This window comes from Salinisphaera sp. LB1 (assembly GCF_003177035.1).
Classification (GTDB): domain Bacteria; phylum Pseudomonadota; class Gammaproteobacteria; order Nevskiales; family Salinisphaeraceae; genus Salinisphaera.
This window is the reverse complement of sequence record NZ_CP029488.1, coordinates 2,293,668-2,351,338: the sequence shown is the minus strand read 5'-3', so window position 1 is coordinate 2,351,338 and position 57,671 is coordinate 2,293,668. Positions and strand designations below refer to the sequence as shown.

Genomic DNA, 57,671 nt, shown 5'->3' with positions numbered 1-57,671 from the left:
AATATGGTGAATTGCCAGCCGACGCGCCATAGCGCAAGGAAAGCGAGCACCGCGAAAACAACCGGCGCCGGCAGATAATTCAAGAAAGCAGTTAAATTATCTGCAACAAAGCTTATGACCGCTGAAACGACGGAAAAGAACAGATCGAAGTGGGTCTGCATGAAGGTGACGACCGCCGTGAACCAGTCGCCGATCGGAAGATTGATGACTAAATCATTCATCAGGCAGCGTCCTGTTCAGTCCGGTTGAGCGTATGCAGCAGCATGGCGCGTGAGATAGTACCGATGTAGCGGCCGTTCTCATCGACCACGGGTACCGGATGCGGACTTTCGGCCACCGGCTCAAGCAGCTCGGTCAAAGGCGTGGTCGACTCGACCACCGGCACGCCCTCGACGAAGGCGCGCTCAATGTTGCCCTCCTCTCCTCGCGAAAGACTCTCGATGCACAGTTCGAGCGAATCCACGCTCACCGTGCCGAGATACCGGCGGTTGCGATCGTGCACCACAGCCGCGGGCCGGTCGTGCTTGTTGAGCCGCGACAGCGCCGCGCGCACGCTCGATCCGGCGCGCTCGATCACGGTCACCTGATCGCGACGCGCGATATCGGCTGCGGTAAAGACGTGCCCCACATTGACGTCGCGGAAAAACGACCGTACGTAGTCGTTAGCGGGCTTGCGTACAATCTCTTCCGGTGTGCCCACCTGCACGACCACCCCGCCCTGCAAAATAGCGATCCGATCGCCCACACGCATGGCTTCGTCGAGATCGTGGGTGATGAACACCACGGTGCGCGCCTGTTCCGACTGCAGCCGGAGCAGTTCGTCCTGCATTTCCGTACGAATCAATGGATCGAGCGCAGAGAACGCCTCGTCCATCAGCAGGATTCCGGGGTTGACCGCGAGCGCTCGGGCCAGACCGACACGCTGCTTCATGCCACCGGACAGCTCGTCCGGGTAGCTGTCGGCATTCGCCTTGAGGCCGACAGCGTCGAGGGCTTCGAGCGCGCGTTTTTCGCGCTCCTGCTTGTCGATGCCGGCGGTCACAAGTCCGAAGCAGGTGTTCTCCAGCACCGTCTGATGCGGCATCAGCGCGAACGACTGGAAAACCATGCTGATCTCGTGCCGACGCAGCTCGATCAACTCCTTGCGGCTCATCTTCGTGATGTCGCGGCCATTGATCTTGATCGCACCCGCGCTCGGGTCGATCAGGCGATTGAGCATGCGCACCAACGTGGATTTGCCCGAACCGGACAAGCCCATGACCACGAAGATCTCGCCCTCGTTGACTTCAAAACTCGCATCCGAGACACCCACCGTCATACCGGTCTCGGCAAAGATCTGATCCTTGCCCTGTCCCTTATTGACGCGCTCCAGTGCGCGCTTCGGATACGCCCCAAATATCTTGTAGACGTGCTCTACAGACAGCTTGGTATTCAAATTCTCATTCCCCCTCGCACCGAGTAAGTTTGACTACTCATCATAACGCAACTTCCACACCAAACTGCAGCGATCACCCGAGACAGCCACCGTTCTCGCAACGCTTTGAGCCGACACGAATTTGCGCAAAGCCTGATAACACCTGGCCTGGCGCATTAGCTGCGCAATACATTATTTTTTAAAAAAATCAATTGCCTTGACGTAAATATCACAAGTTCATAATGCGCTTTGTGCGCCCGTCCGCCGATGGCGCGCATCCGGGATCGAGCAATCCCGCCACGCCTACAGCTAGAAGCCGGACCTGTTATTCAGCACCTTATCGAAACGGCGGTGCACGCGAAAGAAAATCTTCAGGAATTCGGCTGGTACCGCTCACTTACGGGGAAACGCCGCCGCACCGACCGTCCAACGCCCGCTGCCGGTATCAAACGCCCTCGCGGACCGGCGGCCGGCGCGGTAATCCCCTGAAACCACGGTCTATTAACGAATTTACGGAAATCGCCCGGCGTGGTCGCGACACGTGCTCGCTGGCACAGGGCAGGCGTTTACGACAAGATCCGATAAGCGGACGCTTTTTGATTCGGCTGCCGGGCATTCCGCAAAACGGCGGGCATGCGGTCACCCGCAAGCATTCGAATCAGAGGGGGGGAATGGTGGCCGGAGACAGAATCGAACTGCCGACACTGCGATTTTCAGTCGCATGCTCTACCAACTGAGCTATCCGGCCACGCCCTCGCCGTTGCGGCGAGACGCGTATTAAACCGATACGCGCGGCGCGGGTCAACCGCTGTGATCAGGATTTCGGCGGCACGTAGTGTGTCTCGGCGATATCGCCGTCGCCGAAGAAGTATTTTTCGGTCTGCTCGGCCAGGAATTCGCGCGCCTTGGGATCGGCCAGATGCAGACCGTATTCGTTGATCAGGCGGGTCTGCTCCTGCATCCACTGCTGCCAGGCCATCATCGAGACATTTTCGTAGATGCGCTTGCCGAGTTCTCCCGGCAGCGGGGGGCGGGGCAGTCCTTCGGCTTCGTAACCGAGTTTGACGCAATGCACGGTACGGCTCATAAGCCCAACTTGAGTTGCGGTGAATCGACCAGACGCGCGATCGGCGCGGGCAGCCCGGGCCGGTCTTCGCGTCCATACCAAGCGAAATCACCCTCCATGATACGGACTGTCGCGCGATACTGCACTCGCCGCGCGTGCAGTGTCAGCAGGAAATGCGTGAAGCCATGCTCGATCGGGGCGAGTGCTGCGCCGGGCGTGACATCGATGCCGAAACGATCGCGACACAGTGCCGCGATGTCGGCCTCGGCGTCGATCTCGGGCAGGCTCCACAGACCGCCCCAGATACCGGACGGTGGACGCTTTTCCAGCAGGAGGCGACCGGCATCGTCTTCGATGACCAACACCGTGGTCTGGCGTTGCGGACGGGCGCGTTTGCGGCGTGGTGCCGGGATGTCGGTCTGCACGCCATCCGCGTTGGCCACACAACCGGCGGCCAGCGGACATGCGGCACAATGCGGGGCGCGACGCGTACACAGGGTCGCGCCGAGATCCATGACGGCCTGGGTGTAGTCGGTCACGCGCTCGCGCGGCGTGTAACGCTCAGCAAGCCGCCAGAGCGGTTTCTCGTAAGCAGCGGTGCCCGGCACGGCCGTGATTCCAGCCAGGCGTGCGATGACCCGCTTGGCGTTGCCATCGAGGATCGGCGCCCAGACACCGAACGCCTGCGCCACCACCGCGCCGGCCGTCGAACGGCCAATGCCGGGCAGCGTCATCAGCGTCTCCACGTCGCGCGGAAACCGGCCGCCGTGCTCATCGACCACCTGTTTCGCCGCAGCGTGCAGATTGCGCGCCCGGGCGTAGTAGCCCAGCCCGGCCCAGTGCGCCATGACATCGTCGGCGTTCGCCGCCGCGAGCGACTCGACGTCCGGAAAGCGCGCCATGAACGCCTGAAAATAATCGATGACGGTCGCAACCTGCGTCTGCTGCAGCATGATCTCGGCGACCCAGACGCGATACGGCGTACGCGGGTGCTGCCAGGGCAGATCGTGGCGACCATCGCGATCGAACCAGGCCAGCAGATCGGCGGCGATGCGCGGCGGGGCGCGTTCGGGGAAATCGTGTTTCATGACGATGACTTGTCGGTCAGACCGGCCCGCCGTCGGGCCAGGCGTTCGATGGCCGCGGCGGTTGCGGCGACCTGCTGACGCAGCGCCCGCGCGACCGCCCAGGGCCCGATCAGGGGCGGCACCCAGAAACCAGGCACGATACGGGCACGAAAACGCAGGTTCGTGGCGTGATCTTTCGCCGCGGCGAAACGCCAGTGCGCCTGCCCGGCCGACAGGTCGCCCCGGCCCGGCACCACGGTCATGTCGATGCGCCGGCGCGGTGTCAGCCGGTAGCGCATGACCTGGCGTACGGTCTTGCAGTACCAGAGCACGCAAAGACGCATGCGCGAAGACAGTTCGTTGTTGCCGATCATCCGCGTCGACTCGATCATCGAGGTGTAATCGGGCAGGCGCTCGAAATCCGTGGCCGCAGCATAGACCGGTCCGATCGGCGCATCGACCCGCAGGCGGGCAGCCACGACGTACGCCTTGTGATCGCGGCTCACCGTCAAATGCTCGACGGTGGCCGCTTGCGCCACCGCGCCATGCAACAAGCCGAAGACGACGACCGGCGCCATACATTGCCCGACGTGAATCCGCCAGCACGTCATGTCATCGCGCGCTCTGATCGGTCGTGCCGGCCGCACGCGCCGCCTGTGGCATATCGAGAGTGTAGGCGGGCGCGAGCAACGCGCCCTTCAGATGCATGGGGACGCTCAGCCCGGCCAGCGGGGCCAGACGGTTGTGCGCGGAATCGGCGATCGCCAGCGTCAGCGTATAATCGAGCTGGTTGTGCGGCAGGCTGTAGCGCCCCTGCCCATGGCCGGTGAGCGCGCCGGCCTGGAGGGAAAACGCATCGCTGGTGGCGATGCCGTGATCGACGGTGAAACGCCCGCCGAGATGCGCGAACGCCGTCGTGCCCTGATCCCCCACCCCGCCTTGGCCGGCGCCGGTGGCGCGCCGATGCGCGGCACGCAGCATGCCCACCAGATCGAAACCGTTGATCTGGCCGTTGTTCAGATCGAACTGTGCCGTACCCGAGAGGCTGCGTTTCAATTGCGCCACTTGGCGGCCGGTGGCGTGCAGATCGATGGCGACGTCGGCGTTGGCCTCGAGTCGGTGACTGCCGGCAGCGTCCGCGAGCAGCGGCTCCATGGCGACGTGTCGCAAGCGCCCGGAAAGTGTATATCCCGGACGTGCCCCGCTGGCATCCACCGCCCCGGTCAGGCGCAGGGCGCCGCCATAGAGATCGGCGGTCAACGGCGCCACGTGCAGCACGCTGTCGGCGGCCGACACATGCGCCACCGCATCATGAATATTCAGATTGGCCATGGTCAGCGACCCGATCCGCAGCCGACCGCGCATGCGCAGATGATGCAACGGCGCCAGGTCGAACTCGGCAGCCCTCTGGGCCGCACCGCCACCGGTCTGCGCCGGCTGGCTGGTCTGGGCCTGTGCCGCACTGCCGGGCGGCAGATAATCATCGATATCCAGCGTGTCGAGATTCAGATCGAAACGGTAGTGCGGGTGGGCCAAGTCGCGCACATCGACCGTCCCGCTCAAGGTGCTCTTGTCGAGCTTGGCCGCGATCTGCTTGAAGTGGATCACATGCGCACCGCCTTCGAACTGGGCATCGAAACTGGCCGAGGTCAGCGCAGAAGCGGCCTGGGTCTTGGGCGAATGCAGTTCGAGCTGCTGCAGCACCGAGCGCGGGCTGAACGCCGCCACGGTGATGCGTCCGTTGTAGGCCAGCCGATCGTGCAGTCCGGTGCCGTCGATGTTGCCGGTGACGGTCAGGCCCGCGCTCTGCAGGCTGACATCGTCGAGGCCGAAACGGCCGGCCTCGAGATCCAGATCGCCAGAGGCGCCGAGATTGGCTTCCTGCTCACCGCCGGGCACGGCCGGGCCGCGCGCCAGCACATTCACGCTGAGCCCGGAAAAGCGATAGAAACGATCCGCCACATTCGGCTCGATACGCGAAACCACATGGATCGCAGCGGTCAGGCCCGACCCGGGCCAGCTCAGATCGCCGCCGGCTTCGAGCCGAAACGGCTGGCCATTGCTGATGCGGCCGGTGTCCAGCCCAGCCTTGTCGAACCGATAGTGGCGATCGCTTGCCTCGTCGTCGTAGCTTACCTCGGCCCCGGAGATCGCGACCGCCCCGATCTCGAGGGAAGACAATGGCAGGTTGCGACCACGCGCGGCCTGGCCGGGCCGCGGGTACGGCGCGCGTTCGGACGCCGCCGACAGCCGGCGCACGATCCCCTGCCAGTTGGTCCGGCCGTTGGCGTGGCGGACCAGCTTCAGGTTGAGCCCGTGGATATCGAGCGTCCCCAATCGCAGGTGACCGGTAAACAATGGCAACAGACGCAGCGTGATGTGCCCGGAGCGGATGCGCGCCAGCGGCTGGGCACCGAAGCCATCCGCATTGGCCACGGTCACCGCGCCGAAACGTACCGACGGCCAGGGCAGCAACGACAATCGCACCGGCCCCGAGATATCGATATCGCGCCCGATCGCATCGCTGACGGCGGCCTCGATCCGCGAGCGATAGGCGTCGGGATCGACAGTACAGCGCAGCGTAACCAGCATCCCCGCGATCAACACCACGACGGAAATCGCGGCGCCGATGGCGATCTTGACCCAGGTTTTCATTCGATTCGTTCGCTCCGGGTGGTCGTTCGATTCGCCATAAACATCGGCGCAGCGGCACACACGCCTGTGCAGGCCGTGGGCAATGCGCGTTATTCTAACGCCCTGTCTTGCGGCACCGTCCGTGTTCCAACCAATCGACAATCCTCATGCAGATCGAAGTCAACGGCCAATCCCGGGAATGCGCCGAGCGTGCGACGCTGTCGCGACTGCTTGACGACATGGGTTACGGCGATCAACGCATTGCGGTCGAGCACAATGGCGAAATCGTACCCCGCGATCGACATGCCGAGACCACAATCAGCCCCGGCGACCGTATCGAGATCGTGCACGCCATCGGCGGCGGCCAGGCCACTTCAGAGGCCGATGCCTTCACCGTGGCCGGGCGCAGCTTTGCTTCCCGGCTACTGGTCGGCACCGGCAAATATGCCGATCTCGACGAAACCGACGCCGCCATCACGGCCTCGGGCGCGGAGATCGTGACCCTGGCGATCCGCCGCACCCCAGCCCTGATCGATCCCAGGGCCCGCGAGTCGCGCAATTTGCTCGACGTCATCCCGCCGGAAAAATACACCCTGCTGCCCAACACCGCCGGTTGCTACAGCGCCGCGGACGCCGTGCGCACCTGCCGCATGGCGCGTGAGCTGCTCGACGGGCACAACCTGGTCAAGCTCGAGGTCATCGGCGACGAAAAGACACTTTACCCGGACGTTTCCGAGACCCTGGTCGCAGCCAGGGAACTGATTGCCGACGGTTTCGACGTGATGGTCTATACCAGCGACGACCCCATCGTGGCCCGCCGGCTCGAAGACATCGGCTGCTGCGCGATCATGCCGCTGGCCGGCCCAATCGGCTCCGGGCTCGGTATCCAGAATCGCTACAACGTGATCGAAATCGTGGAGAACGCCAGCGTTCCGGTCCTGGTGGATGCCGGCGTGGGCACCGCATCCGACGCCGCGATCGCCATGGAGCTGGGCTGCGACGGCGTGCTGCTCAACAGCGCGATCGCCAATGCCGACAGACCGGTGCTCATGGCCCAGGCCATGCGCCACGCGGTAATCGCCGGCCGCCTGGCTTATCTGGCCGGGCGCATGCCGCGCCGGCGCTATGCCTCGGCATCCTCGCCGACGACGAACCTGCCGTTCTGATATCGCGCCGGCGCTGCTCTATCCGTCGGCGCGCCACCTGCCAGGAGCCCGGGTCGTGGACCAGCCTGATCATCGTCGTATCCGCAGCTTCGTCAAGCGCGAAGGCCGACTCACGCCGGGCCAGGAAAGAAATCTGGCCGAACTCTGGCCGCGTTACGGGCTGGAACGGCCGGCATCGCCCATCGACTGGGCGGCGGAATTCGGCCGCGATGCATATCGCACGCTGGAGATCGGCTTCGGCGCCGGCGAGGTCCTGGCCGATCTGGCGATCAGCAACCCGCAAGCTGATTACATCGGCATCGAGGTCTATCGCACCGGTGTAGGCCGCCTGCTGGGCGCGCTTGACGCGGCCGGCGCCACCAATGCCCGGGTGTTTCGCGACGATGCGGTCGAAGTCCTGGCCGCCGGCTTTGCCGAGGACGCGCTCGACGAAGTGCTGCTGTATTTCCCCGACCCCTGGCCGAAGAAACGTCACCACAAACGCCGGATCGTGCAGCCGGCATTCGCCGATGAAATCGCGCGCATATTGAAGCCCGGCGGTATCTGGCGACTGGCCACCGACTGGGTGAACTACGCCGAGCACATGCGCGAAGTACTCGATGCGCATGCGGGCTTCGACAACATCGGCGATCACGACGGTTTCGTAAGCACGCCACCCCGCCGCGATACCCGCTTCGAGAACCGCGGACGCAAAAAAGGGCATGTCGTCCACGACATGGCCTACCGGCGCCGCTGAAGACAAATCGATCCACAGATTACGCAGATTGCACAGATTTGAAGAAAAGCTCCGATCAGCGGCTGGGAGCCCGTCTGTCTTTGCACTCCGTCACTTTTAAGTCAGCCTTACGATCTGAATGCATCCGCGTCGATCTGCGGAAAAATCATGGCCCGGCAGTGGCCCGGAACCCACGGTTATAGCCACTGATGCACGCACACGCAGCGCAAGATGAAGCCTGATAACGGATTTCCCTCGTGCGTCATCCCCAGCCACGTAGCCAGCAACAGACGCCCCGGGTAGTCGCCTCAAAATCTGCGTAATCTGTGCAATCTGCGGATAAACAGGCCAGCTTCTGGGCGTCTTCTGAAGACAAATCGATCCACAGATTACGCAGACTGCACAGATTCTAAGAAGTGCTCCGGTCGGTGGCCGGTGCCGGTTTGGCTTTGCACTCTATCGCTTGCACATCCGCCTTATGATTTGCGTGCATCTGAGTCGATCTGCGGACAACGGTCCTGACGCTGCGGTATTCGCCTTTAAAAATCTGCGTCATCTGTGAAATCTGTGGATAAACAGCCCGATATCGGGCATCGCGACGGTCCAGTGCCAAAGCGGCCCTGGACCTACCCCGATGCGGTCTCGGGCTCCTCCTTCAACACCATGCGCAGGAAGCGGCGGGTCCGCTCTTCGCGCGGCTCGGAGAAGATTTTCGACGGCGGCCCCTGCTCCAGGATCTGGCCGTCGCAGAAGAAGCACACCCGATCGGCCACATCGCGGGCAAAGCCCATTTCGTGGGTGACGATCAGCATAGTCAGGTCGTGCTCCGCTGCCAGATCCTTGATCACCTCCAGCACGTCGCCGACCATTTCCGGATCCAGCGCCGAGGTCGGCTCGTCGAACAACAGCAGCTTGGGCCGCATGGCCATGGCACGGGCGATCGCCACGCGCTGTTTCTGGCCACCGGACAACGCGTTCGGGTAGGCATCGCGCTTATCGGTCATGCCAACTCGTTCGAGCAGTTCGTCGGCCCGCTCCTCGGCGTCCTGGCGCGACAGGCCAAGCACGTGCATGGGTGCTTCGATGATGTTGCGCAGCACGGACATGTTCGGAAACAGGTTGAAGTGCTGGAACACCATGCCCACTTCACGGCGCATCTCGCGCAGATGCTTTTCGCGCGCGGGCACCAGTTTCCCGTTGCGCTGTTCGTGCCAGAGCGGCCGGTCCTCGATATAGACCACGCCTTCCTGGATATCCTCGAGCGTCATGAGGATGCGCAGTACGGTCGACTTGCCGGATCCGGACGGCCCCATGAGCACGACGCGCTCGCCGGGCTGGATCTCGAAGTCGAAGTCGTCCAGCACGATGGCGTCTTCACCGAAGCGCTTGGTGACTTTTTCGAAAGTGACGATGGGCTTCATTTGAGTGCTATCCCCGCGCGTGGCAGACGGCTTTCGATGAACTGGACTACCGCGGCCGCAATAACCGTCAGGATCAGAAACAGGATGCCGACCAGAGTCAGCGGAATCATGTAGCGGAAGGTGCGGTCGCCGATGATCTTGCTCACACCGAGCATTTCCAGAACGGTGATGGCCGACAGAATCGGCGTGTCCTTGATGATCGAGACCAGGTAGTTGGCCAGCGCCGGCACGATGCGCGGGATGGCCTGGGGAATGATCACGTCGCGAAAGGTCCGCATCGGGCTGAGATTGAGCGCCCGGGCGGCCTGGCGCTGGCCCTGGGGCACGGCTTCGATACCGGCCCGGTAGACCTCGGAGGTATAGGCGCTGTATTGCAGGCCGAGTGCAAAGATGCCGGTCTCCAGCGCCGGTAGCGTGACCCCGACGTCGGGCAGGACGTAGTACAGGAAATACAGCTGGATAAGCAGCGGTGTATCGCGCACGAACTCCACGATCAGTCGCGTCGGCCAGGAGATCACGCGCAACGGCGCGGAGCGCAGCAACGCGAAGATCAGACCCAGTATCAACGCCATGACGAAGCCGAAGATCGTGGCCAGGACAGTGATCTTCATCCCGATCAGCAGGATCGGCAGAATGGATAGGGCGAATGCCTCGGGGGACGACAGGTCCCAGTGATATCCGAACAGCATCAGCGGGCCACCTCGCGTCCAGACAGTCGCACGGTATAACGCTCGAGGGCGCGCATCGACACCATCAGCACCAGCGACATGAAGAAATAAAGGAAAAGGGTCAAGGTCAGAATCGGCACGGTCTCAAGCGTCTGGTTACGCAGGTTGTCGGCCTGAAAGGCAAGGTCGCTGAGGCTGATCAGCGAGACGAGCGCCGAGTCCTTGAGGTTCTGGATCACCAAATTGCCGAACGGCGGCATCATTTCGACCAGTGCCTGCGGCAACACGATGCGCCAGAGGGTCTGCACGTGGGTGAAGTTGAGCGCGGTCGCCGCTTCGAGTTGTTCGGACTCCACGGACGCAATCGAGCCGCGCACGACCTCGGCCCCGTAGGCGCCGATGTTGAGCGACAGCCCGAGCACACCGGCTACGGTGGGCGAAAGCGAGATGCCGATGATCGGCAGGGCGAAGTACAGCCAGAACAACTGCACCAGCAGCGAGGTACCACGAAAGATCTGAACGTAGGCCCGCGCCAGCCAACGCCAGCCGGCAAACCGTGCCCCCGAGCCGATACCGGCCGCAAACGACAGGATGGCACCGCCCACAGTCGAGGCGATGGTGATCCACGCGGTGACTTCGGCGCCCTTGAGCAGGGGCGGCAGGAGTTGGATCCATTGCATGCGTTATCCCCTTGTCGAAGCCGGCCGCGATGGGCGATCGCAGCCGGCTCTGTTGGTCTTGTTCGACACGGGACGGCGTTATGCGCGCCGCCCCGCCTTGGGAGGCGCCGCTTCAGGAACTCTTACTGCTGCACAGCTCCTTGGTGGTCTTTTTGTGCACTTCGTTGATGGAGTGCTGGTCGAGACCGAAGTGCTTGAGGGTCTTGCTCCAGAACGGGGTTTTCTGCACCGCCGCCAGGTTCTTGTCGAAGGCCTTACGCAGGTCCTGGTCATTCTTGTTGAAGGTGTAGCCGCCCCAGCTGCGTTGCGGCGAGCCGTTGATGACCGGATCGTGGAAGGGTTCGGCCGGCTGCACCCGATCGGATTTGGAGGCCAGGCGTGCCACGGTCAGCTGGGTGCCAGCATAGGCATCGATGCGCCCGCTCGCCACGGCCGACGCGGCGTCGGTGTTCGCCCGCAGCGTCACGATCTGCGAGTCCTTGATGCCGACGTCGTGCGCGAATTCCAGCTGATCGGCGCCGGAAACAATGCCCATCTTCAGGTTGGGGTTTTTGACGAAATCGCCGTAGCCGTGGATGTTTTTGGGATTGCCCTTCTTGACCATCAGGCCTTCGCCATAGGTGGTGTTGGGAATCGAATAGGCCACCTGGCTGCAGCGCTGGGGCAGGATCGCCTGCGAGGCGGCGACCATGTCGACCCGATCGGCCTTGAGCGCGGGGATCAGCGAGCCGAACGGCATGACGGTCCACTGGATGTCGGTAATGCCCATCTTCTTGAGCACACGCTTGGCCACAGTCGGGCCAAAGCCTTCAGCCGTGCCTTTACTGTTCATGAAGCCGTAGGGAATTTCATTGGCCACGGCGATCCGGATGTAGCCCCGGTTCTTGATCTGGCTCAGCGTGGCCGCACTCGCGGTGGTCACCGCACCCAGTGCAAGCCCGAACATGAGTGCCATGCCGACAAGCGCCGTAGTCAATCCGGCTTTTGCGCGGAATAGTTTCATGGTTTCTCCTTTGTGTAGATATTAGCGCCCGGCCACTTAGCTGTGATCGGACCGGCGGTGCCCTCATCTCGGTTCGGGCGCCCCCCTTGGAATTACCATGCAACATCCGCACCGGCCCCGCAAACCAGACTTTGGCAGGGGCTGCACGCGCTGCCGCGCTCTGGCGCCGGGCCCAGCCGACACCTCCCGGCTCCAGTAAACGCGGCATCAACGGGTGGCACGCACACCGATCCACGATGGTGCATCGGCTTTCTATCAGAGCCTGTTACCGTTTCCTGCGAGGCCCGCGTTGCTGCCCAAAATCCGAACCGGCACGGCGGCGGCAACGCCACGCTGGCCTGTTGGCGTTTCGTGCGAGCACCGCGCGGGAGACCACAATCCATACTGCGGGCTCGTGTAGGCTCACGACGCCACACCGCGCGCAGCCCCCGACTTGCAGCCCAGTGGGCGCCGCGCGCGGCTTGGCATGAAACGGCAACAGACCCTATCAAGGAAACACGCATGGAATATCGACAACTCGGCCGGAGCGAGGTCCAGGTCAGCAAGATCTGCCTGGGCACCATGACCTTCGGGGAACAGAACAGCGAGGCCGAGGCCCACGAACAGATCGACTACGCCCTCGATCGTGGCGTGAACTTCATCGATGCGGCCGAGATGTACCCGGTTCCGCCGCGCGCGGAGACCCAGGGCCGCACCGAGGCCTACATCGGCAGCTGGCTGGCCCGGACGGGGCGGCGCGACGAGATCGTGCTGGCCACCAAGGTGACCGGTCATGCCCGCAGTCCGATGCAATATCTGCGCAACGGTGAGACGCCGCGGTTGACCCCGACGCATATCCGGTACGCAGTCGACGCCAGCCTCGCGCGCCTGCAAACCGATCATATCGACCTCTACCAACTGCACTGGCCGGACCGGGCGACCAACACCTTCGGCAAGCGTGGTTACGTGCACGACCCCGACGATGATCCGGTGCCGATCGCAGAGACCCTCGGCGCACTGGCGCGCCTGGTCGACGCGGGCAAGATCCGCCATGTCGGGCTGTCGAACGAAACCCCCTGGGGCGTCATGCGCTTTCTGCGCGCCGCGGAGCGCGAATCACTGCCCTGCGCGGTATCGATCCAGAACCCCTATTCGCTGCTCAATCGCACCTTCGAGATCGGCCTGGCCGAATGCGCGATGCATGAACAGATCGGCCTGCTGGCCTACTCACCGCTGGCCTTCGGCATGCTTTCCGGCAAGTATCTGGACGGCGCCCGGCCCGAAGGCGCGCGCCTGACGCGCTGGGAACGCTTTGCCCGCTACAACGGCCGGCGGGCCGAACAGGCGACGGCCGATTACGTGGCCCTGGCACGCAAACACGGGCTGGACCCGGCCCAGATGGCGCTGGCCTATGTCACCAGTCGACCGTTCGTGACCTCGAACATCATTGGTGCCACCACCATGGAACAGCTGGCGGCGAATATCGACAGCGCCGAACTGGTGCTATCCGACGAGGTGATCGCCGGCATCGAGGCCATCCACGCCGACAACCCGGACCCGTGCCCCTGACGGCATCGCAACGCGTGCGCACGGACCGTGCCCCGATAAAAAAAGCCGGTGCCTGGGCGGGCACCGGCTTTTTCACATCGACGGGGCGTGACTGTCAGCCAACCGCTTTCTTCGCAGCGGCGCCGGCCTGTTGGGCCGCCGGCACGTAGCGGTAGTACTCGATCCCCAGATCGTGGAAATCCGGGCGATCGGTTTCGCCGATGCGATCGACCACGAACTCGTCGCTGGCCGGCGCCGGCTTGACGTCGGCCGGGTGGCCATCGTGGAGCGCGGCGTACTGGTCGGCATCGAGCTCCACCGGTGTGCCCAGCGCCTCGGTAAAGTTGATGCGCGCCGCGGCGTCCTCCCAGCCTTCGGCCACACGCATCGGCAATGCTTCGGCGGCGTCGCCGCTGCCGTAGCCCAGCGCCAGCCAGTGCTGCCCGCCAAGATTGAGCGTGTCGCGGTGGGCCTGGGTGAACCCGGCGGCCAGCCAGGCGGGCAGCGCAGCGGTATAGAGATTGCCCAGGTCGCGCATCATCTCACTGCCGAGGGAGAGCTTGCCGGAAACCAGGTTCTGCCACAGCTCGGTCTTGCGCAGATACCGCATCAGGTTGCCGGCCAACGGGAACGCATCCTCGCCCGACTCGCCGGCGGCGACGCGGGCCCGCATGTCGGGCGTCACACCGGAGATCTCGGCCAGCAGCGCCTCGGCGTCGATACCGGCGCCCCTGGCATATTCGGTCAGCTCGGCACGATTGGCGTCGTCACCGTCGGCCAGGGCGAACAGATAGGCCATGGCCCAGCCCGCCGAGGGCATGCGGTGATATGGTCGATGCATGAACACGGCATCCACCGAATGAAAGAAATCGGCCCGCCGGCCGCCACCACGGCGCGCGAGCATGGCGTTGATCGCGGCCCGGGTGGCATCGACGTAGCAACTGGTCGAATAACGGCCGTTGAACACCGGCAGATCCTGCATCTGGCCATCGGCACGCTGTGGCTGCCCGCGGAAGCGGGCAAACGGCTTGCGGAAATCGACCATGCGGTAATCGGAGGCGCTGCCCGAGCCGGCCAGATCGACGTGCAGCAGCTTCGGCTCGGCTTCGAGCAGCATGGCCACCGCACCGGCGCCCTGGGTCGGCTCACCGGATGAGCCGCGCTCGTATTCGGCGATATCGGAACAGACCACGATCGCCTTGCGTGCTGCGCCGTCGGTGGCCAGATAGCGCAAGGCATTCTTCATCGCATAGACACCGCCGAGACAGGCATGCTTGAATTCCGGCACTTCGCATTCGCGTGACATGGCGGGCAACGCGTGCGTAGCCAGCGCGTCGTCGAGCATCCCCTTGACGATCACCGCGCCAGCCGAGTTATCGCTGGAGGACTCGGTGCCGAGCGCGAGATACCCGATCTCGCGCGGATCGATGTCGTAGGCTTCGATCAGGCGCCAGGCGGCATTCGCGGCAAGCGTGTACACGCTCTGCTCCGGCCCCCGCATGCGAAAGCTGCGGCCCACGACCTTGCGCACTTTGTCCCAGGGCTGGTCGTTCCAGGCGCACCAGTCCTCAAGGTTGACACGATAAGGCGGCAGATAAAGCGCCAGTCCACTGATTCCCGGCATGGTTTTTCTCGTCGTCCGGCGGCCCGCTATGCGTGCCACGTGAATTTTTCGTCAGGGATATGCTAGCAAATGGTGCACTGTGCAAGCGCATCACACTCGGCAGACCGATGACGATGGCGTATCCTTGCGCGCGAATTGTTCCTGTAAAAGCCGATGGCAGAATCGATCATGAGCCAAGCCACTGCGCGCGCCCACAGCAATATCGCGCTGATCAAGTACTGGGGCAAGCGCGCAGGGCCGCGCAATTTGCCGGCGGTTGGATCCATATCGGTCACGCTCGACGGCCTGTACACCGATACCACCGTCGTGTTCGATGAGGCGCTGGCGGCCGACACCGCCGAGCTCGATAAAAAACCCGTCGACACCGCGCGCCTGACGCCGTTTCTCGATCTGGTGCGCGCGCGCGCCGGAATCGACACGCGCGCGGCGATCGTCTCGGCCAACAATTTCCCCACCGGGGCCGGTCTCGCCTCGTCCGCCTCGGGGTTCGCAGCGCTGTCGCTGGCTGCGACCCGGGCCGCGGGGCTTGCGCTGTCCCCGCGCGAACTATCGATCCTGGCGCGCCAGGGCTCGGGCTCGGCGGCGCGCTCGGTCTTCGGCGGTTTTGCCGAAATGCACCGCGGCGAACTCGACGACGGCAGCGATGCTTTCGCCGAGTCCATGCTCGATCCCGGCGAGTGGCCGCTGGAGATCGTCGTCGCGATCACCGATCGGGCCACGAAGTCGGTCAACTCCTCGATCGGCATGAGCCACCTCGACCAACGTTCCGATTACTATTCGGCCTGGGTGGCGCATTCGGAAACCGACCTGAGCGCCATGCGCGACGCCATCGCCGCGCGCGACTTCGAGACCGTCGGCGCACTTACGGAAATGAGCTGTCTCAAGCTGCACGGATTGATGATGTCGACCCGGCCGGGACTGATCTACTGGAACCCCGCCACCGTGGCGGCCATGCAGGCCGTGCGGGCCCTGCGCGAGGCCGGCACCCCGGTCTACTTCACGATCGACGCCGGGCCGCAGGTCAAGGCCCTGTGCGCACCCGGCCATGGCGAGGCGGTGGCGCGGGCGCTGGCGCGTGTACCCGGTGTGCTGGAAACCCGTCGAACAGCCCTGGGCCCGGCAGCGAGCGTGCTCGCATGACCGCAACGGCCCCGGTTATCGCGAGTGCGCCGGGCAAGCTGTTCCTGATCGGCGAATATGCCGTGCTCGAAGGCGCACCGGCGATCCTGACCGCAGTCGATCGCCGGGCCCGCGTCACGCTCTCCGATTCGAGCGACGGCCACTGGCATCTGACCGCGCCCAATCTGGACATCCACCGGCTGGCGCTCGGCGCCGATGGACACGGCGCGCCGGGCGCCGATGACGGGCTGCGCGACCGGCTGCGGGTCTATCGGGCCGTGCTGGCCCATGTCGCGGCCTATCTCGATTCGCCATTGCCGCCGCTCGAAGTACACATCGACACCACCGATTTCGCGCGCGACGGGCACAAGCTCGGTCTCGGCTCGAGCGCGGCGGTGGCCGCCGCCCTCACCTGCGCACTCCTGGCCCGCGTCGGCGTCGAGCTGGCGCCTGCCCGGCTGGCCGAACTGGCCATCGCCGCCCATCGCGATGCCCAGGGCGGCACTGGCAGCGGCGGCGATGTCGCAACCGCGGTTTATGGCGGCATCATCAGCTACACCCGCGATCAACCGCCGGCGCCGCTGGTCTGGCCCACGGGGCTGGCCGGTGTCGCCGTGGTGACCGGCACCGGGGCAAGCACCACCGACCTGGTCGGGCGTGTCTACACCTACGGCCAACGCGATCCGAGCGGCTTTGCGTCCGATCTCGGCCGTCTGGCCGCGCTGGCGGAGAATGCGGCGGCGGACCTCGGCCAGGCCTTGCGCTTCGTGCGGCTGGCGCGCGAGTACTTCGAGGCGCTGATCGCACTGGACCAGCATGCCGAGGCCGGTATCGTCAGCGCCCGCCACCACCAACTGCACGCCGCGGCGGCCGATCATGGCGCGGTGTTCAAGAGTTCCGGCGCTGGCGGCGGCGACGTGGGGCTATTGTTCACCACGCCCAACGTCGATGAAACCGCGCTTCGCGGCGACTTCCAGGCGGTCGGCGCCGAAATCATCGAACTCGGTTTCGCGGCCCCCGGGGTGGCGCTGGAAACCACGCCGGACCGGCCAACCGGGGCACGGCCTGCGACAGACGGACGCAGGCTGCGCTAAACTACTGTATTAGACAACGATATCGATGTGCTGTCGGTGTCTTGGATCATCCCGCGCGAGGGTTCGTTTCGCATGAGTCATTCCCGTATTCCCCAGTTCTACAAGTTCTCGGTCGCCGATCGTCTGCGCGCCCTGCTCGAGCGCGAGGTCATCAGCGAGACCGAATACGACATGCTGGTGGACGGCACGCATCTACTCGATGCCGACAAGGCCGACCGGCTGATCGAGAACGTCATCGGGGCCTTCGGGCTGCCGATGGGACTGGGCCTGAATTTCCAGATCAATGATCGCGACTACCTGATCCCGATGGTGGTCGAGGAGCCCTCGATCATCGCCGCCGTGTCTTCGGCGGCCAAGCTGGTGCGCCGGGCCGGCGGCTTCAGCTCGACCGCCCAGCGGCCGATGCTGATCGGCCAGATCCAGGTCGTGAACGTACCGCATGCCGCGCACGCCAAGCAGGCTATCCTGCAGGCCAAGGAAGAGATCCTGAATCTCGCCAACAGCCTGCACCCGAACATGGTCGCGCGTGGCGGCGGCGCGCGGGACGTGGAAGTGCTCACCCACGGCACCACCGCCGACCACGGCGAGATGCTGGTGGTGCATCTGATCGTGGATACCCGGGATGCGATGGGCGCCAACTTGGTCAATACGATGTGCGAGGGCGCGGCCCCGCTGATCGAGAAGATCAGCGGCGGCGAGGTGTTTCTGCGCATTCTGTCGAACCTGACCGACCGCGCGCTGGTGCGCGCGAAGGCCGTGATCCCGCCGAGCCTGCTCGAGGCCGGCGATTATTCCGGCGCCGAGGTCCGCGACGGCATCATCCTGGCCAACGAATTCGCCGAGATGGACCCGTACCGCGCGACCACACACAACAAGGGCATCATGAACGGCATCGATGCCGTGGCCATCGCCACCGGCAACGACTGGCGCGCGATCGAGGCGGCCGCGCATGCCTATGCCGCGCGCACCGGCCGTTATCGCTCGCTCACACGCTGGACCGCGGACAACGACGGCAATCTGGTCGGCGAACTCGAACTGCCGCTCAAGGTCGGCACCGTCGGCGGCCAGGTCGAGTCCAACCAGGCGGTCAAGATCGCGCATCGCGTGCTCGGCATCGAATCCGCGGCCGAACTGGCCGAGATCATGTGCGCGGTCGGGCTGGCGCAGAATTTCGCCGCGATCAAGGCCTTGTCGACGCACGGTATCCAGCGCGGCCACATGACGCTGCATGCCCGCAGTGTGGCCATGGCCGCCGGCGCAAGCGACGCCCAGTTCGATGAAGTCGTGGACCGGCTGATCGCGCATGGCGACATCAAGGTCTGGCGGGCACGCGAGATTCTGACGGAACTGGACGAGCGTCGCGCCACCGAGAAACACCACGGCAGTGGGGCCGCACGTACGCCGGAACCCGAGGTGGTCGGCTACGGCGAGGCGACCGGCGACATGGGCTACGGCAAGATCATCGTGCTCGGCGAGCATTCGGTGGTTTACGGCCGGCATGCCATTGCGGCCCCGATTCCCCTCAACGTCCGCGCCGAAGTCAGGCCCCAGCCCGAGCAAATCGATCTGCTGATCCCGCGCTGGGGCGTGGAAATGCGTTTTTCCGAGCCCGAAGGCAAGATCAGTTCGTTGCACGAGTCGATCTCGTTGATCGCCGAACGTCTTGGCGTGGCCGATCGCGGCATGCGCATCGATGTGTCGCCGCGGGTACCGCGCGCCAATGGCCTCGGTGCCTCAGCCGCCCTGGCGGTGGCCGTGATCCGGGCCATGGCCCGGTGCTTCGACATCAAGCTGTCCGAACGCGAGATCTCGAACCTAGCCTTCGACGTGGAGAAAATCGCCCACGGCACGCCGAGCGGTATCGACAACACGCTGGCGACCTTCGGCCGGCCGATCCTGTTCCGCAAGGACAACCCCGCCGCCCGCCCGGAGATCCGGGATCTGGCCACCGCGCGACCAATTCCGGTCGTCATCGGCCTATCGGGTGTGGCCACGCTCACCGCCCAGACAGTCGGCAACGTGCGCGCCGCCTGGCAGAAGAGCCCGGCCCGCTACGAAGCCATATTCGACCAGATCGACGCACTCGCCCTGGCCGGGGTCGACGCCCTGGCCCGCGGCGATATCGCCGAGCTGGGCGATCTGATGAACATCGATCACGGGCTGCTCAATGCCCTGCAGGTCTCGTCATGGGAGATCGAGGAACTGGTCGAGATCGCCCGCAGCCACGGCGCCCTGGGCGCCAAGCTCACGGGCGGCGGCGGTGGCGGCGCCATGATAGCGGTGGCCGAACACGATAAAATCCAGGATGTGGCCTCGGCGATGCGGGCTGCGGGCTACAACTCGTTCATCACGGAAATACGCTCATGAGCACGAACATCGATGCCGGCGACGCCGACGTTGTTTCCTTCGACGACGAACCCCTGATCCTGGTCGACTCCGACGACAACGTGCTCGGCCACATGCCCAAGGCCGAGGCGCATCTTGGCGACGGTGTGCTGCATCGCGCGTTCTCGATCTTTCTGTTCAACAGCGCAGGCCACGTGCTGATGCAGCAGCGGGCCGACGCCAAGCAGCTCTGGGGCGGTTTCTGGTCGAACAGCGTGTGCAGCCATCCGCGTCGCGGCGAAACCGTCGCCGAGGCCGCCAAGCGGCGGTTGCGCGAAGAGATCGGCATCGACGCGGATGTCACCTATCTCTACAAGTTCGAGTACCACGCACAGTTCGGCGACATCGGGGCCGAACACGAGATGTGCTCAGTCTTCGCCGCCCGTTCGGATGCGCCGGTCACCGGCAACCCGAACGAAATCGCGGATTTCTCGTTCGTCGCGCCCGAGGCACTCGATGCGGATCTGGCCGCACACCCCAAGCGTTACACACCGTGGATCAAGATGGAATGGCCCCGCATTCGCGAGGCGCACTGGGCCACGGTGGCTCGACTGCTCGCAGGCGACAGTCAGTCCGGCTAACGTGATCCGCCCCGGTCGACGACTGACCTAAGCACCGGCCGCCCCCGCGGCATCGGGGCCAGCCGGCGGCCTACATACCGGGTTGGCAGGCGCCTGTCATGTGCTGGAATTCGCCGGCACGCTGGGGATGCTCGGGTATTTCTTGAGTTGCGCCTTGAATTGCTTGATGAAGCCGTCAGCGCCCTTGCCCTGAATGGAACTGGTGTACTGGCCGCGCTTGAGCGCCAAATCGCTGACCCCCTTGGCCACGACGTTGACGATCTTCCAGTCGCCGCCCTCGTTGTCCAGAACATAATTGATTGGTATCCGGTCACCGCCGGACACAATCACCGTATTCACCTGACGGCGACCGCCCGGGGCGTTCTTGACGTCCTTGATCTTGAAGGTCTGGCCACTGTAGCTGTCGAAACGCGACGCATAGGTCGCGAGCGTGTCCTCGCGGAACATGTGCTGATACTGCTTCTGCTGCTCCGGGCTGAGCTTGGACCATTTGTTGCCGAGCGCGAGCTTGGCGATGCGGTCCAGATCAAACGACTGATCGATCACTGGCGCCAGCTTCTTGTAGCGCCCCGCAAAACCGAGCTGCTTGCCCTGTTTCATGGTCGCGAGTAACTGGCTGTCTAGATTCTCGACCACGCTGCGCGCCGGCTCGGCGGCCGCCGCCGTCCAGACACTGACACAGGCAAAGATCACGCCCGTGGCCACCAGACCTCGCAATAAACGCGTCGCTGCTTTCATTCTCGGCTTCCTTGACTCAATCCCAGGCTGCACCGTGTCGTGCCGCACGTCCCTCGATATGGGGCCGACATGCGACCCATCAAGCAAATTAAACCGCAGCCCGGTTTTATGTATCCTGAATATACCGAAAACGACCCTGAGCGCCGGCACGCGCTGCAGTCGCTGGCCGCGCCGCCGATCATCACGAGCGATGATAGGCACGACCGCGCCAGGCGGTGCGCACGCCTTGCCAGTAGCGCAGCGCCGATGACCAGGTCATCGCCAGATAAATGGTGCCGATCAACGGCATGGCGAATGCCCAAAGCCAAGACAAGCGGTAATAGATCAGCGTCGGGAGATAGCTCACTGCCATCGCGAACCAGGCCGCGATCGCCAGCCCGCGTGCGCTCGCATCACCGAAAACGAGCGCAACGGGCGGGGCCCAGAACATCAACGCCATGGCCAGCGTGCAGCCGGCCAGAAGCCAAGGCGAATAGCGCAATTGGCTATAGGCCGAACGCGCCACCATCGCATGAATGCCCGCGAAGTCGTCGTAGCCGCGCAGACTCGTGGCGGCATGGGTGACCCCGACCCATGTGCGTCCACCGGCGCGACGCACACAACGGGCCAGCGTACAGTCGTCGATCACGGCATCGGCCAGCGCACCGAAGCCACCGATGCGCTCCAGTACCGCGGCGTCGATCAATACGCAGCCACCGGCGGCTGCCGCCACATGACGCGAGCCGCGATTGGAAAGCGCGAACGGATACAATAGCTTGAAGAAGTAAATGAACGCCGGGATCAGCAACCGCTCGACGATGCGGGTCATGCGCAGATGCGCCATCAACGACACCATCTGGCGATCCTCGGCGATCGCCTTCGCCTTGAGCCCGGCGATCGTGCCCGGCGCAATCCAGATATCAGCATCCAGTAATACGACACGCGGCGTGCTCACCTGCTGGCGCGCCTGCTCCAGCGCCCAGAGTTTGCCGGTCCAGCCATCGGGCAACGCTCGCCCCTGGATGACGGTCAGCCGCTCAATCGCCGCGGCCCGTGCGATCTCGGCCGTGCCGTCGCTGGAATTGTCATCGACCACGATCACCGAAAGTCCGGCGCCCTGACGGGCGAGCGCCGCCAACGTTCGTTCCAGCGATTCGGCTTCGTCGCGCGCCGGGATCAGCACCGTCACGTCCGACAGATCGGCCGTATCGGCGTCGCTTGCCCGCGCCGCGAAGCGCTCGCGCAGCAACCAGGGCAGCCAGGGCTGGGCCAGCAGGCCGAGCCAGACGATCAGGGAAATCAGGGCAAGAAGGGTCAGCAGCATAACGTCGGATACAAAAAAAGGCCGTCGGCGCAACCGACGACCTTGCAAAGGCGAAGGCGGGCCCGGCGCTAGCCGAGTTCCTTTTCCTTCGGCGTCGACTCGCGGCGGCCGATCTGCGAGATCGGGATCTTGGTCGCCGTGGCCTGCGCGCGGTCGCCATACAGAATCGGTAGCTCCTCGGCGAAGTCGCCCGACAGGCGCGGACCGCGGGCCATGCTCTTGAACGCCTTCAGCGGATGCGCGAACGTGTCCTCGACCGCCGTGCCTTCATAGCCGCAGTGCGCCATGCAGTTGTCGCACTTGGGATTGCGGCCGACCCCGTAATTCTCCCATTCGGTGTTTTCCATCAGGTCCTTGAAGGTCTTCTCGTAACCTTCGTCGACCAGCAGGTAACAGGGTTTCTGCCAACCGAAGATGTTGTAGGTTACGTTCGACCAGGGCGTGCACTGATAGGTCTCGTTGCCGGCCAGGAAGTCCAGGTACAACGACGAATGGTTGAGTTTCCAGTCGGCGCCGCGTTCACGGCCGTGGCGGAAGATCTCGCGGAACAGGTTCTTGGCCTTGGAGCGGCCGAGGAACACGTCCTGACGCGGCGCGTGCTCGTAGGAATAGCCCGGCGAGACGGTAATGCCTTCCACGCCGAGATCGGTGACATAGTCGAAGAAGTCGGCGACCTCTTCCGGCACTTCACCGTCGAACAGCGTGCAGTTGATCGTGACGCGGAAACCGCGATCCCGCGCCATTTCGATGGCCTCCACGGCCTTTTCGAACACGCCTTCCTGGCACACGGACTCGTCGTGGCGCGCCTTGAGACCATCCAGATGCACCGACCAGGTGAAGTAGGGCGACGGATCGTAGTCGTCCATCTTCTTCTTCATCAGGAGCGCGTTGGTGCACAGATAGACGAATTTCTTGCGCGCCACGATGCCCTTGATGATCTCGGGCATATCCTTGTGGATCAACGGCTCACCGCCCGGGATCGAAACCATGGGCGCGCCGCATTCGTCGACCGCGTTCAAGGCATCCTCGACGCTCATGCGCTGCTTGAGGATATCCTTCGGGTGGTCGATCTTGCCGCAGCCGGCGCAAGCGAGGTTGCACTGGAACAGGGGCTCCAGCATCAGCACCAGCGGGTAGCGTTCACGTCGGGCGATCTTCTGCCCCATGATGTAGCGCGCGACCTTGTACTGTTGAATCAACGGTACTGCCATTTCGACCTCTTCTTTTGGGCTCGGCGTTCGGCTTGCGAGCCGCTCCGAGCGCAGCAGATGTAATGCGGCGATGCCGCAGGCACCACTGCATTGTACATATGTATGTTTCGTTAAGAACTATTGTGGCATATCAGCATGCGGTGATCCCGGCAATTCTCGCAATCAGGTCATCCAGATCGCGACTATCGAGATTCCCCAGGGTGGAAATACGGAAGTCTCGCCGGTCAGGCCACCACGCCCGTGTTGCTCACAAACCCTGCATTTTTGAAGTAACCATGCCGCACATCATAGGGCAAACCGTCCGGTAACCGATACGAAAGTAGAACGCTCCGGCATCCGGCTCCGCCTGAACGAGCCCCGCGGGCGGCGCCCCCGCGGGGCTGGATCCGCTTGTTCAGTCTGCGCGGCAGCCCGGACATCAGACGCAGGACTGGCCGGCATGAACGGCGTACCGCGCCCCTGTTCGGCCGCGCCGGCGGCCGAACAGCGTCTCTTGCGGTCACGGCATACTGCTTACGAGCCGACGCCGATATGCGCCATCAGCCGCGCCTTGACCTCCATCGGCGCGGCCGAGGGCCGCGGCAAGCCGGCCTTGTCGATGCCCGGCGCGATGTGCAGATGCGAAAACGCCGGGCCCTGCGAGCTGCCGGCCAGCATCTGATCGATCACGGTTCGCTCGTGGCCCTCGTAAGTCGTGCGGTAGCCGGCTGCGGCGGCGATAGCCGCGAACGACAGCCCGGACGACACCGTCGCCTGGCCGCCGGTGGACTCGTGCATGCCATTATCGAGCAGCAGATGATGCAGGTTGGTAGGCCCGTAGGCCGCCAGGGTCGCCATGGCGCCCAGACGCATCAACGCCGAACCATCGCCGTCGACCACGATCACGTCGAGATCGGGCCGTGCCATGGCAAGCCCTAGCCCGAGCAGCGGCGCACAGCCCATGGAACCGACCATGTAAAAATGATTGGGGCGATCGGCGATCGCATACAGTTCGCGGCCGGTAAAGCCGGTGGCGGCAATGATCACGCTGCGCGCCGGATCCGTCCGATCGACCAGATGGGCCAGTGCATCGCGCCGGGAGACGCTCGGCGTCTTCGGCGGCGCGGGCCGGAAGGTGATCGCGCCGCGACTCTGCGTCGGCGAATCCTGGCTGGCCAGTTCGGCCGGGGCGACCTTGTCCTCGTTCATGACCAGTACGTACGGCCGACCGGTCTCGTTCATGTGCGCCTCGGCGCGCGCCAGCGTTTCGGGCACGGCGCCGGCATCGTCCGGGAACAACGCCCAGGGCAGCTCCATGCTATCGAGCAGGTCGGTCGTGATCCGCCCCATCAGCTCGTGCTGCGGCGCATCGGCCACTCCGGGCGCGCCGCGCCAGGTCACGATCAGCAGAATCGGCAGGCGGAACACCCAGGTCAGCGAGGTGAGCGGCGAGACCGCGTTGCCGAGCCCCGAGTTCTGCATCATGGCCACGGCGCGCTTGCCGGCCAGCGCCCGGCCGGCCGCCAGGGCCACGGCATCGCCCTCGTTGGCCGCCGACACATAGGTCAGCCGGTCGTTGTCGATCACCGTATTGATGAGCGGCGTAAGAAACGAACACGGTACGCCGGCATAGAAGTCGTAGCCGTATTCGGCAGCGCGGTCGATGAAGTCATTGGCCTGGAGCGTCATGTCGAGGTTCCTTCAGCAAATTCGGATGCGGCACGCAACGCGCCGGGATCGTCGACCGCGCACCAATGACCGGCGCGTGCATCACACCCATGCGGCGGCCGTTCGGCGTGCCCGCCGGCCCATTGTCGCCGCCGGCACGGGGCGACGTCACGGCCGGCCCGCACAGCCGCGGCCGGCGGGCGCGCGGCATCCGGCCGGATCATGCGGGATATCGGGGATTTGTCGCCTGCACTCGCGGCGAGGCCGCCGACCCCGGGGGCGGGTGAAATCACGCCCGGCGCGGTGGAGGGCGCCTCAATCCGCGGCGACGCGGGGATCGGGCACGCGGGTCCAGGTGGTGGTCCGACCCAGGGCCGGGATTCCGACGTAGCCGTGCAGCTTCAGATGGCGGTGGTCGGCGAGCCAGAGATAGCAGTCGAACCACTTGCCCCGACCGGGATCGTAGACCTGTCCGTTCTCCCAGCGCGCTCGATCGTTATCCCGCACCCGATAATCCAGGCCCTTGATCAGGCGCAGCCCGATCAGCGGCCGATCGCGTTTCGACGCATCCGGATTGTGGCGGTCCAGAAGAGGTTGTCCAGCCATACCCCGGGGGGCGTCGGCAGGATAGCGATCACTTTCAAGCCAGACGAGGCGCGCCACGAAACTGCCATGTTCCTCGACGAGATGGATCACCGCCCCGCCCTTCGCGGTACGCCAGAACCCCACAATAGCCGCCGGCGGCGGCGCGTCGGCCAGCGCCGTCATCGACGCCACCACCAGCGCCGTAGCCAGCGCGAACCGACGAATCACGGCCGTTTCCCGAGCGGCAGGTAGCGATGCGCGTAATACCAGGCCACGGCATCGGCCAACGCGTCGCGCGCCGGCCGTGCACGATAGCCGAGTTCCGCAGTGGCGCGCGCATGGGAAAAGAACATGCGCTTCTTGGCCAGCTTGACACCGTCAACCGTCACCTTCGGCGGCCGGCCGGTGATGCGGGCGAGTGCTTCGGCGACGTGGGCCACGGGCAACAGCAGATTGTGTGGCAGCTTCACGCGCGGCGGCGGGCGATCCACGATCTCGGCCACCAACGCCAGAATCGCCGCCAGCGTCATGTCGGTACCCCCCAGCACATAGCGCCGGCCGGTCCGGCCATGGGCATGCGCCAGTAAATGTCCGCGCGCCACGTCATCGACGTGGGCTACGTTCAGGCCGGTGTCCACGAACGCCGGCATACGGCCGGCCGCGGCCTCAAGCACCATCTGCCCGGTCGGCGTGGGTTTGTGATCGCGCGGGCCGATCGGTGCCGACGGATTCACGATCACGATATCCAGCCCATCGGCGGCGTATTCACGGGCGACTTCCTCGGCCAGGTACTTGGACCGCTTGTAGTGCCCGATCATGTCCTGCAAGCCCACCGGCGTGTCTTCATCGCCCGGCGTGCCGTCGCCGGGGATGCCGAGTGTCGCCACGCTCGAGGTATAAACCACGCGCGCCACGCCGGCCATACGCACCGCCTCGCAGATCCGGCGGGTCCCCTCGACATTGTTTTCGTAGAGCTCGTCCGGATTGGCGGCCCACAGGCGATAGTCCGCGGCGACGTGAAACACCGCGTCGCAGTCGCGCATGGCCTCGGCCAGGGCCGCCGTATCCGACAGATCGACCTCGGCATATTCCAGGTCGAGCCCTTCCAGCGCGCTCAGATCGCTGGTCGCACGGCGCGTGGCGCGCACGGTCCAACCCTCGCGCAGCGCAGCGCGTGCGACCGCACTGCCGACGAATCCCGTAGCTCCGGTTACCAGGGCGCGCATGGCCTAACCCTCCTTCGGCCGCGCGCTCGGCACGCGGAAATACCAACCCGGCCGGATCGCGCCCCCGGGCAACAACAAATAGAGCACGACCTTTATATCTAACAAAAGCGCCGAGTGAACCGCGTCACAGGCCGGTTCGGCGCCGGCATGCTCGACGATACCCGATCGCGCAAGCGCGCCAACATCCGCCCACACCATGCGCGCGGGCGCCCCAGGCCAGGCCCGGCGCGCATTCAGCGCATGCGACCGCACGCCCTGATTCTCGCTTGCCGAATCGTTCGGTTCCGACATGCTGGTGGATTCCCTCCTCGGCCCCCGGCCCTAGGCCCTAGGCCCTAAGCCTTAATCCCGCAGGATACGAAAAAGCGCTGGCGCGACAATAAGGGTTGTCACCAGAACCGCCAGCATACCGATCGTGAGCAACTGTCCCATACTCGCAGTACCCGCATGATGCGAGAACGCCAGACTGCCGAAGCCGGCCATGGTGGTCAGGGATGACAGTATGACGGCGCGCGCGGTCGAGGTGCCCAGAAACGGCCGATGGTGCTCGCGCTGGCGCAGCCGATGGACCACGTGAATGCCGCTGTCCACCCCCACACCGAGCAACAGCGGCAACGCGATCACGTTGGCGAAATTGAACGGGATATCGAACACCACCGTCGCCGCGGCCAGGATCAGCCCCGACAGGGCCAGTGGCGCCAGCACACGCAGCGTGTCGCGCACACTGCGCAACAGTACGAGCAGGAACAGCGTGATGAACACCCCGGCATAGATGAACGCATGCACGAACGCCTGCGATACGGTATGCCCGGCCGACAGTTCGAGCACCGGCGCCCCGGTGATATGCGGTGCGACCTGGCGCACGCTGTTGACGAAGGCCCGCACCGTCGATTCGTGATTGAGATTGCCCTTGGGCGAGACCTCCACCCGATACTGGCCGCCGGTGCCGATCCATCGTTTCTTCAGGTTCTCGGGCAAGTTCTGCAAGGTGATGCGTGACGCGTTCATGGCATCGGCCAGTCGGTCGACCTGGCGCGGCAGGCCGGCGAGTACGCGATCGTGCATCGTCGCCAGAATACGCTTCTGTGCCGCCGGACTCTGTTGTGAAAACCATCCGCGCCAGGCCGACAACGCCTTGGCCAGGCGCTGCGCGGCATCGGCATCCGAACTGCTGTCGCGCTTGCGATACGCCGCCAGATGCTGCGCGAAATCGGCGATCGCCTGTTTGCGGGCGGAAAAACCGGCCCGCTTGGTCATATCGGGCGGTGAAACCGCCAGCGTCAATGCCAGATCGCCGATGATCGACAACTTGGCGTCCTGGTGCGCAGGCACGAAATCCGCGACCGTCATCGCACCGGAGACATGCGGCTGCTTGGCGATGCGAGCCGCCAGCTGCTTGGCCTGGGCCAGCTTCGGACGCATGGTCACCAGCGTCAGCGGCGAATGCTTACTATGCGCGAGCAGATCGCGGTAGGTCTGCACCGCCTCGTCGTTCGGATTCTGCAGATCCAGCGTACTCGGATCGAAGCGTATGAACGGCAACGCAACCACACAGCCCAGCGCGACCACCGCGGAGGCGACCCAGATCGTGCGCTGGCCCCGACGCCCGATGAACGGCGCCCAACGGCTGGCCGTGGCACTCGAACTGGGGACCCAGGGTTTGAGCAAGGCGATGGCCGCCGGCAGGAACGTGAGACTCACGACCAGGCTGATGAACATCCCCACGCCGGAGATCAACCCGAGTTCGGCGACACCGGAATATGCCGTCGGGATGAAGGCGAAGAACCCGCCCGCGGTCGTGATCGCGCACAGCGTGAGCGATAGCCCGACGTCGGCTATGGCCGCGGCCAGGGCATGCCGGACCCCCGAGGCCCGACTGACCACGCGCCCGCCGAGTTCGGCCAACGCCTCGCGGTAACGCAGGCAGACGTGAATCGCGTAGTCGATGCCGAGCCCGATATAGAGCACGGCGAAGGCGATCGAAATGAGGTTCAACCGCCCGACCGCCAGTGCCGCGAACGTTGCGGTGCCGACCAGGCCGGCGATCAGGCTGATGAGCGAGGCGCCCATCAGCGCCCACGAACGCAACCCCAGATACAGAATCACGCCCACCGCGATGAACGCCAGCGTCGCGCCCCAGGCCGCGCCCTGCGTCACACTGGCCAGCTCTTCATCGGAGAGCGCGACCTCGCCGGTCTCGCGTATCCGCACGCCATGAGCGGCATCCAGATGCAGCCGCTTGGCGGTGTCGCGGATCGCCTGCATCGGCTTTTGCGCAGGCAGCAAGGCACCGTAGTTGAGCTTGGGCCGCACGATGATGAAGCGCTGGCTGGAAACACCCGGCTGGTCGCCGCCGATGAGCTGCTGCCAGGACAGCCGATTATAGTGCCCGGCACGGCTGGCATCGAAGGTGGCGGCCAGCTCGCTGAAAACCGGCGACAGATTCATGTCGACCGGGGCATCCGGAGCCATGGCGCGGTCGAGCATGTCGAAGAACGTCGGCAGCGTCGGATCGGCCGACAGGCGCCCGAGAAACGGCTGGATCCGGGTCAGCCGGGTCGACAGCGACTTGAGCTTGTCCACCGAAAGATAGAGAAACCCGTTCTTCGCGAAGAAATGGCCGCCGCCGGGCTCGTACACATCGGCAAACAGCGACGGCTGGCCACGCAGCGCCTTCGTCAACTGGTCGGCCGCCGCCCCGGCGATGTCCGGGGTCGAGCCGTCGACCACCACCACCAGGTTGTCCTTGTAGACCGGAAACGCCTTGTTGTACGCGATGTGGGTCTGGCGCCAGGGCACTTTACTGCTGATCAGATTGCCGTTATCGGTGTCCATCGACAGATGGGTGACCGAATACCAGGCCCCGGCCAGCGTGATGACGACGCCGGCCAGAACGACCCAGGCGGCGTGGCGTGTCATCAGTTCGACCCAGGCCGCCAGCGCCCGTTCCAGTGCACGCGTCACTTGAGCACCTCGCCGCGAAGTACCGCCGCGACATCCGCCAGGGTCATGCGCGCGGCGCGAAAGGCCACGGCCAGATTCTTCAACGCCCGGAGCTGGACATGCATGGACGCCGGCCGCCCAACCAGGGCCGCCAGCAGCGCGGCCGGGCGCAGGCGCCCGTCGGCGTCCATCGCGGCCCGGGCGACCGGCGGCAACGCCATCGAGGCATCATCGATGATCGCGCGAACGCTCACGAAGGCCAGGCCGCGTTCGGCCGCAACCGCCGCGATGGCCGCGCTTTCCATGTCGCAGGCAATCGCGCCGCTGCGTTCGTACAGGGCTCGCTTGGCCGCAGCATCGGCAACCAGCGCCGGCGTTTCCACCAGATGCTGTTCGAAAACCTGATGCGCGGGCGCCAGACCGGCGGCCAGCGCGCCACGCCAGCCGGCATCGGTATGCCAGACGTGACCGTCGGCGCCGAGAACGCGCGTTGCCAGCATCAGCGCGCCCGGATCGATACCGGGCGCAAGCGCCGCCGCGGTGCCCCAGCTCATCAGCACCGAGACACCGTCATCGGCGAGCTGGCGCGCCGCGGCTCCGGCGCGATCGGCGCCCATGCCCGACAGCACGAGCTGCGCGCCGCTGGACAGGCGCGCACGCCCACGCGGACGCAGCCGCGCCAGGGCACGGGCCTCGCCCGGCAACGCCGCGATAATGCCGAGCTGCGCGACCGGCAGACTCAACACGGGGGCCTGGCGCACCCGCCAGGGCGCGGCCCTACTGGACGACAAACGACAGACATTGGCTCAGTCGGCACCCGCCGTGCCGGCATCCGACGCCGGATCGCCGTGCAGATTGCGGTACCGCGCCAATGCCCAGAGCGGGAAGTAGCGGGTGTAACCGTGGTACTTGAGATAAAACACACGCGGGAAACCCGGGGCAGTGTGCTCCGGATCGTGCCAGGCGCCGTCCGCGCCCTGCCGGTCGATCAGCCAGGCCGCGCCCCGCGCCAGTGCCGCCGAGCCGCGCTCGCCGGCCGCCATCAGACCGAGCATGGCCCAGGCCGTCTGGAAACTGGTGGAAACATCCGAGCGTCCGCGCGGCGGGTCCCAGTAGGTGCCGTTGTCCTCGCCCCAGCTGCCGTCGGTGCGCTGCATGCCCTTGAGATAGGCCACGGCACGCTGGATCCAGTCCTGGCTCATGTCCTCACCGAGCGCCTCGAGCGCCATCAGCACCGACCAGGTGCCGTAGATGTAGTTCGTGCCCCAGCGGCCGAACCAGGAGCCGTCGGCCTCCTGCTCGCGCCGGAGATAGGCCATCGCGCGTTCGATGAACGGCCGGTCCTCGGGCCGCTGCAGCAGGCCGGCCAGCGTGATGACGCGGGCGGTGACGTCCGCCGTGGGCGGATCGAGCAGCGCGCCGTGATCGGCGAACGGGATTTCGTTGAGATATTCGTGGTTGTTGTCGGTATCGAAGGCCGCAATCCCACCATTCGACGACTGCATGCCGACCAGCCAGTTGGTCGCCCGCGTGATCGCACGGCCATAGGTCGCGCCGTCGCCGGTGTTGACCATCGCCCAGGCGATGACGGCGGTATCGTCCAGATCCGGGTAGTAATCGTTGGCGTACTGGAACGGCCAGCCGCCGCCGGGCAGGTCCGGATGATCCCGCCGCCAGTCGCCGGGGCCGTCGAGCACCTGGCGCGCGGCCAGCCAGTCGAGCCCGGCGCGCACCACCGGGGTGTCGCCCGTGCCCGCGGCTTCCTGCAGCGCCAGGCTGGCCAGGCCGGTATCCCAGACCGGCGACATGCAAGGCTGCACGTTGGCCATGTCGCCGTGGTCATACACCAGATCGTCGATCGCCTGGCGGGTGTTGGCGCGGTACGGGTGATCGGCCGGATAGCCGAGCTCGCCCAGGGCCTCGTAGACATTGACCATCGCCGGAAAGATGGCACCGATGCCATCGGTGCCGTTCAGGCGCTCGATGATCCAGTTCTCGGCTTTTTTAATCGCCTGCTTGCGCACGAATTTCGGGATCAGCGGCTCGAAATTCCGCCCGACCAGATCAAGCCCCTTGAATACGCGCTGCAAGGCGTTCTGCGCGGGCACGAAATCGCGCTGCTGCTCGGGCGGAATCGTGAACAGTTCGCGTATGTTCACCCCGGCCGGGTTGCGCGCCATGGTGCGCAGGCTGGTGAGGATGAACAACGGCACCATCACCGTGCGCGACCAGTAGCTGACCTTCGACAGATGGAACGGCGAAGCCTCCGGCATGAGCATGACCTCCACCGGAATGAAGGGCACGGCCCGCCAGGGCACCTGGCCGAACTGGGCCAGCGCGATCAATGTGAACACGTTGACCTGACCGGCGCCGCCGCGCGCGAGAATCGCCTCGCGCGCATGCGCCATATGCGGCGCGTCCACATCGTCGCCGGCCAGCTTTAGCGCGTAGTAGCACTTCACCGAACACGACAGATCGAGATCGCCGCCGTAGTACAACGGCCAGCCGCCGTGCGCAGCCTGCTTGTAACGGATGAAGTTGGCCACGCGCGCTTGCAATGCGGTATCGACATCGCCGATGAAATGCATCATCAGGATGTACTCGGCCGGGATCGTGCCATCGGCCTCGCATTCGTAGCGCCAGTGGCCATCCGGGTTCTGGTCGGCGAACAGGCGCTGCTCGGCCGCCTCGATGGCGTCGTCCAGCCCGGCGGGCCGGGTCGCGGTTGCCGGCGACCGGCGCGGCAGTTCGGCGATATCGTTGATCGGCGCGGCGGGATCATCCGCCAGTTTCGGCGTGAGCGCAGGCAGGTCGCCCGCGGTCATATGAAACAGATGCCGCAGGCGATCGTCGTCGGCCACCGCGAGATTCGTGGTGAGCACGGTCGCCTGCACGCTGCGACGCGAAACCTTGACCTGCGCGCCATCGGTAAAATACGGATGCGCCTGGATCTTGCGGAGCGTGAGCAGCGCCAGCCCGATCGCCCACAGGCAGAAGCGACGCATGCCCTTCTGATGCCCGGGAATACGCAGGGTGAATTCGAGCGCGTTGCGCAGGTGCCCGGTGGCCAGGCCGATCAATTCGTACAATCCGGCGGCGAACGCTTCGTCGGCACCGCGCTTGCCCAGTTCCGACAGATCGAAACCGTGGCGCGCGAACACGTCGCGCGGCAGCCAGCACACACCGCGTCCGTGGTCGGCCCAGATATCCTTCAGTATATTGGTCATCTGCAGACCCTGGCCGAAGGATACGGCCAACCGGTTCAGCTCGGCATCATGCTCGCCCATGGCGGGCTCGTAATCCGTGAACATCGCGGAGAGCATCTCGCCTACCACACCGGCCACGAAGTAGCAGTAGCGGTCGAGATGCGCCAGTGTCGGCAGGCCATCGGCGCTCGCAGCGCGTTCGTATTCCGGCATGCCGTCGCACATGATGCGCACACAGCGCGCGACCGCGGCCCGTTGGGCCGGGCGCAGACCGTGCATCACGGTGAGCACATCGTCCGTGTGCGCGACCAGCCGGCGCTCGGCGTCGAGCGTGGCCGGCGCCAGCAACGGCGCCAGACGCTGGCCGAAGTCGGCACCGCCCTCGCCGGTTTCGACCACGCGCACGAACTCGGCATGCCAGGCCGCCTTGCTCTGGTAGTCGAGCTCGGCATCGTCCTCGATGGTGTCGGCGATACGGCACAGCAGGTAGGCATTGCCGACGGCCACCCGCAGTGCCTCCGGGAGCTCGGGTATCGTCAACGCAAAGGTGCGCGAAACATGCGGCAGGATCTCATCCTGAAAGGCCAGCGCGCGCCGACCGGAATCCGTCTGCATAGGGGCTTGTGACATGAACGAACGATTTCCAGGTTTTCAAGCGTGTGCGACACGCCGCGGCCGCAGGGCGCATCGTCGCACCGGTCAAGCGCCACATCGAGTTGACGCTGCCGGTCTTCAGTGGCTAGCTAGCCCGCCTATCGAGCTGCCGGACAATTTGTCCGGCCATAAGGGACGGCGAACTAACCATGGATAAATATCAAGCACCATATTATAGCCAACGCATCGAACATATGCTTGACGCGTGCCTGCCCGGCGCCGACACATCGCCGGCGCGACTGCACGAAGCCATGCGTTATGCGGCTCTGTCGCCCGGCAAACGCGTACGCCCGCGGCTGGTTTATGCTGCGGCCGAAGTGCTGGGCGTTCCGATGACGAAAGTCGATGGCGCAGCCGTTGCCATTGAATGCATCCACGCCTATTCGCTGGTCCACGACGACCTGCCGGCCATGGACGACGACGACCTGCGGCGCGGCCGGCCGACCACGCATATCGCCTTCGACGAGGCCACCGCCATCCTCGCCGGCGACGGCCTGCAGTCGCTGGCGTTCGAGATCGTAGCCACCCACGGCGGGCTGGATGATGCGCCCGCCGCGCGCGCGGCCCAGATCGCGACGCTCGCACATGCCGTGGGCTCGCGCGGCATGGTCGGCGGGCAGGTGCTCGACATGGGCGCCGAGGGGCGCGACGACGTCACCATCGACGACCTGGAACAGATCCACGATCTCAAGACCGGCGCCCTGCTCGCGGCCTGTGTGATGATGGCCGCGGATGCCGCCGAAAACCTGTCGCCAGACCAGCGCACCGCGCTCGATATCTTCGCCACCCGCATCGGGCTCGCCTTCCAGGTGCGCGACGATGTACTCGACATCGAGTCATCCACCGAGAAACTCGGCAAGACCCAGGGCGCGGATATCGCCCACCACAAGGCGACCTACCCGGCGCTGCTTGGCCTGGACGCAGCCAAGGCGCTGGCCGAGCGCCTGTATACGGAAGCCACCGCCGCGCTGGATATCTTCGACAACGCCGAACCGTTGCGCGCGATCGCCGCCGAAATCGTCAAACGCGATCACTGAGGACCACCCGGTGCTCGCGTCCGGTTACGACGACTTCGGCTGCAGGAAGCGATAGCGCAGCGTCCGGTGGCCGCCGGCCGGCACGCTGACCCGCCATTCCGGCTTCTCGGCCGAGCCGCCGCGGGTCCTGGGGGCGTCGTCGGCCAGCTTCGCGCCGGCCGGCAGCCGTTCGGCAATCGTCACCTGGCGCGCCTTGTCACCCGCATTGAACAGCTCGACGCGCACCCGGGTGGTCTTCACGCCGTTGTCGCCGCGGGTTGTTTTCGTGACGCGGTGTATACCGGTGATATCGAACGCGCCGCCCAGCGCGAGCGTTACCGGCGCGCCGGCCGGGGTATTGTCGATCCGCGTGCCGCCCATCAGCTGCGCGGCGTGGCCTGCATCGTAGATGCGCACCGCGCCCGCCGGCAGCGGCCGGCCCGAGCTGTTGTCGAACGCCAGGCTGACCTGGGCGTGCTGGCGACTGTTACCGGTATCGCTGAGCGCATAGTTCTCGAAGCGATACCGGCGTGTCGCCTCCACGCTGATCGGCTGCATCAGCGCGACCGATTTCACGGCGCCAGCCTTGACGTGCAGGCCATGGGCCAGCGGGTAGCGATATACATCGCCGACCGCCTGCGGCTGATCGGCCGCGGAGGATTCACTCGAGGCCATCTTGGCCATCATCATCGGCCGCGGCGCGCCACCATGGGCACGCGAAGTATCGCCCGCCACCAGCCAGGCCTGCCTGGCATCGAGCGCCTCGTGTCCGCTGTTGTCGATCAACGCCTGACTCACCAGCCGCAGTTTGCCGCTCGCCGGATGGAAGCGCCCGGTATAGCTGGCCTGCCAGCTCGGTGCCTTGCTCTGGTAGGTGACGGTGAGTTTCTGCTGGCCCGACTTGTCGGCGTCCAGATTCATTGTCAGCCCCGAACCGCTATTTCCGGCACCGCCCCGGCTCTTACCCACCGGCCAGCTGATCTCGACCGGCGAGGCCGCGGTGATGCGCTCGATACGAGTGTCGACGCGAACGTAGGCCGTATCACCATCGACATTCACCAGCGTGCCCTGGCGCGTCTCGCCGCCCGGCGCACGCAGCGTCACCGACCGGCCGATGCGATCCGACAAATGACTGCCCGACACGCCGGTGCCACGCGCGTTGATGTCGAAGCCAGTCAGCTGCACACCCTTACCCGACAGCCACAGCGTATCTGGCTGGATCGCGTCGATCATCGGCCACGACACCGTCTGCTCGCCCTGCTCGAGCGTAAGCGTACGGCTGTCCTGCACCACCGCCGCGCCCTGGCTGTAGAGTGCGATCGCATCGACCGTATGATTCGAGCCGACGTCCGTGGCGGCGAACGCGGAGGGTGCGATCGCGGCCAGGCCGGCGAGCGTGAATATCCATCGGCTGTGCATGATTGTCTCCTCTTTTTATTACGTGGCCGGCACGTGCTCGCTGTCCGAGCGGGCCAGCAGCCAGGCCAGCAGCGCGATTACCGGCAGGGCGGCAATCGATGTATCGATGAAAAACCAGGTATAGCCAGCATGGTCGACCACCCAGCCGGAAAAGCCGCCGACGAACTTGCCCGGCAACGTCATCAGCGACGAAAACAACGCATACTGCGTGGCCGTATACGCGGTATTGGTTAGACTCGATAGATAGGCGATGAACGCCGAGCCGGCCAGTCCACCGGACAGATTCTCGGCCGAAATGGTCACGGTCAGCGCGCCGAGACCGGGGTTGTGAATCGTGGCCAGCCAGGCAAAGACCAGATTCGCGAGGGCGGACAGGATCGCACCGGCCAGCAACGGCTTCAGAATGCCGAACCGCACCACCAGTACCCCGCCGATACCCGCGCCCGAGAGGGTCATGAGCAGGCCGAAGACCTTGGAAATACTGGCGATCTGCTCCGGGGTATAGCCGGAATCGAGATAAAACGGGTTGGCCATCACGCCCAGCGTGATTTCGGCCAGCCGGTACAGGCTCACGACGAGCAGGATCAGGATCGCCTGCCGGCCGTAGCGGGCAAAGAAATCCCAGAACGGACAGGCCACGGCGCCAATCACCCAGCGCTCGATGCCGCGCAGCCAGGCAGGCTGATGAGCGCGCGCATCGAGCCAGTCGACGGCCCACTGCTCACGAATCTCGGTATCGCGAGTGATCGAGGCGTCCGGCTCGCCCAGCACGAGCACCGTGACCATGCCCACGCCCACGAGTGCAGCCATCACATAATACGCCGCCGACCACGACGCGCCGGCCGCGATATAGAACGCCCCTGCACCGGCCACCAGCATGGCGATCCGGTAGCCGGCCTGGTAGGTCGCAGCCATCGCGCCCTGTAGATCCTCGGCCACGGCCTCGATCCGCCAAGCATCGATAGTGACGTCCTGCGTGGCCGAAGAAAACGCCACCAGCAGACCGAACCAGGCGATCTGCTCAAGATTGGCCGAGGGGTCCGTGCCGGCCATGCCGAACAATCCCGTCATCAACCCGGCCTGTGCCAGCAACATCCAGCCACGTCGCCGCCCCAACAGCCGATGCAAAACCGGTAACGGCAGCCGGTCGATCACCGGCGCCCAGAAAAACTTGATGGAATACGTCAGCCCGATCCAGGAAAAGAACCCGATCGTGGTCTTGGACACGCCGGCCGTGGTCAGCCACGCCGACAAGGTGGAAAACACCAGCAGAAACGGCAGTCCCGAGGAAAAACCCAGAAACCCCATGCCGATGACGCGCGGCTGCGTATAGATCGCCACGGCACGGCGCCAATCGCGCCGCCCGGCCGCATCCTTGCGCTGACTGCCGCCCGAACGCCCGGCGACGCGATACTCAGAGTTCGAAGTCATAATCGATGGTCAACGGCGCATGATCCGACAAACGCGCTTCGCGATAGACGTATTCAGCGGTGGCCAGTTCCGCCAGGCCCGGCGTGGCGACGTGATAATCGATACGCCAACCGACGTTGTTGTCCCAGGCCCGGCCGCGATTCGACCACCAGGTGAACTGATCCTCGTCCGGATTGATCTCGCGGAACACATCCACCAGCCCGACCTCGCCGAACAGCCGGTCCATCCATTCCCGCTCGTGCGGTAGAAACCCCGAGTTCTTGCGGTTGTTCTTCCAGTTCTTGAGATCGATTTCCTTGTGCGCGATGTTCCAGTCGCCGCAGATCAGATACTCGCCGGGGGCGGTGGCCTGCCGGCGCAGGAAATCCACGAAATACAACAGATAGCGCTCCTTGGAATCCTGGCGGTGATCGCCGGAGGAGCCGGACGGCGCATACAGACTGGCAATGCGCAGGTCGCCCCCGGGGCGATTGAAACGCGCCTCGATGTAACGCCCTTCGGCATCGAACTCGTCGTGGCCCATGCCACGTACGATCGCATCCGGCTCGCGCTTGCTGTAGAGGGCGACCCCCGAGTAGCCGCGGCGGTTGGTCGCCTCTTCATAGAAGCAGTGGTAACCCGCCGGCCAGAACGCCGCCACGCCGTCGAGCTGGTGCTGCTGGGCCTTCAGTTCCTGGATACAGACCACGTCCGGGTCCTGGCCAGCCATCCACTCGAAAAAACCCTTGCGCTGGGCCGCCCGGATACCGTTGGCGTTGAAGGACATCACCCGCATGCACGCTTTCCTTGGATCGTTGATGAAACATCGGCACCGCGATTCGCCGCGCCCCGGATCAACGCTTATCATACGGGCTCATCGCCCGATCCCGACAACGCCGGAGTGCGCCCGATGCCCGCCGACGCGACCGACACCAGCCAGGATTTCCTGGCCCTGGCCGATACCTACAACGCCCTGAAATTTGGCGAATTCACGCTCAAATCTGGCCGTGTGTCGCCGTATTTCTTCAACATGGGCGAGATCGCCTCCGGCGCCGGCATGAAGCGCCTGGCCGCCGGCTATGCCGCCGCACTGGCCGACTCGGGCATCGAATACGACAGTCTGTTCGGCCCGGCCTACAAGGGCATTCCGCTGGTGGCCACGGTCGCCTGCGCGCTCGCCGAGCATGGCCGCGACGTGCCGTTCACCTACAACCGCAAGGAAGCCAAGGACCACGGCGAAGGCGGCACGCTGGTCGGCGCCCCGCTAGGCAAGCGCGTCGTTATCGTCGACGACGTGATCACCGCCGGCACCGCCGTGCACGAAGCGATTCACCTGATCCGCGCCGCCGGCTCCGAAGTCGCCGGCGTGCTGATCGCCCTCGACCGCCAGGAGCGCGGCACCGACGACCGCTCACCGCTGGCGGCACTCACCGCCGACGAAGGCATTCCCACCGCCGCGGTGGCCACGCTGGACGACGTGATCGGCTACGCGCGCGGTCGCTACAGCGAGGCCACCGTCGCCGCGATCCAGGCCTATCGGGCGCAGTACGGCGTGGTCTAGGCAATAAGCCGATAAAACGACGGCTTGCGCCGATGCTTGTCGCGTATCCGCGCGTCGTAGTCGGCGTGGGTCTCGAAGCCGCGGAAGTCGTCGATCGCGTCGGCCAGGCGGGCACATTCTTCAAGATGCCGGGCAGCGTGCTTGTAGCGCTTGGAACGGGCGTTTTCGAGTGTGAAGTCGATCATCGCGCGCAGCAGCAGGGTGGCGGCCAACGGGCTACGGCTGGCCAATGCTTCGGCCGCGGGCGCCAGGATTTCGTAGTAGTCGCCGTCCATTTCGGCGGCGCGCTCGATCACGAGCCGCGCGGCCCGGTCCAGATCGGGCCAGTTTTTCAGGAATCCCAGAGCCTGGAGCACGTCCGGATGACGCCGGACCTGGTCGAGTGCTTGCTCCTCGGCATCGAGATCGTCGTCCAGGCGTTTGAGATAAGCCTTGAGATGCGACGCCGACAAGGCACGTTGAAAAACCGACCAGCGCGCGGCCTGGGCCTCATCGCCTTGACCGACTGCATCGAGAGCCGCGATGCGCGCATCCTCCCAGTCGAAATCGGGCCAGCCGCCATGACGATGTTCGGCGGCCTCGATCGTGTCCAAGGCCTCCTGCGCCCGGCCGGCCGCCAGCAGGCGCTGTGCGATGTCGGCTGCGATTTTCGGCACGCGACGGGTCGCCTCATCGTACTGAGCGATGAAGGCGTCGACGTCGCCCTGAGCGTCGGCAATATCCTTCAAGGCGAGCTCGACGGTACTGACGCGCGAGCGCTCAGCCATTTCGTCGGCATAGATCGGGCCACCCATGCCGTAGGCAATGACTTCGCGTTCGGCCTCGGGCGGCCTCTCGATCGGGGTGTTGGACAGCGCGATCATGCGTTCCTTCAGATGCGCCAGACCCTGCTCGCCGAGCGCCGGTGCGAGCACATCGATCAGGCCGTCGTACTGGCCGTAATCGTTGCCGACCAGAGCATCATAAGTGCGGTCGGCGAGCGCGTCCGGCGCCACACCGGCGGACTCGGCGATCGGCCCCATCCGCGTCAGGGCAAAATGAAATACATCACCGACGCGCCCGCTACTGTCATCACAGCGCTCGTGGATTGAACCGGCCAGGCCCAGGAAACGCCACAGCAGTTCCAGGGCCTCGCGCGGCTCGGCGGGCGCGACCTGGTCGACTATCGCGTCAAGTTGCGCATCCAGATCCCGGATCAGGGCATCCCGTTTCTGCCAGTCCACGAACGAGCGCGATCGGGCGATCGTCGTCAGCCGCTTGCGGACTTCCTTCGCAACTTCCGGCGCGCCCATTGAACCCGCCAATGCCAGCCGCAGGTGACGCTTGGCCGCGGCGTCGCCCGCACTGATCTCCAGCAGTAATTCGGCCAGACGCGGCGCGCCGAGGGCTTCGAGATTCCGGGCGTTCAGTGTTTTTCTGGATGCGATGGGTGTGCCTGCATGGAGTTCGAACTCGGAGAATCCGGTCTTGAATTATTTTACCGACAAGCCGATTACGATTGAGACTTGGATTGTCGTCTCTTCGAGCCGTGGTTTCGCGCGGCTGCGCACGTTGCAATATCCGCTGCGGACTGTATTCGAAACGCTTCGGCGGCGACGGCGTAGCGGTCTAAGTCTTGGCGGCATCCATCGGCTCCCGTGCCGGCTATTCTGGCGTCGCGCCCGGGGCCAGATCGGCGAGCAGTCGATCGAGCTGGCTTTCTTCATGCACGGCCACGCCTGCGGCCTTCATGCGCGCGGCGAGCGCGTCGTCCCAGCGGGCTTCAACGGGTTCACCGGTCAGCGGCGGTCCGTCGGTCGGTGTGTAATCCGCGGCACGATAGCGCCACGGCCGGGCCCCGTAGCGGGTCATGATGCCGTTGGCGATGGTGAGCCCGGGCCAGTCGAAATCGCCGTGATAAACAAAATCGCAGCCGGCACGGGCGAGTTGGTCGAGCAGGGTTCGGGGCGCGGCCGAAAGCTGGCCGTCGATGCAGACCAGCGGTGCGCTGTCGGCGGCCAGCGCGTCGGCGGCCGCGGCCAGGACTTCCGGGTTCTCGCAGATATGCAGGGTCTGGCCCGGGCGCCAGAGCGGCGGATTCCGGGCGAGCAGACGCAGCGACAAATGCAGCGGGACCCCCGCCTCGCGCGCGGTGGCGATGAGCCGGTCGGCCACGCCGGCGCCGCTCGCCTGCAGATTGAGCACCGCCACCGGTTTCGCCAGTTCGTTGACCAGCACGCCGTACTGGGCCCAGAGATCGCGCATCCGCTCGAACTGGCGCGCGCCGTCGAGGGCGCGGCGCACCAGCGTGGCCACCGGCTGCCCGGCATCCAGCCCGTGCGCGTCGCCGAGCGCATCGGCGGCCAGGCGCGCCCGGGCAATCCCCGGTGCCGGCAGGCGCGCCAGCACCGCCTCGGCCTGGGCGATCAGACGGCGTGCGGTATCGACATCGCGACCGGCGAGGCGCTTGAGCAGGCCCTGGGCGCGGCGCTCGGCCAGGGTCTCGGCCAGTGCTGCGTGGGTGGGGGCGGCGAACACTTCGGCCCAGGCGCGGTCGGCACGCTCGCGTGCCGTGCGGGTGTCGACGATCGGGCCGTCCAGGCATTCCAGCGCCTGGCGCAGATTGTCGGCCAATCCGGCGGCGTGCAGCGCCTGGTCCAGTTTGTCGTGCGACAGGCGCAGCGAGCGCTGATTGCTGCGGCGCCGGCCGAGCAGACCGGTCAGGGCATCGCGTTCGGCGGCGGTGAGCTGGCCGAGGGTGAAACCATCGGCCGGGGTGTCGGCCGCCGCATAGCGTTTGCGCAGACGCTGGCGCAGGCCGGCCAGTTCCGGGCCGCCGAGCAGCCGGCGCAGGCGTTCGCGATCAACCGGCAAGACGGCCCGCCGCCGGTGGGGCGGCCGCGCGCTCGCGGGCGCGGCCGTTCCAGCGCCAGCGCGACACGAACACGGCGTCGACATCGGCGCGGCGCACCAGATGACAGATCGACACCCCGGGCAGCTCGGCATAGCAGCCCCATTCGCGCTCGCTGGTCATCACGAAATCCAGATCGAATTCGCGGATCAGGTCCATGCAGTGGGCGCGGGCGCCGTCGTCGATGCCGGCGAAAGCTTCGTCGAGCAGCACCAGCCGGGGCGCGAAATCGCTCGCACTTTCATAGTGGCTGGCGGCGGCCGCGAACAGGGGCACGGTCAGGCCCAGTGCCCGCTCGCCGCTGGAGGCCGGCCCGGACAGCGGCTTCCACTGGCCATCCTGCCAGCGGCGCACGCGGAACCGATGCCAGGCGCGGTAATCCAGCGCGCGGGCAAGCTGGTCGATGCGCGCCGCACCGTCGTCGCGGTCGCGCTCGGCGGCGATCCGCTGCTGCAAAAAAGCGCCGACTGCGGCCCGGTCCTCGGCCGACCAGGCATCGCTGACCTTGTTGAGCAGCCGATCGCGTACGTCCGTGAAATGGGTGAACGCGCCGTCGTCGTCGGCCACCGGCTGCCAGACCAGCTTGAATTTGACCCCGGTGGAGGTGGGCCGCTGGTCCAGCTCGGCGTTGATGGCACGCACCCGGGCGTCGGCGTCGCGCATCAGGCCTTGCAGCTGCGCGGCCACCTCGGCCTGGAGGTGATTTTCGATGATCTCGCTTTCCTTCGCGGTGAGCAGGTTGCGACGCTCGGCGATTTCGTTGTCGAGCATGGCCTGCAGCCGATCCGGGGCCTCGCTGCGTTGGTTGAAGGTCACCCGCACCACGAAACCATGATCGGTGGGCTCGCCGGCGCTGTGATAGCCGCGCGCCGATAGCGCGCGCTGCAACTCGGTGAATTCGCTGCCGATACGGTTTTGCACCCGCTGCCAGTCGGCATCTGTGTCGGCGACTTCGGCCAGCGCGGCCTCGGCGCCGCGGGCCGCGGCCAGCGCCGGATCGATCGTCCACTCGGCCGTCGTCTCGGGCAATTGCAGATCCGGTACCGCGGCCCGCAGCAGGCCAGTGTCGGCAAAAGCCTGGAATGCAGCGACCGCGTCGGCGCGTTCGCTCTGGCGCGCTTCGAGCTGGACCCGGGTGTCGGTGACCGCCTGCTCGGCGCCGCCGAGCTGTTTGTTGGCCTGGGTGAGTTCCGCGCGCGCGGTTTTCAGGGTCTCGCCGAGTGTGCGCTGTTCGCGTTCCAGAGCGTTCAGCCGCGTCAACACCTCCTCGGCGCTGGCGCCGACGGTTTCCTGCAATTCGCGGTGGCGGGCTGCAGCCTGTTCGGCCTGTTGTTGTTGCTCGCGGGCGCGCGCGGCGGCGCGGTCCCGATCCGCCCGGCTGGCCTGTTCGCGTTCGCTTTGCTCGGCGCGTTCCGCCAGGGCCTGGGCGTGCTCGCGCAGCGCGGCCTTCGCGTCGCGAATCGCCAGTTTATAGTCGGCCAGATGCGCGGCGACCGCGTCCAGCGCGTCAGGCTCGGCGGGCAGGCGGGCGTCGTCGGCATCCAACTGCAACGCCTCGCGCGCGCGATCGAGTTCGCGCCGGGCGCGCTGCAGCCGATCCTCGGCTTCGGCCAGGCGCTGGCGCGCGTTGGCGGCGCTGCGTTCGCTGGCCGCCAGTTCGGCATGGGCCGAACGCAGCGCGTCTGCGCCCGGGCGTGCGGCCAGTAAGTCGTTCAGCTGCTGGCGTTCGCGGCCGAGCTCAGCCCGCGCGGCGGCGATGCGTTCGTCGCGCGCGGCCAGTTCGGCGAGTTCGGCCTCGATCGCTTGCAGGCGCTGGCGGCGGGCGGCTTCGCGCGCCGCGGCGCCGATGTACTGGGCCGCCGGCTTGGCCCAGGCGCCGCGCGCCGGACCGAACCGATAGCGACCGTCAGCGGCCAGCCAGGATTCGGACGTGGTCACATCGTCCTCGGCAACAGCCACCGCGGCCAGAATCGACGCAACCCGGTCGGTGTCGATGGCAGCGGCCGCCGGATCGCCGGCATCCACCACCACATCCAGGAACGCGCCGAGATTGTGGCGCTGCGCCGGGCGATCGACCAGCCACAGATCGTGGGTATCCGGCGCCAGCAACTCGCCGGCCGGGCTGACCCAGGCATCGAGCACGCCGGCGGCCTGCAGCGCGGCTTCTATGCCGGCCCGCGTGGCGTCATCCACACCGGGCCGGAAATCGACCAGTCGCCAGAGCGGCGCGCCGGGGCGCTGGCTGCGATCGGCGTCGCGGGTCATAGGGGCCGGCGGCGCCTGCTCGCCGCCCTCGCGCAGCCGCGCCTGTTCTTCGAGCAGCGGCTCGCGCTCGGCCGCGACGGCCGCGCGCTGCTGATTGAGATCGCCCATGCGCTCGGCCAGACGCTGGCGCTCGCGTTCGGCCACGGCCTGGGTATGGGTTTCCAGCGGCGATTCGCCGTCCAGACTGTTGACCCAGTCGGCCAGCGCTTCGTCGGCATCCGGCCAGGCGCGCGCCGTATCCGTATCCAGCGTGGCAGCCACGCGCTCGGCAAAGCGCTGCCAGTCGGCGATATGGGTTTCGGCGGCCGCCTGCTGCGCGGCGCGCGCGTCACCGACGGTTTGTTCGGCGGCCTCGCTGTCGGCCAACCGCGCGGCGCGTTCGTGCTGGGCCTGCATGTGCTGCTGGCCGGCCGTGTCGACCGCCGCCAGGTTGCGCCGGATCTGGGCGATCTGCTGCTCGCGCCGGGTGGCGAGACCATTCTGGGTGGCGGCAACCTCCTGGCGTGCGGCCGGGTCCAGGCCGCCCAGCGCGTCCGGCGCCGTGGTTTCGCCCCAGCTCTGCCGATGGGCGGCGCCCAGGCCGGCATTCTCCGCGTTCTGCTCGGTTTCGGCGATGGCGCGGGCCAGCCCGTCGCGCGATTCACGACAGGCCTGTTCGCGCCGTTCCAGGCTGGCCACGTCCTGTTCGTGCCGGCGCCGGGCGGCCTCGTGATCGCGCCGGGCCTCGGCCGCGGCGCGTTCGGCCTCTTCGGCCGCGCTGCGGGCCCGATGCAGCTCGCGGGCGCTGCGCATCTCGGGGCTGTCCTTGAGCACTTCGATCTGGCTGGCGGTTTCGGCCGCGCGCGTTTCCGTGTCGTCGACCTGCTGCTGGCTGGCCTCGAGCGCGGCCTGGGCCGCGGCCAGCGCCTCGCGGGCCGCGCGCGCCTCGCCGCTGGCGTTGTCGAACGCGGTCTGGGCCTGGCGCAGGTCGCGAGCCCGCCGGCGCGCCAGAATGCGCGCATAGCGGCCGTAGGTGGCGTTGAACTGCGCGACCGCGGCTTGCATGGCGCGATAATCATCCAGCTCGTCGCGATATTCATCGAGCTGGGTCATGGCCTCGGCCACATCTTCCAGCACCGCCCGGTCGAGCGGCGGAAACGCCTGCGACAGCGCCGCCGAGAGGTTGTTCTCATTCGGCTGTTTGGACAGCTGCGGCTGGCGCAGCTGGATAAGCGTATCGATCAGCGCGCGGTAGCGCTCCGGCCCCAGCCCGAACAGGCGTTCGTCGACCGCGCGCCGGTAATCGCGCGCGGTGGCGTACACGCAGTGGCTGCCGATGGCTTCGGCCAGCCGGTCGCGGGTGAGCACGGTCTGTTGCTCGGTCACCAGTGCCAGTTCAAAGCCGACGCGCTGCTCGGTGAGAAAGAACCAGGAGTCCACACCGCTTCGCCCCGCGGTGGCGCGCAGACCGCAGCCGAGGGTGGTGAAGCGCGGCGTCCCGTCGTCCTCGACCCGCCCGAATTCGATCCAGGCATAACCCGTGCGCCGCTCGAAGCGTCCGCCCATGAGCAGGTTCCAGTCCATGCGCTTGCCCGGATCGGCGTCCGGCTCCAGCCGCGCTGACGACAGGCTGGCATCGAGTAGAAACGGCAGCGTCAGCGACAGCACCTTCGACTTGCCGGTGCCGTTGTTGCCGCGGAGCAGCAAATGGCCGTCCTCGAACCAGAATTCCTCGGCGTCGTAGTGGTACAGCTCGACCAGACCGAGCCGCAGCGGCTGCCAGCGGGCGGTTGTCGGCTGCGGCGCGACGCCGGCCTCGGATTCGGTATCGCTCATAGATCGGACAACAAATCAGTTTGATTCGTCACGCGCGCTTCGCCGAGCCGGAAGCGGCAAATGGCCGGCAGCGGCTCGATGGTCTGATCAGCATGGCGGATCAGACGCAGGGCCTCCAGGCGTTCCAGCGCGGCCGCCGCCAGTATGCGCTCGGCGCCGCTCTCCTGGGCAGCCTTGCGCCAGTACTTGCGGTGCTCGCGGGCGGCCTCGCGCATGAAAGCCAGCACTTCGGCCTCCGGCACCGGCCCGCTCTGGCCGGCACGCAGACGCGCGGCCAGGAATTCGGCCAGCAACAACGTGGCATGGGCATCGGTGCCCTGCTGCGGCAGGGCGACATCGGTGAGCTCGCCGCGCGCATCGACCAGCGCCGTGCCCTCGGCCCGATGCTCGGCGGTAAGGCCCGTCGCCTCGGCCAAGCGCCGGCCCATCGGGCCGCGCTGATTGAGGAAATACTCGCGCTCGTCGGCATCGAGTTCGTCCAGATACAACAGCGGATCGTCCAGCAACCGCCGCGACAGTCGATGCCGCAGCGCGGTGCGGCGGGCATCCTCGCCTTCGGCGGGATTATCGGCGGCCAACGCGGCCAGCCGCGCATCCAGGGTTCCGGCGTCAGCCACCGCCGACGGACCGCGATCGCCGGCCAGCACCGCCGCCAGCAGGGGCCGATGGATATCGTAGAGGGCGTCGCCCGACTGATTGATATAGGCCTGCTCGTCGCCGGCCACGCGGGAGATGATGCCGAGCTCCAGCAACAGGCGGCAGACCGCGACCAGATCGCGGCGCTCGGTCTGGCGATCGAGCGCGAACACGAACCCGCTGGCCACGAGTTGCGAATCCAGCGCCTCGACCATCAAGCGTTCGCCCAACCGCGCCAGGGTGATCTGCACATCCTCGCGCTCCAGCACCGCCAGGGCCAGGCACAGCAGGATGTACCGGTTGCGATTGAACTCGCGGGCGCCGCGGCTGGCATCATTCACATCGGCCGCGCGTTTGGCCAGCCGCGCGTGTCCGCGCTCGACGCGCAGCACCCAGCCGCATTCGCGGGCGAACCAGGTGCGCAGATAATCGGCGTGGGCGCGGACCAGGCCGAACACCCGGTCGTCGGCGCGCATCAAGGGGCGCGCCAGCAATGCGCGCAGCGCGCGCTGGCGCTGCTCGTCAATCTCGCGGGTCCTGGCATCGATGACGGCGGCTTCGGCCATCAGGCGTTTCGACTCATCAAAAGCTCAGCAACCTGACTTCATCGACTTGATCCGTCGCGACAACTCAAATCGGCAACCGAGCAGCACTTACTTATGGCTGTCCCTGGAGGCTTCGTACACAACGGTGCAAAACGCGCCTACCAGTGCCACTAATGCCACGATGACCGCCCATTCCATTACCCGTCCTCCAACTCTTCAATACGACCATACGCACGCCGGTTGATCACGATTATGCCAACGGCAATCACTACAGCCGCGATCACAGCAGCAAAAACCACGATCGGCGAGGCCGCTGCATAGTTCTGGGCGAGCCAGGCGACCACCGAAGCGTCAAGTGCGATCGCGATACCGAACGCAACCTTGAGCCAACCGATTGCCTCCTTCAACCCATATAACCCGCGCCATGACGCAAGTTTACACATTGACGGACATAAGGCCCGAGCGTATCGAACTATCGCGCGCCTTTTGGCGGTCATCCCGAAACTCGTCTTCAGCACGCTCGGCAAGCGCCGCGCCGGTCAATCCACGGCCCGCACATGCAGCCAGTGATCGCGCCCGGCAAAAACGCCGTCCTCGGTTTCGATCGTCACCATGGGTGCGTCGTCGATGGGGGCGAGGGTCAGCGCCAGGCTGCCGTCGGAGGTCAGCCGCTCGATACGCGCGGCTGGCTCCTGCATGGCGGCGAGCGCTTCGCCGAGCACGTCGAGAAACAGTGCAAAAGCGTGGCGATCCAGCCGGCCGATCTCGGACAGGCGGGTGATCTCATCGGTGGCCAGCCGCTCACGCGCCGCGGCGATCTGGGCATCCTCGGCGGCGATCTTTTCGGCCAACCAGGCTTTTTCGGCGCTGCGATCGTGCACCTTGGGCGAACCGCCGGCACTGGGCAGGCGTCCGCGTTCGCGCAGGGTCGGCTCGATGGCGATGGCGGGCGAATCGATCCAGGGCGTGGTCGCGGCCACATCGTCTTCGACGGTAAGCGCCAGATGACGCGCCGGCGACAAGCCGAACGCCACCCGCCATAACCGATGCGCATCGGCCTCGTCCCGGGTATCGGCGAACCAGCGCGCCAACTCGCGGTAATCGGCGGTACGGTCGCTGCGCCCGGTGCGGCGCTCGTTGACCCGCGCGATCGCCGACAACAGCCGCGGAATCGCCGAGCGGGCCCGCGCGCGCAGGCGCTGGGCCTGGGACGGGCCGTCGTCACTGCGCAGAAACCAGCCGCGCAGGCCGGCCCAGCGTTCGCGCCAGGCCGCGAGCGCGCGTTCGACCGCCTCGTCACTGGCCTGATCGTCGCCGGGCGCGGCATCCCGGGCTTCGCGGGCCGCGGCCAGGCGCAGCAACTCGTCGGCCGGCTCGAGCGCGGCGATGGTTTCGGCGATGCGCCCGGAAGCGGCCACCAGATCACCGATGAAGCGCTCGAGATAATCGATCAGCCGGTCCTTGTAGGCGACCACGGTGGCCGCATCGGCGGCCTGCAACTCCACCGTGCGCGCCAATCCAGCCATGAAATCCTCGGCGTTGTCGGCCAGCCCCTCGAACACATGCACGAGCTCGCGCAGGGTCTGGTGAATGCGCGCGCCGTCGAGCGGGGTTTCCGTGGCCAGGCGCCGCAACGCGGCGAGCTGGGTCTGAATATCCTCCAGCGCTACCGTCTGCAGCTCGGCGCGGCGCTCCAGCGCCTGCGCGAAGGCCGCCAGCCCGGTTTCCACCGCTTCGCCCTCGCGCGAGAGTTGATAGAGAAACTTGGCGCGATAGAAATCCTCGATGGTGGAAACGCGCGCGGTATCGGCCTGGGCACGCAGGTTGCCCCATTCCACGAGTTGGGCCAGCAGACTCTGGACTTCCTCCAGCGTAGGGATTCCGCCGTGCGGCCAGCTCGCTTCCGCGCGCACCTCGTCGGGGCGCAGATGCAGACGAAACTGGCGCTTGGCGGCGGCGAACGCATCCAGCACGGCGCGATAGGCCGTCGCCCGCTCGGCGCTGACGTGGCGGAACAGATCGGCCGTTTGGGTCGTATCGCTCATCAAACTATCCTTGCGCGCTGGCTCGATGCGTTAAGCACTTCGGCCACCTTTTTTTATCTTCGATCGACGGGTTCACCACTCAACGTTTACTCGCCTCGTGCTCCGCGATATCTGAAGTCGTAGTCTGCGTCTCGGGTTCCTCACGCTCCTTGACGGACAAGCGCAGGCCAAGGGCGTTAAATATCTTCATGAGCGTCGCCAGATTCGGATTGCCCTGGTCCGACAAGGCGCGATATAGCGACTCGCGGGACAAGCCGGTCTGGCGCGCCAGATCGCTCATGCCCCGCGACCGCGCGATGTCGCCCAACGCCTGGGAAAGCAGACGGCCGTCGTTGTATTCAAGGACCATATCCAGATACATCGCCATGTCGGCTGCTGTATCGAGATGTCGGGACGGGTCGAATGGAATGGTCTCAGTAATCATCGGTTTCACCCAGATTCGCAGCGAGCCGTTGCGCTTTCGCGATATCGGCCTGCTGTTTCGTTTTGCTGGATTTGTCGCCCCCACATAGCAGAATCACCAGTTCGCCACCGCGCTCGGTGTAATACACCCGGTAGGCCTTACCTTCGCGAATCTTCAGTTCGCTGACGCCGCCTTTCAGATCACGGTGCTCGCCCGGGTTGCCGTCAGCCAACCGGCGGATGCGGATATCAATGCGCAACTGGGCCCGCTTGTCCTTCAGGCTATCGAGCCAGTGGGCAAACTCGAGTGTCTGCTTGATATCCACCTATTTAAATGTAGCTTTAAAGCTACAATAATGCAACTGACTGGAATATCGTAAGCAAGCAACACGCACTCCCGAAATGCAGCCACGCCGAGCAATCCAAAGCCGGTTGAGCGCTCCGCTGAACAAGCCAAAGTCGAGCTGCGCTCAGCAAACCAAGCTCACAAACTCACCAGATCTTGCAACTCGGCGTCGGACAGATCGGTGATCCAGCGTTCGCCGCTGGCCACGGTCAGGTCGGCCAGCTCTTTTTTCGACTGGATCATGGCATCGATTCTCTCCTCGAAGGTGTTTTCCGTGATCAGGCGATGGACGATGACATTGCGCCACTGGCCGATGCGATAGGCGCGGTCGGTGGCCTGGGCCTCGACCGCCGGGTTCCACCACAGGTCGTAGTGGATGACCTGGCTGGCCGCGGTGAGGTTCAGGCCCGTGCCGCCGGCCTTGAGCGAGACGATCAGGGCGCGCGGGCCGCCTTCGCCCTGGAACGCGTCGACCAGGCCGTCGCGCTGCTTGCGGGTGAGCCCGCCGTGCAGAAACGGGGCGTCGATGCCGAGTTCGTCGCCGAGTGCTGCGGCCAGCAGCCGGCCCATCGTCGTGTACTGGGTGAAGATGAGGGCTTTTTCACCGGCGGCATCGATTTCGCGCAGGATACCCATGAACGCGGCGAGCTTGCCGGAGGCGTCGATATCGGCGGTCTCGCGGCCGGCAAACTGGGCCGGGCTGTTGCAGATCTGTTTGAGGGCATTGAGCAGCTTGAAGATGATGCCGCGCCGCTCGACGCCCTCGTCGGCCGCGGCCAGTTCCTGCATGACGGCGTCCACGCTGTTCTGGTACAGCGAGGCCTGTTCCGCGGTCAGCCGGCAATAGCGATTGGCCTCGATCTTGTCCGGCAGGTCGGCGATGATGGAACGGTCGGTCTTGAGCCGGCGCAGGATGAACGGCGCGGTGATGGCGCGGAATTTATCCAGCGCGGCCTGGTCGCGGTCGCGCTCGATCGGCTGGGCGAACATTTCGGCGAAACGTTTCTGGGTGCCCAGAACTTTCGGATTGATGAAATCGAATACCGACCAGTATTCCCGCAGGCGATTCTCCACCGGGGTGCCGGACAACGCGATCCGGATATCGGCCTTGAGACGCTTGACCGCCTTGGTCTGGGCCGCCGCCGGATTCTTGATGTTCTGGGCCTCGTCGATGGCCACCAGCGCCCAGCGCGGCCGGGCCAGTGTCTTGGCATCCGAACGGGTCAGGCCGTAGCTGGTGAGCACTACGTCGTGGCTAGCCTGACCGAGCTGACGATTCGGGCCGTGGTAGATCTGCACCGTCAGGTCCGGCGCGAAACGCGCGATCTCGTGGCGCCAATTGGTCAGCAGCGGGGTCGGCAAGACAATCAGCGCGCTCGCCTGGTCGAGCCGATGGGTCGCTTTCAGATGAGCCAACAGCGCGATCAGCTGCAAGGTCTTGCCCAGCCCCATGTCGTCGGCCAGCAGGCTGCCGAAGCCCAGCCGGGCGTTTTCAGCCAGCCACTCGAAGCCGCGCTGCTGATAGGGCCGCAGGCGGGCGTCGAGCGTAGCCGGCACCGGCGGCGGCGATTGCGGCCGGATGAGTTGATCGAACAGCGCCCGGGCGTCCTCGCTGGCGGCGACTGCGGCGCCGTCGAGTTCGCCGGACAGGCCGGCCTGCAGCAACTCGGCCCGCGACAGCTCGGCCGGCGGCGTGTCCAGTTTGTCGAGCAGGCGGCGTGTCTCTTGCGCGTCGACCATGACGTATTGATCCATGATCCGCACCAGGCCGGCGGCGTTTTCGACCAGCCGCCGGAATTCGTCGACCGAAATCTGGCGATCGCCGATCGCCACCTGCCAATCGAAGGTCAGCAATTGATCCAGGTTGAGATAACTTACCGCCGACTCGCTGTCCGCACTCGACAACGACAGGCTGGCCTGGGGCCGGGCCAGATTGCGCAGCGCCTTGGGCAGGATCACGCCGATACCCAGCATGCGCAGCGCCGGCAGCACGTCGCGCAGGATCGGGGTGAAGGCCTCGAGGCTATAGCGCAGCGTCTGTTCGCGCGTCTCGTCGCTGGCCGCCGTGGCCGCTTCGCCCGCATACAACTGTTCGATATCCGGGAAATAATCCGCCAGCACCGCCAGATCGGCGAGCACATCGGCCCGGGCGGGGCCGTCGGGCGTCCCGGCCAGCCAGTCCGCAATCGGCTGAAAGCCGTCGTCGCGCTCGACCGTCAGCGCCACGGCCAGCTGGTCCGGGCCCGGCTCGTCGACCCGAAGGTGCAGCCGGTGCGCGCGCTCGCCCAGGCTCAGGCGGCGCAGCCAGTGGGCGATCAACGACGGCGCCCGGCGCGTCTCGAACGACTCGAAACGCACCGGCTGGCCGATGAAGAATACCCGCTTGATCGGGTCATCCTGACGGGATTCGGCCGTGCTCTCGAAACCGGCGCGAACGAAGAAGCCGAGCAGCACGTTGAGGGCGGCGCTGATTTGGGTGGGCGCATCGGCATAGGCCGGCTCGCGCCGGCGTGACTTGCCGCTTTCCAGCCGCACCAGATCCGGCGGACACAGTGCGCACAGGCGGTCGAACAGATCCGCGACCGGCTCGGCCAGGCGTGCCGGCTGCCATGTTACGACCGTCGCGCCGCGGCTGTCCGCGGCCACGGCGGGCACGAAGGCGCCCTGCTCGATCAGCTTGAGCGCGAAGCGCAGTAGTGTGCGCCACAGGGCCACGCGATGAGCCAGCCGCGGCTCGCGCTCGGCCGGCAACGCATGCAGCCCGGCCAGGAACGCCTCGAAGTCATCCGGGGCGCGTTTTTTGTGCACCGCCTTGAACAGGCGCCCGTGGTCGCCGCGCATCTCGATCAGGCCGCCGCTGTCGTCGATGATCGCGGTCAGCCAAGTAACCCGCTCGGCCTCGGACCATGGCGTATCGGCCTCGCGATCAAACGCCCGGACCGCCCTTCGCGCGCGTCTGTAATGCGTGGCCAGAATCTGATGGAAATCCTTGCCGTGAAACAGCGGCCGGGCCGAGAGAATCGTGAAAATCCGCGACTCGAGTGCCGGAATCCGCGACAAATCGACCGCGGCGAAGGCCCCGGCCCATGGCGGCTCGAAATGCTCGATCACCGGCTCGCTCGACCAGTCATCCGAAAACACGGGCAGCGTGGTGAGCGATTCGGGGGCCACGCCCATCTGCGCCTGCAGCGTTTGGGCCAGATCCATCCCATGCAGCGCGAACACGAGGAACGGATCCTTGTCGATTTCGTTGCCCAGCAGATAGATCACCGCCGCGATGTGCTTGCAGGGCAGCGCGTCGTCGGGACAGGAACAGCGCGCGGTCAGGTCACGCCAGGAGCGCGGAAACAGCCGGATACCGCGCGCCTCGAGCCGCGTGAGGACATGCGCCGGCAACTGGCGGTTGAGCAGGCGCGACAGCAGCACTGGATCGGCTTGCACCGTGTCCAGCACGGTCTGTCGCTCGACCTTGGAAAATGCCGGCAGCGCGATACGGACCCGGTATGGTGTGGGGCGCGTGCCCAGCACACGCGCGGTCGCCGTGCCGCCGGCGATATCGACCGCGCGGACCGAGCCGTTATTGGCATAGCGCCGCCCGCGCGGCAGCCGGTTGCTCTGATCGATGCCGTCAAAGGCGGCCAGCCATTGCCGGCCCCACCAGGTGCGTCCGAAATCCGCGGCCATATCACGTCAGCCTGTGCCGCGCCGCCTCATCAGGGCTGCCGATCTCTGTTGCCGGCTTAGCATGCCTGTCGTTCGAGACGAATAGCCGAATCATCGCCGAGATGGATGAACAACCGGCCTTCGGCTGTGTTCCGGCCGGTCAGGGATAACCCGCCTCGACCGCTGACGTCGTCGCCTTCATCGCTGCCCTGCCAGGAAAAATCCACGCGACCACCGTTATCGGCGTAGCGGGCGTCGATCTCGGCGATCACGGCGCCGAAGGCGAATTCACCCGAATCATCGGTAAAACGGAAATAGCCCGGCTGGACGAGATCGATGAAGTCTTCGTCCCATGCCTCCATCCAGACAATACGCCAGTAGCCCTCGAACGCAGCCATGAAGTGTCTCCGCATGCGTGAATACTTGCGCTTGCTTTCGCCGGGGTCAGGCCGGCGTCGGCGGATCCGAGACCGGCAATAGCGCGCCCGAATCGCCGATCAGCGTCCCCACCCCGGCATCGGTGAACAGTTCGAGCAAAACGGCGTTCTCCACCCGGCCATCCACGATATGCGCGGCGCGCACGCCATCGGCCACGGCATCCAGCGCGCACTGGATCTTGGGCAACATGCCGCCGTGGATGACGCCAGAATCGATCAGCTCGCGGACCTGTTCGGGCGTCAGCCCCGTCAGCAGACGGCCTTCGGCATCCAGCACGCCCGGCGTGTTGGTCAGCAGCATCAGCTTTTCCGCCTTGAGCACCGAGGCGATCCGGCCGGCTACCAGGTCGGCGTTGATGTTGTAGCTGCGCCCGTCGGCACCGACCCCGATCGGGGCGATCACCGGGATGAAGTCGTCGGCCTCGAGATGTTTGACGATGCCCGGGTCGATGTCGGCCACTTCGCCGACAAAGCCGAGATCGGTTTCGTCTTCGACCAGGGTCAGCTTGCGCGCGGTGATGAGGTTGCCATCCTTGCCGGTCAGGCCCACGGCGCGGCCGCCGTGCTGGTTGATGAGATTGACGATTTCCTTATTTACGAGGCCACCGAGCACCATCTCGACCACGTCCATGGTGTCGGCATCGGTAACCCGCATGCCCTTGATGAACTCGGTCTGCTTGCCGACCCGCTCCAGGACCTTGCCGATCTGCGGCCCCCCGCCGTGCACCACCACCGGGTTGAAGCCGACCAACTTCATGAGCGCGATATCGCGCGCGAAACCGGATTTCAGCTCCGGGTCGCTCATGGCGTTGCCGCCATACTTGATGACGACGGTCTTGCCGGCGAAACGGCGAATGTAGGGCAGCGCTTCGCCGAGTACGCGGGCCACGCGGGCGGCGGCTTCGGGGTCCAGGGACATACGTCTTTTGTGCTCCATCGACCGGACTCAGTTGTCGGCTATGACTGCGGCCACGGTCGCATGATCATAGGTGGTGATCTCGAACCGATTGCCATCGGGATCGGCAAAATACAGCGACCACGCTACCGCGTGGTCCGCCCGGCGCACGGCCAGATCCGGCGCGGTGGACAGGTCGCGCTGCCAGGCGAGAAAATCGGCGCCGCTCACGCGCAGGGCGACGATGGCACGATGCACCGATTCGCTCTGCTCGAACAGGGCGAGCGTGACCGTGCGCGCCGGGTTCGACAACGCCAGCGGGCCGCCCTCGCGCGCCCAGAACTCGAGCTCCGGCACCGGCGTCAACCCGAGCACGCGTGCATACCACTGGCGCGCGGCAGCACAATCGGCCACAAACACATGCACATGGTCGATATCGAGCAACGTCGTGCCGTCGCCGATCGTCATCGAATCAGGCCGCGCCGGTCGAGCCGAAGCCGCCCACGCCGCGCGGGCTTTCGTCGAATTCGTCGACCACGGCGAGTTCGGCCGCAACCACGGGAATGAGCACGAACTGCGCGATGCGCTCGCCGGGTTCGATGGTGTAGGCCACATCGGCGCGGTTCCAGACCGAGACCTTGAGTTCGCCCTGGTAGTCGGAGTCGATCAGGCCGGTGCCGTTGCCGAGCACGATGCCGTGTTTGTGGCCCAGCCCCGAGCGCGGCAGGATCAGCCCGGCCAGGTTCGGATCGGCGATATGCACCGCCAGACCGCTGGGCAGCAGTTCGCATTGACCGGGCGCGAGCGACAGCGGCGCGGCGATCATCGCGCGCAAATCGATGCCGGCCGAGCCGGTGGTGGCGCGCGCCGGCATGGGAAAGTCGCGGCCGAGCCGCGCGTCGAGGCGTTTCACCTGCAGTTGTGTCATCGAATGTTCCGAATCCTTCGAGGGTGTCATGTCAGGCGTTCGCCGATCAGGGCGACGAGATCGCGGGCCAGGTCGGCCTTGGCCGCTCGCGCCAGGCGTTTCTCGCCGCCGTCCCAGATCACGAGCAGTTCGTTGTCGTCGCGGCCGAAGGCCTTATCGGGGCCGACCACGTTGCCGGCGATCATGGACAGCCCCTTGCGCCGGCGCTTGTCGCGCGCAGCGGCTTCCATGCCGGTGGTCTCGGCGGCGAAGCCGAGCGTGAACGCCCCCGGCCAGGCGCGCGCGACCTCGGCGATGATGTCGCCCGTGCGCGCCAGGCGCAGCGTAGCGTCGCCGTCGGATTTCTTGATTTTATCGCCGGCCACCTCGGCCGGGCGGTAGTCGGCGACCGCCGCCGCGCCGATGAAGACATCCGCACCGGGCATGGCGGCCATTACCGCATCGTACATCTGGCGGGCCGACTCCACGTCGACGCACGTCACCCCGCCCGGGGCGGCCAGTGTCGTCGGTCCGGACACCAGCGTGACCTCGGCCCCCGCCGCCGCGCAGGCCGCGGCCAGCGCGTAGCCCATGCGCCCCGACGAACGATTGGTCAGATAGCGCACCGGATCGAGCGCCTCCCGGGTGGGCCCGGCGGTGACCACCACGCGCCGCCCGGCGAGCGCCCCGCGTACGACGCCATAACGGGCGATCAACGCATCCCGGATCGCCTCGGGCTCGCTCATGCGCCCGGCGCCGGATTCGCGCTCGGCTAGCTCGCCGGTGTCCGGGCCGATAAAGGTCATCCCGCGCTCGGCCAGTGTCGCCATGTTCGCGCGCGTGGCCGGGTGCGCCCACATCACATGATTCATGGCCGGTGCCACCACCATATCGGCGGTGGTGGCCAGACAGAGGGTGGTCAACAAATCGTCGGCGCGGCCGAGTGCCAGCCGGGCCATGGTGTCGGCACTGGCCGGCGCGATCAGGACCAGCTCGGCCCAGCGCGCCAGCTCGATATGGCCCATCGCCAGCTCGGCGGCTTCATCCCAGAGGTCGTCACGCACCGGATGGCCGGAAACGGCCGCCAGGGTCATCGGCGTGACGAACTGTTTCGCCGCCGCGGTCATCACCACCTGGACCTCGGCGCCGGCCTCGACCAGACGGCGCACCAGGATCGGCGTCTTGTAAGCGGCGATACTGCCGGTCACCCCGAGCAGCACGCGACGTTGGGCCAGTGCTTGCATGGGCTCTATTGTACCCGGGACGGCCGGTCGCTCCATGGGCCGAGTCGAACAACGACAGACGGGGATGAGAATGCGTATCACGGACTGGCCGGCCACGGAGCGGCCACGCGAAAAACTGCTCGAACGCGGCGCCGCCGCGCTGTCGGACGCGGAGTTGCTGGCGATCTTTCTGCGCACCGGCGTGACCGGCATGAGCGCGGTCGATCTCGCCCGGCGCCTGCTCACCGACTACGGCAGCCTCGATGCCCTGCTGGCCGCCGACCGCGCGAGTTTCACCGCCGGTCGCGGGCTCGGCGAAGCCAAGTACGTGCAGCTGCAGGCGGTTCTGGAAATGGCACGACGCCATGCCGGGGAGACGATTCGCGATCGCGATGTATTAAGCGATCCGTCAGCCACCCGTGCCTACCTTGCGCTGCACTTGGCCCGATCCGAGCACGAAGTCTTCGCCTGCGTGTTTCTGGACAACCGAAACCGCGTGATCGCATTCGAGGAGTTGTT

At 65.9% G+C, this 57,671-nt stretch carries 48 protein-coding genes and 1 tRNA gene (2 of these 49 cut by a window edge); 10 read left to right on the top strand and 39 right to left on the bottom strand.

All coding sequences use genetic code 11. From position 1 onward, the window contains the following. The 7 genes from SALB1_RS10620 to SALB1_RS10590 all read right to left on the bottom strand — a co-directional run. Positions 1-221, bottom strand: partial view of a proline/glycine betaine ABC transporter permease gene (locus SALB1_RS10620; RefSeq protein ID WP_109993846.1) — the 5' end (the start) only. It extends 682 nt beyond the left edge of the window; the window shows 221 of its 903 coding nt (coding positions 1-221); its start codon is at positions 219-221; the stop codon falls past the left edge of the window. Beyond that, a complete protein-coding gene (proV, locus tag SALB1_RS10615) occupies positions 221-1,435 on the bottom strand; it encodes a glycine betaine/L-proline ABC transporter ATP-binding protein ProV (RefSeq protein ID WP_109993845.1) in 1,215 nt (404 codons plus the stop codon). The genes SALB1_RS10620 and proV overlap by 1 nt, the downstream gene beginning before the upstream one ends. A 651-nt stretch (positions 1,436-2,086) precedes the next feature. Then, positions 2,087-2,162, bottom strand: a tRNA-Phe gene (locus SALB1_RS10610). Between the two features lie 66 nt (positions 2,163-2,228). After that, on the bottom strand, positions 2,229-2,501 hold the full coding sequence (locus tag SALB1_RS10605) for an oxidative damage protection protein (RefSeq protein ID WP_109993844.1): 273 nt from the start codon (positions 2,499-2,501) through the stop codon (positions 2,229-2,231). Then, on the bottom strand, positions 2,498-3,568 hold the full coding sequence (mutY, locus tag SALB1_RS10600) for an A/G-specific adenine glycosylase (protein ID WP_109993843.1): 1,071 nt from the start codon (positions 3,566-3,568) through the stop codon (positions 2,498-2,500). The genes SALB1_RS10605 and mutY overlap by 4 nt, the downstream gene beginning before the upstream one ends. Beyond that, positions 3,565-4,125, bottom strand: a complete 561-nt coding sequence (locus SALB1_RS10595; protein WP_158590709.1) for an SRPBCC family protein — start codon at positions 4,123-4,125, stop codon at positions 3,565-3,567. The genes mutY and SALB1_RS10595 overlap by 4 nt, the downstream gene beginning before the upstream one ends. A gap of 34 nt (positions 4,126-4,159) precedes the next feature. Then, complete coding sequence (locus tag SALB1_RS10590; protein ID WP_109993841.1) at positions 4,160-6,202, bottom strand: AsmA family protein; 2,043 nt, start codon at positions 6,200-6,202, stop codon at positions 4,160-4,162. A gap of 146 nt (positions 6,203-6,348) precedes the next feature. Between SALB1_RS10590 and thiS the strand changes: the two genes are divergently transcribed. Beyond that, positions 6,349-7,347, top strand: coding sequence for a sulfur carrier protein ThiS (thiS, locus tag SALB1_RS10585; RefSeq protein ID WP_109993840.1), 999 nt, complete (start codon positions 6,349-6,351; stop codon positions 7,345-7,347). Positions 7,348-7,402: 55 nt separating this feature from the next. Next, a complete protein-coding gene (trmB, locus tag SALB1_RS10580) occupies positions 7,403-8,083 on the top strand; it encodes a tRNA (guanosine(46)-N7)-methyltransferase TrmB (protein WP_255414377.1) in 681 nt (226 codons plus the stop codon). Between the two features lie 605 nt (positions 8,084-8,688). On the opposite strand, the gene ehuA is transcribed toward trmB, so the two are convergent. From ehuA to ehuB, 4 genes are all read right to left on the bottom strand, one after another. Next, a complete protein-coding gene (gene ehuA, locus SALB1_RS10575) occupies positions 8,689-9,483 on the bottom strand; it encodes an ectoine/hydroxyectoine ABC transporter ATP-binding protein EhuA (RefSeq protein ID WP_109993838.1) in 795 nt (264 codons plus the stop codon). Further along, positions 9,480-10,172, bottom strand: coding sequence for an ectoine/hydroxyectoine ABC transporter permease subunit EhuD (gene ehuD / locus SALB1_RS10570; RefSeq protein ID WP_109993837.1), 693 nt, complete (start codon positions 10,170-10,172; stop codon positions 9,480-9,482). Before ehuD ends, ehuA begins: the two co-directional genes overlap by 4 nt. Next, positions 10,172-10,831, bottom strand: a complete 660-nt coding sequence (ehuC, locus tag SALB1_RS10565) for an ectoine/hydroxyectoine ABC transporter permease subunit EhuC (protein WP_109993836.1) — start codon at positions 10,829-10,831, stop codon at positions 10,172-10,174. Before ehuC ends, ehuD begins: the two co-directional genes overlap by 1 nt. A 112-nt stretch (positions 10,832-10,943) precedes the next feature. Further along, positions 10,944-11,834, bottom strand: coding sequence for an ectoine/hydroxyectoine ABC transporter substrate-binding protein EhuB (gene ehuB, locus SALB1_RS10560; protein WP_199678769.1), 891 nt, complete (start codon positions 11,832-11,834; stop codon positions 10,944-10,946). A 501-nt stretch (positions 11,835-12,335) separates the two neighbouring features. Between ehuB and SALB1_RS10555 the strand changes: the two genes are divergently transcribed. Continuing rightward, positions 12,336-13,382, top strand: coding sequence for an NADP(H)-dependent aldo-keto reductase (locus tag SALB1_RS10555; RefSeq protein WP_109993834.1), 1,047 nt, complete (start codon positions 12,336-12,338; stop codon positions 13,380-13,382). A 94-nt stretch (positions 13,383-13,476) separates the two neighbouring features. On the opposite strand, the gene SALB1_RS10550 is transcribed toward SALB1_RS10555, so the two are convergent. Then, positions 13,477-14,985, bottom strand: a complete 1,509-nt coding sequence (locus SALB1_RS10550; protein WP_109993833.1) for a hydroxymethylglutaryl-CoA synthase family protein — start codon at positions 14,983-14,985, stop codon at positions 13,477-13,479. 168 nt (positions 14,986-15,153) lie between these two features. Here SALB1_RS10550 and mvaD point away from each other — a divergent pair, with 168 nt between their 5' ends. The 4 genes from mvaD (at position 15,154) to idi (ending at position 20,164) form a co-directional block, all read left to right on the top strand. Beyond that, the gene (gene mvaD, locus SALB1_RS10545) at positions 15,154-16,125 is read left to right on the top strand and encodes a diphosphomevalonate decarboxylase (RefSeq protein WP_255414376.1); all 972 of its coding nucleotides are present in this window, start codon (positions 15,154-15,156) and stop codon (positions 16,123-16,125) included. Next, positions 16,122-17,198 (top strand): mevalonate kinase, encoded by a 1,077-nt coding sequence (locus SALB1_RS10540; protein ID WP_109993831.1) that lies wholly within the window; start codon positions 16,122-16,124, stop codon positions 17,196-17,198. The genes mvaD and SALB1_RS10540 overlap by 4 nt, the downstream gene beginning before the upstream one ends. Before the next feature lie 72 nt (positions 17,199-17,270). Further along, positions 17,271-19,565: a hydroxymethylglutaryl-CoA reductase, degradative gene (locus tag SALB1_RS10535; RefSeq protein ID WP_109995382.1), complete on the top strand. Its 2,295-nt coding sequence runs from the start codon at positions 17,271-17,273 to the stop codon at positions 19,563-19,565. Continuing rightward, positions 19,562-20,164 (top strand): isopentenyl-diphosphate Delta-isomerase, encoded by a 603-nt coding sequence (gene idi, locus SALB1_RS10530; protein ID WP_109993830.1) that lies wholly within the window; start codon positions 19,562-19,564, stop codon positions 20,162-20,164. Before SALB1_RS10535 ends, idi begins: the two co-directional genes overlap by 4 nt. 96 nt (positions 20,165-20,260) lie before the next feature. On the opposite strand, the gene SALB1_RS10525 is transcribed toward idi, so the two are convergent. The 10 genes from SALB1_RS10525 to shc form a co-directional block, all read right to left on the bottom strand. Continuing rightward, a complete protein-coding gene (locus tag SALB1_RS10525; protein WP_109993829.1) occupies positions 20,261-20,902 on the bottom strand; it encodes an ABC transporter substrate-binding protein in 642 nt (213 codons plus the stop codon). A gap of 181 nt (positions 20,903-21,083) precedes the next feature. Then, positions 21,084-22,205 carry a glycosyltransferase gene (locus SALB1_RS10520; RefSeq protein WP_109993828.1) on the bottom strand — a complete coding sequence of 374 codons (1,122 nt, stop codon included), beginning with the start codon at positions 22,203-22,205 and terminating at the stop codon, positions 21,084-21,086. Between the two features lie 68 nt (positions 22,206-22,273). Continuing rightward, positions 22,274-23,416 (bottom strand): adenosyl-hopene transferase HpnH, encoded by a 1,143-nt coding sequence (gene hpnH / locus SALB1_RS10515; RefSeq protein ID WP_109993827.1) that lies wholly within the window; start codon positions 23,414-23,416, stop codon positions 22,274-22,276. A 513-nt stretch (positions 23,417-23,929) separates the two neighbouring features. Further along, entirely contained in the window at positions 23,930-25,084 is a 1,155-nt protein-coding gene (gene aepY, locus SALB1_RS10510) for a phosphonopyruvate decarboxylase (protein WP_109993826.1), read from the bottom strand. A 294-nt stretch (positions 25,085-25,378) separates the two neighbouring features. Then, positions 25,379-25,876 carry a DUF2147 domain-containing protein gene (locus SALB1_RS10500; protein ID WP_109993824.1) on the bottom strand — a complete coding sequence of 166 codons (498 nt, stop codon included), beginning with the start codon at positions 25,874-25,876 and terminating at the stop codon, positions 25,379-25,381. Continuing rightward, positions 25,873-26,874: a hopanoid-associated sugar epimerase gene (gene hpnA / locus SALB1_RS10495; protein WP_109993823.1), complete on the bottom strand. Its 1,002-nt coding sequence runs from the start codon at positions 26,872-26,874 to the stop codon at positions 25,873-25,875. The genes SALB1_RS10500 and hpnA overlap by 4 nt, the downstream gene beginning before the upstream one ends. A 3-nt stretch (positions 26,875-26,877) precedes the next feature. Beyond that, the gene (locus SALB1_RS10490; protein ID WP_109993822.1) at positions 26,878-27,165 is read right to left on the bottom strand and encodes a hypothetical protein; all 288 of its coding nucleotides are present in this window, start codon (positions 27,163-27,165) and stop codon (positions 26,878-26,880) included. 51 nt (positions 27,166-27,216) lie between these two features. After that, positions 27,217-29,838, bottom strand: coding sequence for an MMPL family transporter (locus SALB1_RS10485; protein WP_109993821.1), 2,622 nt, complete (start codon positions 29,836-29,838; stop codon positions 27,217-27,219). Then, positions 29,835-30,560 (bottom strand): hypothetical protein, encoded by a 726-nt coding sequence (locus SALB1_RS10480; RefSeq protein ID WP_222843025.1) that lies wholly within the window; start codon positions 30,558-30,560, stop codon positions 29,835-29,837. The genes SALB1_RS10485 and SALB1_RS10480 overlap by 4 nt, the downstream gene beginning before the upstream one ends. A gap of 63 nt (positions 30,561-30,623) precedes the next feature. Then, complete coding sequence (gene shc, locus SALB1_RS10475) at positions 30,624-33,653, bottom strand: squalene--hopene cyclase (RefSeq protein WP_109993819.1); 3,030 nt, start codon at positions 33,651-33,653, stop codon at positions 30,624-30,626. A 173-nt stretch (positions 33,654-33,826) separates the two neighbouring features. On the opposite strand from shc, the gene SALB1_RS10470 reads away from it, so the two are divergent. Next, the gene (locus SALB1_RS10470) at positions 33,827-34,714 is read left to right on the top strand and encodes a polyprenyl synthetase family protein (protein ID WP_109993818.1); all 888 of its coding nucleotides are present in this window, start codon (positions 33,827-33,829) and stop codon (positions 34,712-34,714) included. Positions 34,715-34,738: 24 nt separating this feature from the next. On the opposite strand, the gene SALB1_RS10465 is transcribed toward SALB1_RS10470, so the two are convergent. The 3 genes from SALB1_RS10465 to SALB1_RS10455 are packed head-to-tail and all read right to left on the bottom strand — an operon-like array spanning position 34,739 to position 38,318. Further along, on the bottom strand, positions 34,739-36,112 hold the full coding sequence (locus SALB1_RS10465) for a DUF4139 domain-containing protein (protein ID WP_109993817.1): 1,374 nt from the start codon (positions 36,110-36,112) through the stop codon (positions 34,739-34,741). An 18-nt stretch (positions 36,113-36,130) separates the two neighbouring features. Continuing rightward, the gene (locus SALB1_RS10460) at positions 36,131-37,543 is read right to left on the bottom strand and encodes an AmpG family muropeptide MFS transporter (protein ID WP_109993816.1); all 1,413 of its coding nucleotides are present in this window, start codon (positions 37,541-37,543) and stop codon (positions 36,131-36,133) included. Then, on the bottom strand, positions 37,527-38,318 hold the full coding sequence (locus tag SALB1_RS10455) for an exodeoxyribonuclease III (RefSeq protein ID WP_109993815.1): 792 nt from the start codon (positions 38,316-38,318) through the stop codon (positions 37,527-37,529). The genes SALB1_RS10460 and SALB1_RS10455 overlap by 17 nt, the downstream gene beginning before the upstream one ends. A 114-nt stretch (positions 38,319-38,432) precedes the next feature. Between SALB1_RS10455 and pyrE the strand changes: the two genes are divergently transcribed. After that, positions 38,433-39,083: an orotate phosphoribosyltransferase gene (gene pyrE / locus SALB1_RS10450; protein WP_109993814.1), complete on the top strand. Its 651-nt coding sequence runs from the start codon at positions 38,433-38,435 to the stop codon at positions 39,081-39,083. On the opposite strand, the gene SALB1_RS10445 is transcribed toward pyrE, so the two are convergent. The 14 genes from SALB1_RS10445 to coaBC all read right to left on the bottom strand — a co-directional run bounded on the left by SALB1_RS10445 (position 39,080) and on the right by coaBC (position 57,173). After that, positions 39,080-40,510, bottom strand: coding sequence for a DUF6880 family protein (locus SALB1_RS10445; protein WP_109993813.1), 1,431 nt, complete (start codon positions 40,508-40,510; stop codon positions 39,080-39,082). The genes pyrE and SALB1_RS10445 overlap by 4 nt on opposite strands. Before the next feature lie 217 nt (positions 40,511-40,727). Beyond that, on the bottom strand, positions 40,728-41,936 hold the full coding sequence (locus SALB1_RS10440) for a TIGR02679 family protein (RefSeq protein ID WP_199678767.1): 1,209 nt from the start codon (positions 41,934-41,936) through the stop codon (positions 40,728-40,730). After that, positions 41,926-46,053 (bottom strand): TIGR02680 family protein, encoded by a 4,128-nt coding sequence (locus SALB1_RS10435; RefSeq protein ID WP_109993811.1) that lies wholly within the window; start codon positions 46,051-46,053, stop codon positions 41,926-41,928. The genes SALB1_RS10440 and SALB1_RS10435 overlap by 11 nt, the downstream gene beginning before the upstream one ends. Continuing rightward, positions 46,050-47,255 carry a TIGR02678 family protein gene (locus SALB1_RS10430; RefSeq protein ID WP_109993810.1) on the bottom strand — a complete coding sequence of 402 codons (1,206 nt, stop codon included), beginning with the start codon at positions 47,253-47,255 and terminating at the stop codon, positions 46,050-46,052. The genes SALB1_RS10435 and SALB1_RS10430 overlap by 4 nt, the downstream gene beginning before the upstream one ends. A gap of 176 nt (positions 47,256-47,431) precedes the next feature. Then, complete coding sequence (locus SALB1_RS10425) at positions 47,432-47,641, bottom strand: hypothetical protein (RefSeq protein WP_145961299.1); 210 nt, start codon at positions 47,639-47,641, stop codon at positions 47,432-47,434. A 132-nt stretch (positions 47,642-47,773) separates the two neighbouring features. Continuing rightward, a complete protein-coding gene (locus tag SALB1_RS10420) occupies positions 47,774-49,279 on the bottom strand; it encodes a TIGR02677 family protein (RefSeq protein ID WP_109993808.1) in 1,506 nt (501 codons plus the stop codon). Between the two features lie 79 nt (positions 49,280-49,358). Continuing rightward, positions 49,359-49,703, bottom strand: coding sequence for an addiction module antidote protein (locus tag SALB1_RS10415; RefSeq protein ID WP_109993807.1), 345 nt, complete (start codon positions 49,701-49,703; stop codon positions 49,359-49,361). Further along, positions 49,693-50,007, bottom strand: a complete 315-nt coding sequence (locus SALB1_RS10410) for a type II toxin-antitoxin system RelE/ParE family toxin (protein ID WP_109993806.1) — start codon at positions 50,005-50,007, stop codon at positions 49,693-49,695. Before SALB1_RS10410 ends, SALB1_RS10415 begins: the two co-directional genes overlap by 11 nt. A 158-nt stretch (positions 50,008-50,165) precedes the next feature. After that, positions 50,166-53,711 carry an SNF2-related protein gene (locus tag SALB1_RS10405; protein WP_109993805.1) on the bottom strand — a complete coding sequence of 1,182 codons (3,546 nt, stop codon included), beginning with the start codon at positions 53,709-53,711 and terminating at the stop codon, positions 50,166-50,168. 56 nt (positions 53,712-53,767) lie between these two features. After that, positions 53,768-54,088, bottom strand: coding sequence for a hypothetical protein (locus SALB1_RS10400; protein ID WP_109993804.1), 321 nt, complete (start codon positions 54,086-54,088; stop codon positions 53,768-53,770). 46 nt (positions 54,089-54,134) lie between these two features. Beyond that, positions 54,135-55,046 (bottom strand): acetylglutamate kinase, encoded by a 912-nt coding sequence (argB, locus tag SALB1_RS10395; RefSeq protein ID WP_109993803.1) that lies wholly within the window; start codon positions 55,044-55,046, stop codon positions 54,135-54,137. Between the two features lie 27 nt (positions 55,047-55,073). Continuing rightward, on the bottom strand, positions 55,074-55,490 hold the full coding sequence (locus SALB1_RS10390; RefSeq protein WP_109993802.1) for a VOC family protein: 417 nt from the start codon (positions 55,488-55,490) through the stop codon (positions 55,074-55,076). 4 nt (positions 55,491-55,494) lie between these two features. Continuing rightward, positions 55,495-55,950 (bottom strand): dUTP diphosphatase, encoded by a 456-nt coding sequence (gene dut / locus SALB1_RS10385; RefSeq protein ID WP_109995381.1) that lies wholly within the window; start codon positions 55,948-55,950, stop codon positions 55,495-55,497. Between the two features lie 26 nt (positions 55,951-55,976). After that, entirely contained in the window at positions 55,977-57,173 is a 1,197-nt protein-coding gene (gene coaBC, locus SALB1_RS10380; protein ID WP_109993801.1) for a bifunctional phosphopantothenoylcysteine decarboxylase/phosphopantothenate--cysteine ligase CoaBC, read from the bottom strand. Positions 57,174-57,243: 70 nt separating this feature from the next. Here coaBC and radC point away from each other — a divergent pair, with 70 nt between their 5' ends. Further along, positions 57,244-57,671: the 5' portion of a DNA repair protein RadC gene (gene radC / locus SALB1_RS10375; protein WP_109993800.1), read on the top strand. Its footprint extends 247 nt past the window's final position; only the first 428 of its 675 coding nucleotides appear in the window; the start codon lies at positions 57,244-57,246; the stop codon falls past the right edge of the window.

Excerpts from the sequence above, each read along its gene's own strand:
- ehuB (WP_199678769.1), bottom strand. The coding sequence starts at position 11,834 with ATGAAACTATTCCGCGCAAAAGCCGGATTGACTACGGCGCTTGTCGGC.
- aepY (WP_109993826.1), bottom strand. The coding sequence starts at position 25,084 with ATGACGCTCCAGGCCAATGACTTCATCGACCGCGCTGCCGAATACGGC.
- SALB1_RS10540 (WP_109993831.1), top strand. The coding sequence starts at position 16,122 with ATGACCGCAACGGCCCCGGTTATCGCGAGTGCGCCGGGCAAGCTGTTC.
- hpnA (WP_109993823.1), bottom strand. The coding sequence starts at position 26,874 with ATGCGCGCCCTGGTAACCGGAGCTACGGGATTCGTCGGCAGTGCGGTC.
- hpnH (WP_109993827.1), bottom strand. The coding sequence starts at position 23,416 with ATGGCAGTACCGTTGATTCAACAGTACAAGGTCGCGCGCTACATCATG.
- SALB1_RS10550 (WP_109993833.1), bottom strand. The coding sequence starts at position 14,985 with ATGCCGGGAATCAGTGGACTGGCGCTTTATCTGCCGCCTTATCGTGTC.
- SALB1_RS10415 (WP_109993807.1), bottom strand. The coding sequence starts at position 49,703 with ATGATTACTGAGACCATTCCATTCGACCCGTCCCGACATCTCGATACA.
- mutY (WP_109993843.1), bottom strand. The coding sequence starts at position 3,568 with ATGAAACACGATTTCCCCGAACGCGCCCCGCCGCGCATCGCCGCCGAT.
- ehuD (WP_109993837.1), bottom strand. The coding sequence starts at position 10,172 with ATGCTGTTCGGATATCACTGGGACCTGTCGTCCCCCGAGGCATTCGCC.
- SALB1_RS10460 (WP_109993816.1), bottom strand. The coding sequence starts at position 37,543 with ATGACTTCGAACTCTGAGTATCGCGTCGCCGGGCGTTCGGGCGGCAGT.
- ehuA (WP_109993838.1), bottom strand. The coding sequence starts at position 9,483 with ATGAAGCCCATCGTCACTTTCGAAAAAGTCACCAAGCGCTTCGGTGAA.
- SALB1_RS10455 (WP_109993815.1), bottom strand. The coding sequence starts at position 38,318 with ATGCGGGTGATGTCCTTCAACGCCAACGGTATCCGGGCGGCCCAGCGC.
- SALB1_RS10470 (WP_109993818.1), top strand. The coding sequence starts at position 33,827 with ATGGATAAATATCAAGCACCATATTATAGCCAACGCATCGAACATATG.
- SALB1_RS10555 (WP_109993834.1), top strand. The coding sequence starts at position 12,336 with ATGGAATATCGACAACTCGGCCGGAGCGAGGTCCAGGTCAGCAAGATC.
- SALB1_RS10490 (WP_109993822.1), bottom strand. The coding sequence starts at position 27,165 with ATGTCGGAACCGAACGATTCGGCAAGCGAGAATCAGGGCGTGCGGTCG.
- SALB1_RS10525 (WP_109993829.1), bottom strand. The coding sequence starts at position 20,902 with ATGAAAGCAGCGACGCGTTTATTGCGAGGTCTGGTGGCCACGGGCGTG.
- SALB1_RS10465 (WP_109993817.1), bottom strand. The coding sequence starts at position 36,112 with ATGCACAGCCGATGGATATTCACGCTCGCCGGCCTGGCCGCGATCGCA.
- SALB1_RS10405 (WP_109993805.1), bottom strand. The coding sequence starts at position 53,711 with ATGGCCGCGGATTTCGGACGCACCTGGTGGGGCCGGCAATGGCTGGCC.
- SALB1_RS10590 (WP_109993841.1), bottom strand. The coding sequence starts at position 6,202 with ATGAAAACCTGGGTCAAGATCGCCATCGGCGCCGCGATTTCCGTCGTG.
- SALB1_RS10400 (WP_109993804.1), bottom strand. The coding sequence starts at position 54,088 with ATGGCTGCGTTCGAGGGCTACTGGCGTATTGTCTGGATGGAGGCATGG.
- argB (WP_109993803.1), bottom strand. The coding sequence starts at position 55,046 with ATGTCCCTGGACCCCGAAGCCGCCGCCCGCGTGGCCCGCGTACTCGGC.
- SALB1_RS10535 (WP_109995382.1), top strand. The coding sequence starts at position 17,271 with ATGAGTCATTCCCGTATTCCCCAGTTCTACAAGTTCTCGGTCGCCGAT.
- SALB1_RS10420 (WP_109993808.1), bottom strand. The coding sequence starts at position 49,279 with ATGAGCGATACGACCCAAACGGCCGATCTGTTCCGCCACGTCAGCGCC.
- SALB1_RS10605 (WP_109993844.1), bottom strand. The coding sequence starts at position 2,501 with ATGAGCCGTACCGTGCATTGCGTCAAACTCGGTTACGAAGCCGAAGGA.
- coaBC (WP_109993801.1), bottom strand. The coding sequence starts at position 57,173 with ATGCAAGCACTGGCCCAACGTCGCGTGCTGCTCGGGGTGACCGGCAGT.
- shc (WP_109993819.1), bottom strand. The coding sequence starts at position 33,653 with ATGTCACAAGCCCCTATGCAGACGGATTCCGGTCGGCGCGCGCTGGCC.
- idi (WP_109993830.1), top strand. The coding sequence starts at position 19,562 with ATGAGCACGAACATCGATGCCGGCGACGCCGACGTTGTTTCCTTCGAC.
- SALB1_RS10390 (WP_109993802.1), bottom strand. The coding sequence starts at position 55,490 with ATGACGATCGGCGACGGCACGACGTTGCTCGATATCGACCATGTGCAT.
- thiS (WP_109993840.1), top strand. The coding sequence starts at position 6,349 with ATGCAGATCGAAGTCAACGGCCAATCCCGGGAATGCGCCGAGCGTGCG.
- mvaD (WP_255414376.1), top strand. The coding sequence starts at position 15,154 with ATGAGCCAAGCCACTGCGCGCGCCCACAGCAATATCGCGCTGATCAAG.
- SALB1_RS10595 (WP_158590709.1), bottom strand. The coding sequence starts at position 4,125 with ATGGCGCCGGTCGTCGTCTTCGGCTTGTTGCATGGCGCGGTGGCGCAA.
- SALB1_RS10520 (WP_109993828.1), bottom strand. The coding sequence starts at position 22,205 with ATGCTGCTGACCCTTCTTGCCCTGATTTCCCTGATCGTCTGGCTCGGC.
- SALB1_RS10435 (WP_109993811.1), bottom strand. The coding sequence starts at position 46,053 with ATGAGCGATACCGAATCCGAGGCCGGCGTCGCGCCGCAGCCGACAACC.
- dut (WP_109995381.1), bottom strand. The coding sequence starts at position 55,950 with ATGACACAACTGCAGGTGAAACGCCTCGACGCGCGGCTCGGCCGCGAC.
- SALB1_RS10430 (WP_109993810.1), bottom strand. The coding sequence starts at position 47,255 with ATGGCCGAAGCCGCCGTCATCGATGCCAGGACCCGCGAGATTGACGAG.
- ehuC (WP_109993836.1), bottom strand. The coding sequence starts at position 10,831 with ATGCAATGGATCCAACTCCTGCCGCCCCTGCTCAAGGGCGCCGAAGTC.
- pyrE (WP_109993814.1), top strand. The coding sequence starts at position 38,433 with ATGCCCGCCGACGCGACCGACACCAGCCAGGATTTCCTGGCCCTGGCC.